General features: G+C 64.6%; 54 protein-coding genes (1 of these 54 only partly in view). 26 read left to right on the top strand and 28 right to left on the bottom strand.

Annotated features, from left to right (window positions below; all coding sequences use genetic code 11):
- Both G3N99_RS01025 and G3N99_RS01020 read left to right on the top strand, forming a co-directional pair.
- Positions 1–805: the 3' portion of a hypothetical protein gene (locus tag G3N99_RS01025; protein WP_206121386.1), read on the top strand. Its footprint begins 536 nt before the window's first position; 805 of the gene's 1,341 nt are visible here — the last part of the coding sequence; its start codon lies off the left edge, out of view; the stop codon is at positions 803–805.
- 23 nt (positions 806–828) lie between these two features.
- Positions 829–1,338: a hypothetical protein gene (locus G3N99_RS01020; RefSeq protein WP_206121385.1), complete on the top strand. Its 510-nt coding sequence runs from the start codon at positions 829–831 to the stop codon at positions 1,336–1,338.
- Positions 1,339–2,326: 988 nt separating this feature from the next.
- On the opposite strand, the gene G3N99_RS01015 is transcribed toward G3N99_RS01020, so the two are convergent.
- Positions 2,327–3,241: a hypothetical protein gene (locus G3N99_RS01015; protein WP_206121384.1), complete on the bottom strand. Its 915-nt coding sequence runs from the start codon at positions 3,239–3,241 to the stop codon at positions 2,327–2,329.
- A gap of 1,355 nt (positions 3,242–4,596) precedes the next feature.
- On the opposite strand from G3N99_RS01015, the gene G3N99_RS01010 reads away from it, so the two are divergent.
- Positions 4,597–4,941: a hypothetical protein gene (locus tag G3N99_RS01010; protein ID WP_241011391.1), complete on the top strand. Its 345-nt coding sequence runs from the start codon at positions 4,597–4,599 to the stop codon at positions 4,939–4,941.
- Positions 4,942–5,103: 162 nt separating this feature from the next.
- Here the strand turns inward: G3N99_RS01010 and G3N99_RS01005 are convergent, their stop codons facing one another.
- From G3N99_RS01005 to G3N99_RS00995, 3 genes are all read right to left on the bottom strand, one after another.
- Positions 5,104–6,339: an amidohydrolase family protein gene (locus tag G3N99_RS01005; protein ID WP_206121383.1), complete on the bottom strand. Its 1,236-nt coding sequence runs from the start codon at positions 6,337–6,339 to the stop codon at positions 5,104–5,106.
- A 12-nt stretch (positions 6,340–6,351) separates the two neighbouring features.
- Positions 6,352–7,668 carry an MFS transporter gene (locus tag G3N99_RS01000; protein WP_206121382.1) on the bottom strand — a complete coding sequence of 439 codons (1,317 nt, stop codon included), beginning with the start codon at positions 7,666–7,668 and terminating at the stop codon, positions 6,352–6,354.
- 133 nt (positions 7,669–7,801) lie between these two features.
- Positions 7,802–8,713, bottom strand: a complete 912-nt coding sequence (locus tag G3N99_RS00995) for a LysR substrate-binding domain-containing protein (RefSeq protein WP_206121381.1) — start codon at positions 8,711–8,713, stop codon at positions 7,802–7,804.
- 208 nt (positions 8,714–8,921) lie between these two features.
- Here G3N99_RS00995 and G3N99_RS00990 point away from each other — a divergent pair, with 208 nt between their 5' ends.
- From G3N99_RS00990 to G3N99_RS00965, 6 genes are all read left to right on the top strand, one after another.
- Positions 8,922–9,182 (top strand): hypothetical protein, encoded by a 261-nt coding sequence (locus G3N99_RS00990; RefSeq protein WP_174938825.1) that lies wholly within the window; start codon positions 8,922–8,924, stop codon positions 9,180–9,182.
- Between the two features lie 43 nt (positions 9,183–9,225).
- Complete coding sequence (locus G3N99_RS00985; protein WP_011355943.1) at positions 9,226–9,453, top strand: hypothetical protein; 228 nt, start codon at positions 9,226–9,228, stop codon at positions 9,451–9,453.
- Between the two features lie 211 nt (positions 9,454–9,664).
- On the top strand, positions 9,665–10,075 hold the full coding sequence (locus G3N99_RS00980) for a TIGR02594 family protein (protein ID WP_089428115.1): 411 nt from the start codon (positions 9,665–9,667) through the stop codon (positions 10,073–10,075).
- A 144-nt stretch (positions 10,076–10,219) separates the two neighbouring features.
- Positions 10,220–10,852, top strand: coding sequence for a glutathione transferase (yfcF, locus tag G3N99_RS00975; RefSeq protein ID WP_174982268.1), 633 nt, complete (start codon positions 10,220–10,222; stop codon positions 10,850–10,852).
- A 138-nt stretch (positions 10,853–10,990) separates the two neighbouring features.
- Entirely contained in the window at positions 10,991–11,497 is a 507-nt protein-coding gene (locus G3N99_RS00970) for a hypothetical protein (RefSeq protein ID WP_206121380.1), read from the top strand.
- Positions 11,498–11,909: 412 nt separating this feature from the next.
- Positions 11,910–13,334 (top strand): phosphatidylserine/phosphatidylglycerophosphate/cardiolipin synthase family protein, encoded by a 1,425-nt coding sequence (locus G3N99_RS00965; RefSeq protein WP_241011390.1) that lies wholly within the window; start codon positions 11,910–11,912, stop codon positions 13,332–13,334.
- 285 nt (positions 13,335–13,619) lie between these two features.
- Here the strand turns inward: G3N99_RS00965 and G3N99_RS00960 are convergent, their stop codons facing one another.
- The 7 genes from G3N99_RS00960 to G3N99_RS00930 form a co-directional block, all read right to left on the bottom strand.
- Positions 13,620–14,324 (bottom strand): hypothetical protein, encoded by a 705-nt coding sequence (locus G3N99_RS00960; protein ID WP_206121379.1) that lies wholly within the window; start codon positions 14,322–14,324, stop codon positions 13,620–13,622.
- Positions 14,325–14,529: 205 nt separating this feature from the next.
- On the bottom strand, positions 14,530–15,123 hold the full coding sequence (locus G3N99_RS00955; RefSeq protein WP_206121378.1) for a flavin reductase family protein: 594 nt from the start codon (positions 15,121–15,123) through the stop codon (positions 14,530–14,532).
- Positions 15,124–15,368: 245 nt separating this feature from the next.
- Complete coding sequence (locus G3N99_RS00950; protein WP_206121377.1) at positions 15,369–16,805, bottom strand: efflux transporter outer membrane subunit; 1,437 nt, start codon at positions 16,803–16,805, stop codon at positions 15,369–15,371.
- 19 nt (positions 16,806–16,824) lie between these two features.
- Positions 16,825–18,399, bottom strand: a complete 1,575-nt coding sequence (locus tag G3N99_RS00945) for a DHA2 family efflux MFS transporter permease subunit (RefSeq protein ID WP_174938814.1) — start codon at positions 18,397–18,399, stop codon at positions 16,825–16,827.
- A gap of 13 nt (positions 18,400–18,412) precedes the next feature.
- Positions 18,413–19,507 (bottom strand): HlyD family secretion protein, encoded by a 1,095-nt coding sequence (locus G3N99_RS00940; protein WP_206121376.1) that lies wholly within the window; start codon positions 19,505–19,507, stop codon positions 18,413–18,415.
- A gap of 64 nt (positions 19,508–19,571) precedes the next feature.
- On the bottom strand, positions 19,572–20,003 hold the full coding sequence (locus tag G3N99_RS00935) for a MarR family winged helix-turn-helix transcriptional regulator (RefSeq protein WP_174938810.1): 432 nt from the start codon (positions 20,001–20,003) through the stop codon (positions 19,572–19,574).
- A gap of 81 nt (positions 20,004–20,084) precedes the next feature.
- Entirely contained in the window at positions 20,085–21,005 is a 921-nt protein-coding gene (locus tag G3N99_RS00930) for a LysR family transcriptional regulator (protein WP_206121375.1), read from the bottom strand.
- 90 nt (positions 21,006–21,095) lie between these two features.
- Here G3N99_RS00930 and G3N99_RS00925 point away from each other — a divergent pair, with 90 nt between their 5' ends.
- From G3N99_RS00925 to G3N99_RS00915, 3 genes are all read left to right on the top strand, one after another.
- Positions 21,096–21,524, top strand: coding sequence for a MarR family winged helix-turn-helix transcriptional regulator (locus G3N99_RS00925; RefSeq protein ID WP_174931838.1), 429 nt, complete (start codon positions 21,096–21,098; stop codon positions 21,522–21,524).
- 187 nt (positions 21,525–21,711) lie between these two features.
- Complete coding sequence (locus G3N99_RS00920; RefSeq protein ID WP_206121374.1) at positions 21,712–22,959, top strand: aconitase X; 1,248 nt, start codon at positions 21,712–21,714, stop codon at positions 22,957–22,959.
- Positions 22,952–23,401, top strand: coding sequence for a DUF126 domain-containing protein (locus G3N99_RS00915; RefSeq protein ID WP_206121373.1), 450 nt, complete (start codon positions 22,952–22,954; stop codon positions 23,399–23,401). Before G3N99_RS00920 ends, G3N99_RS00915 begins: the two co-directional genes overlap by 8 nt.
- Before the next feature lie 21 nt (positions 23,402–23,422).
- Here G3N99_RS00915 and G3N99_RS00910 read toward each other — a convergent pair whose 3' ends face one another.
- The 3 genes from G3N99_RS00910 to G3N99_RS00900 are packed head-to-tail and all read right to left on the bottom strand — an operon-like array spanning position 23,423 to position 25,747.
- Positions 23,423–24,025: a hypothetical protein gene (locus G3N99_RS00910; RefSeq protein WP_206121372.1), complete on the bottom strand. Its 603-nt coding sequence runs from the start codon at positions 24,023–24,025 to the stop codon at positions 23,423–23,425.
- Positions 24,022–24,660, bottom strand: coding sequence for a hypothetical protein (locus tag G3N99_RS00905; RefSeq protein WP_346778451.1), 639 nt, complete (start codon positions 24,658–24,660; stop codon positions 24,022–24,024). The genes G3N99_RS00910 and G3N99_RS00905 overlap by 4 nt, the downstream gene beginning before the upstream one ends.
- A 4-nt stretch (positions 24,661–24,664) precedes the next feature.
- Entirely contained in the window at positions 24,665–25,747 is a 1,083-nt protein-coding gene (locus G3N99_RS00900) for an AraC family transcriptional regulator (protein WP_206121371.1), read from the bottom strand.
- An 85-nt stretch (positions 25,748–25,832) separates the two neighbouring features.
- On the opposite strand from G3N99_RS00900, the gene G3N99_RS00895 reads away from it, so the two are divergent.
- The gene (locus G3N99_RS00895) at positions 25,833–27,866 is read left to right on the top strand and encodes an NADPH-dependent 2,4-dienoyl-CoA reductase (RefSeq protein WP_174938798.1); all 2,034 of its coding nucleotides are present in this window, start codon (positions 25,833–25,835) and stop codon (positions 27,864–27,866) included.
- Positions 27,867–28,064: 198 nt separating this feature from the next.
- Here the strand turns inward: G3N99_RS00895 and G3N99_RS00890 are convergent, their stop codons facing one another.
- Together G3N99_RS00890 and G3N99_RS00885 are read right to left on the bottom strand one after the other, a co-directional pair.
- The gene (locus G3N99_RS00890) at positions 28,065–28,469 is read right to left on the bottom strand and encodes a DUF2471 family protein (RefSeq protein WP_174938796.1); all 405 of its coding nucleotides are present in this window, start codon (positions 28,467–28,469) and stop codon (positions 28,065–28,067) included.
- Positions 28,470–28,633: 164 nt separating this feature from the next.
- On the bottom strand, positions 28,634–29,527 hold the full coding sequence (locus G3N99_RS00885) for a LysR family transcriptional regulator (protein ID WP_206121370.1): 894 nt from the start codon (positions 29,525–29,527) through the stop codon (positions 28,634–28,636).
- Positions 29,528–29,613: 86 nt separating this feature from the next.
- On the opposite strand from G3N99_RS00885, the gene G3N99_RS00880 reads away from it, so the two are divergent.
- Positions 29,614–30,393, top strand: a complete 780-nt coding sequence (locus tag G3N99_RS00880; RefSeq protein ID WP_206121369.1) for an NAD(P)H-dependent oxidoreductase — start codon at positions 29,614–29,616, stop codon at positions 30,391–30,393.
- Between the two features lie 116 nt (positions 30,394–30,509).
- On the opposite strand, the gene catC is transcribed toward G3N99_RS00880, so the two are convergent.
- Genes catC through G3N99_RS00865 form a run of 3 tightly spaced genes read right to left on the bottom strand, consistent with a single transcriptional unit; the run spans position 30,510 to position 32,911 of the window.
- Complete coding sequence (gene catC / locus G3N99_RS00875; RefSeq protein WP_011355923.1) at positions 30,510–30,800, bottom strand: muconolactone Delta-isomerase; 291 nt, start codon at positions 30,798–30,800, stop codon at positions 30,510–30,512.
- 43 nt (positions 30,801–30,843) lie between these two features.
- On the bottom strand, positions 30,844–31,746 hold the full coding sequence (catA, locus tag G3N99_RS00870; RefSeq protein WP_174938790.1) for a catechol 1,2-dioxygenase: 903 nt from the start codon (positions 31,744–31,746) through the stop codon (positions 30,844–30,846).
- Positions 31,747–31,777: 31 nt separating this feature from the next.
- The gene (locus G3N99_RS00865; RefSeq protein WP_206121368.1) at positions 31,778–32,911 is read right to left on the bottom strand and encodes a muconate/chloromuconate family cycloisomerase; all 1,134 of its coding nucleotides are present in this window, start codon (positions 32,909–32,911) and stop codon (positions 31,778–31,780) included.
- Between the two features lie 91 nt (positions 32,912–33,002).
- Here G3N99_RS00865 and G3N99_RS00860 point away from each other — a divergent pair, with 91 nt between their 5' ends.
- Positions 33,003–33,893, top strand: a complete 891-nt coding sequence (locus G3N99_RS00860; protein WP_174938788.1) for a LysR family transcriptional regulator — start codon at positions 33,003–33,005, stop codon at positions 33,891–33,893.
- 151 nt (positions 33,894–34,044) lie between these two features.
- On the opposite strand, the gene andR is transcribed toward G3N99_RS00860, so the two are convergent.
- Positions 34,045–35,004, bottom strand: a complete 960-nt coding sequence (gene andR, locus G3N99_RS00855; RefSeq protein ID WP_206121367.1) for an anthranilate 1,2-dioxygenase regulatory protein AndR — start codon at positions 35,002–35,004, stop codon at positions 34,045–34,047.
- Positions 35,005–35,217: 213 nt separating this feature from the next.
- Here andR and andAc point away from each other — a divergent pair, with 213 nt between their 5' ends.
- From andAc to andAa, 4 genes are read left to right on the top strand one after another with little or no spacing between them, the layout of a single operon-like run.
- Positions 35,218–36,489: an anthranilate 1,2-dioxygenase large subunit AndAc gene (gene andAc, locus G3N99_RS00850; protein ID WP_174938784.1), complete on the top strand. Its 1,272-nt coding sequence runs from the start codon at positions 35,218–35,220 to the stop codon at positions 36,487–36,489.
- 14 nt (positions 36,490–36,503) lie between these two features.
- Positions 36,504–36,992 carry an anthranilate 1,2-dioxygenase small subunit AndAd gene (andAd, locus tag G3N99_RS00845; protein ID WP_011355917.1) on the top strand — a complete coding sequence of 163 codons (489 nt, stop codon included), beginning with the start codon at positions 36,504–36,506 and terminating at the stop codon, positions 36,990–36,992.
- 20 nt (positions 36,993–37,012) lie between these two features.
- Complete coding sequence (gene andAb, locus G3N99_RS00840) at positions 37,013–37,339, top strand: anthranilate 1,2-dioxygenase ferredoxin subunit AndAb (protein WP_006479527.1); 327 nt, start codon at positions 37,013–37,015, stop codon at positions 37,337–37,339.
- Complete coding sequence (andAa, locus tag G3N99_RS00835; protein ID WP_206121366.1) at positions 37,329–38,549, top strand: anthranilate 1,2-dioxygenase system ferredoxin--NAD(+) reductase; 1,221 nt, start codon at positions 37,329–37,331, stop codon at positions 38,547–38,549. The genes andAb and andAa overlap by 11 nt, the downstream gene beginning before the upstream one ends.
- A gap of 52 nt (positions 38,550–38,601) precedes the next feature.
- On the opposite strand, the gene G3N99_RS00830 is transcribed toward andAa, so the two are convergent.
- The 6 genes from G3N99_RS00830 to G3N99_RS00805 form a co-directional block, all read right to left on the bottom strand.
- A complete protein-coding gene (locus G3N99_RS00830; RefSeq protein WP_174940918.1) occupies positions 38,602–39,561 on the bottom strand; it encodes a DUF1177 domain-containing protein in 960 nt (319 codons plus the stop codon).
- A gap of 79 nt (positions 39,562–39,640) precedes the next feature.
- Entirely contained in the window at positions 39,641–40,786 is a 1,146-nt protein-coding gene (locus tag G3N99_RS00825; protein WP_206121365.1) for a porin, read from the bottom strand.
- 54 nt (positions 40,787–40,840) lie between these two features.
- Positions 40,841–41,596, bottom strand: a complete 756-nt coding sequence (gene pepE / locus G3N99_RS00820) for a dipeptidase PepE (RefSeq protein ID WP_206121364.1) — start codon at positions 41,594–41,596, stop codon at positions 40,841–40,843.
- A 47-nt stretch (positions 41,597–41,643) separates the two neighbouring features.
- The gene (locus G3N99_RS00815) at positions 41,644–42,828 is read right to left on the bottom strand and encodes an aminotransferase class V-fold PLP-dependent enzyme (protein WP_206121363.1); all 1,185 of its coding nucleotides are present in this window, start codon (positions 42,826–42,828) and stop codon (positions 41,644–41,646) included.
- A gap of 24 nt (positions 42,829–42,852) precedes the next feature.
- A complete protein-coding gene (locus G3N99_RS00810; RefSeq protein ID WP_174940926.1) occupies positions 42,853–44,472 on the bottom strand; it encodes an OPT/YSL family transporter in 1,620 nt (539 codons plus the stop codon).
- 67 nt (positions 44,473–44,539) lie between these two features.
- The gene (locus G3N99_RS00805) at positions 44,540–45,280 is read right to left on the bottom strand and encodes an IclR family transcriptional regulator (RefSeq protein WP_174938771.1); all 741 of its coding nucleotides are present in this window, start codon (positions 45,278–45,280) and stop codon (positions 44,540–44,542) included.
- 329 nt (positions 45,281–45,609) lie between these two features.
- Here G3N99_RS00805 and G3N99_RS00800 point away from each other — a divergent pair, with 329 nt between their 5' ends.
- Positions 45,610–46,896 carry a DUF445 domain-containing protein gene (locus G3N99_RS00800; protein ID WP_174938769.1) on the top strand — a complete coding sequence of 429 codons (1,287 nt, stop codon included), beginning with the start codon at positions 45,610–45,612 and terminating at the stop codon, positions 46,894–46,896.
- Between the two features lie 48 nt (positions 46,897–46,944).
- On the opposite strand, the gene G3N99_RS00795 is transcribed toward G3N99_RS00800, so the two are convergent.
- Both G3N99_RS00795 and G3N99_RS00790 read right to left on the bottom strand, forming a co-directional pair.
- Positions 46,945–47,244, bottom strand: a complete 300-nt coding sequence (locus G3N99_RS00795; protein WP_206121362.1) for an addiction module antidote protein — start codon at positions 47,242–47,244, stop codon at positions 46,945–46,947.
- 3 nt (positions 47,245–47,247) lie between these two features.
- Positions 47,248–47,565, bottom strand: coding sequence for a type II toxin-antitoxin system RelE/ParE family toxin (locus G3N99_RS00790; protein WP_241011389.1), 318 nt, complete (start codon positions 47,563–47,565; stop codon positions 47,248–47,250).
- A gap of 351 nt (positions 47,566–47,916) precedes the next feature.
- On the opposite strand from G3N99_RS00790, the gene G3N99_RS00785 reads away from it, so the two are divergent.
- From G3N99_RS00785 to G3N99_RS00760, 6 genes are all read left to right on the top strand, one after another.
- On the top strand, positions 47,917–49,557 hold the full coding sequence (locus tag G3N99_RS00785) for an acetolactate synthase large subunit (RefSeq protein ID WP_174940930.1): 1,641 nt from the start codon (positions 47,917–47,919) through the stop codon (positions 49,555–49,557).
- A 29-nt stretch (positions 49,558–49,586) separates the two neighbouring features.
- Positions 49,587–51,020, top strand: coding sequence for an aldehyde dehydrogenase family protein (locus G3N99_RS00780; RefSeq protein ID WP_206121360.1), 1,434 nt, complete (start codon positions 49,587–49,589; stop codon positions 51,018–51,020).
- A gap of 242 nt (positions 51,021–51,262) precedes the next feature.
- The gene (locus G3N99_RS00775; RefSeq protein WP_174938762.1) at positions 51,263–52,846 is read left to right on the top strand and encodes a Na+/H+ antiporter; all 1,584 of its coding nucleotides are present in this window, start codon (positions 51,263–51,265) and stop codon (positions 52,844–52,846) included.
- 482 nt (positions 52,847–53,328) lie between these two features.
- Positions 53,329–54,462: a hybrid sensor histidine kinase/response regulator gene (locus G3N99_RS00770; RefSeq protein WP_174940935.1), complete on the top strand. Its 1,134-nt coding sequence runs from the start codon at positions 53,329–53,331 to the stop codon at positions 54,460–54,462.
- A 123-nt stretch (positions 54,463–54,585) separates the two neighbouring features.
- The gene (locus G3N99_RS00765; RefSeq protein WP_174938761.1) at positions 54,586–56,262 is read left to right on the top strand and encodes a methyl-accepting chemotaxis protein; all 1,677 of its coding nucleotides are present in this window, start codon (positions 54,586–54,588) and stop codon (positions 56,260–56,262) included.
- Positions 56,259–56,478: chemotaxis protein CheW (locus G3N99_RS00760; RefSeq protein ID WP_206121359.1), on the top strand; the 220-nt coding region annotated here is incomplete at its 3' end. The genes G3N99_RS00765 and G3N99_RS00760, both read left to right, overlap by 4 nt.

Raw genomic sequence — 56,478 nt, 5'->3', positions numbered from 1 at the left:
TAGATTGCGAGTGTTGGGTCCTACTATCGAGACGATCCTTTCTATCCATGCCATCACGTGCGACATAGGGGAAGAGCCGGCACAAATTGATCGGAATTTGCGCGATGCACTGAGACTGATGGTGAAAGGTGCGGATGGTAGTGGACAGGTTCAGATGGTTTTGGCAATGATGTATCCACAGTTGTTTGAGGCGATCGATGATCTTCGAGGTGCCTTTGACGGAAGAATGAACGCGTTCCTGCGAATAGTGGATGTCATCCGGACCGAGTCGCGCGGCGCAGCCATTGACGAAATTGCTATCGCCTTCTTTTGTAATCAAATTCTCCCGGGCTCGTTTGCGCATACTTCCGCTATCGCCAAATTTGCTGGTAATTTTCCGTCGGCGGTTATTTGGTACGGTTTTTTTGCTGCGTGCTCGGATGTTAAGAGTTCGTCACGAGTTGATGTTGGTCTACTCGCGAAGTTACAACGCGATTTATTGGCTCCTTTTTCCTTTGAACAACGCCCCCGGTGCGACATCTCGTTTGAGGAACTGGAAGTCTTGATGAGGTCATCTACTTCATCAAATTCTTTGAGGCCGAGCCAGCAGCGGTCGCTACTGGTTGCACTTCTTCCAGGTGTTGATGTTTATATGCGCGTTGAGGAAGAGGAACCTCCGGTTCGGAGTCGTCGCGCAGTCGAAGCCGAAGAGCTAAATGAGCGCGCGTCGAGATTGATTGAGGAGGCGCTTTACACCCTGAAAAAGGCACAGTCGATAGGTCGCGACGATGAAAACATAAAAAAGTACACGTCAGGGAAGCGCTGAACAGAATATCGCTAACATAATCTATGAATACATTCGAAACACTGTCGTTTTATCGTGGGGTGTCTGTAAAGTACCGGACAGATCAACTTTCCTTGATTGTGCCGAGACGTGACCGTCGTCCTAAGGACTCGTCTCAGCACTTTCATGATATAGCGGACGAGTGGTTCAAAATTCGCTTTGGGATTCCGTATCGGAGTCATGGTGTTTTTTTGACATCGAGATTTGTCACGGCGTCTGCGCATGCAGCCACGGTTGATCACGTGATGAGAGTGATCCCGGTTGGTGCGTACAAATATTGCTGGTCACCGGAAGTGAAGGACCTTTTGTTTGCGGCGAAGCGGTTTGCATCGTCTCCTCGAGATGAGATAGGAGAATATCTTGAAAGTGTACGATACCAAGAAGTGGATCTTCAGGATGCGCAGCACTCGGGGCATGAACTGATGCTTTTCTGCGAACGCTATGTCGCGATACCAACTGGCATCCTCGGTGTCGAACCGGACATCGAGAACACTTCAATAATCTTGACTCCCTGACGTTGCTCCTTAGATGACTGCACATTTCCGAGTCATTAGGCATGGTGAAAAGCGGAGCAAAGCTTCTGACTGGCAACAGCGCCGCGCGAACGGCTGTTGCTTCCAAAAGACATAGTAAAATCGAGCAACAATGTGCAAGAAACTGAAATCCATCTTAAGCCCAAGGGTGGCGCTGCGTGTAGTGGCTGTAGTACTTCGCCGGCGTAGTTGAGCGGTGCTGCGCATTTCCTAAGATCGCTAAAAGTCTCGCAGCTTCTTGAGTAATTTCTGCCTCGGCTTAAGAGTGCCGGTTGGCCGATACTGGGAATTATCGTCCCACTGGTCGATACCGCCATTGTCGGCGATCTGCGAGAGGCCAGTGTGATCCAAGGCCGGCTAGCCTTGTGTCTCCAGCCATCGTGTCAAGCGCACTTCCAAATTCTCATTCCCGTTGTCTTCTATCCTTTCTTTGGCCATTTTCGCCCCACCCACCAAGATTGAATTCCCGCGAGGCGTTCTGCCCGCAGGTCGTCCGAAAGTGTCGTATATTAAAAAAATTTTGGCGCAGGGTTGAACGATCCACGCATGACGAGGGTTCGTGCAAAGCGACTCAAGCGAGCAAACGACCGCTGCCCGAATGAAATCGCCGATTCGGTGGCTCGCGATGTACCGTCCGTTGAGGTTGGGAGGGAGAGTTCGCTGATTGAGAAAGTTGTCGTTCGGTTGCTCCATACCAACTAAGTCAGCAATCAGCCAAATTGCTGACTTAGAGGCCCCCCGATCCTAGCGGCAGCAACGGTCAATGACAGAGCATTGATCTTTTAAAATCGGACGGCCATTCAAGAGGGCGAATTCAACGGGTCGATGCAACAGCTTGATGGAATCGTTCAGTCGGTGTATCGAAATCTAATATCTTTCGCGGAAACTCTGGCCGTCGGCCATCGCTGCATCTGCTGTCGGGACGACAAATACACAACAGACTCTAGCGACCGGCACGGAGAGGTGCCTTCTAATGTGGAGTGGCGCGATCTCCAAATGCCGCGCGTAGTGCTTGCTGAAATTTTCCTGCAATTTTCGCGAATCCGTCGTACGTAGGATGCAACTCGTTAGCCCAATCGGTATCAGGATCCAAGGTATCTTGGGTTCCCACAACTACCACATTTTTGGCAGTAGTGGAAAATTCGCCGAGCATCGTCGCGAATCTACGGAGGATCATTGTGACGATGCCACGTCCTGCCGTGAAAAATCCAGGATCCACCGCGAAAGTAGTCCACCCTCGATCGGCGAATGACGGATGTAGCCATGGTCCAACGAGGCCGCCGCAGATAGAAGCATTCGTCGGCGTTGCGAAATCATATTGATTGAAAAAAAGGTAGGCGTCCGGAGCGTAATAATTACGTATATCGATTAAATCAGAATACGCCCGCTTCACGATGTCCATGATATCTAGCAATGCATCAGCATTGACAGCGTCCGCGAGATTATAGCCGACGGACGCAGCATCTTTTAACCAGAACCGGAATGCATCGCCGACAAGGTCATTTCCACCACCGGAGAAAAGGATCGCGTCGAACGGTCCGAGCGTTGGATCTTTTAGCGTCGCTATCAGTCTATCGCGCTTGGATGCTCCAAGTAACGTAGTCGTAGCGTCGCCGTAATGTGCAAGCTTCAATGGTTTCGGGTTAAGGTTCATCAGCCTCGTCAGCGACACGACTACGTCCGTGGGAAGATGCCCGAGCGAAGGTACTGGATAGTCGAACCACGAATCCCCCATTGCCAGTAGATTCAGTGGTTGCGCACCCGTGCAAGCGAAGTTCTTTCGAGCGTCATCCAACTGACGTCTGTGTTCCGTTCGACGTGCATCGATGTCTGATTGAATTTGTCGCTGCAACTGACGATAGGCCTCTAACGTATTGCGAGCCATGTCCCCCCCCGCCGGAAATAAGCGCTCTGAATGATGATTTAGGATGTTTGCCTTGCCGTGCAGTAGGTGGAGAAGGTGCGAAAACTCGAGCGAACAAGCGCGGTTAAGGTTAGGGAAAATCCCAAAAACTCAAAACCGTCGCGGTATGGAGCGGAGGCGCATTGCCGCATCCCTGACAGGGACACGTGTGTGGCACCGTCTGGCTCTCGCCGATAATTGCGCACTTGGGCACGTGAATCGGGAAAGGTTGGCAGTCCAATTGCGCAGTGATTGACTGATCGGCGTTTTGTTGTTGCCCTGTTACCGTCACGGCGTGCCTCACTCGTGGCAAGTGCGCATCGCACTGCCCGCGATTGCCGTAGATCGGCGGATTCGTTTGTGCAGGCAATTGCGTACAGACTATAAGCGCACAGAACCAGACCCAGCAGAATGGACACACCTTTTTTATCATCGCGCACCCCGTAACGTCGTCAATCGAGCATAGGCGAAAATCAAGTTAAGTCAATTCGCTGATAAACCGCACTTTGAAGCCACGTCGACATTCATAACTTCGCCTCGGAGAACTACCAAGTCCGTCATGGCACCTCTTTCGATATCGTCGATGTGTGAGCTTTCGATCCACATCGCTGCGTAAAGTAGAGAGGTGGTCCGAGCAACGGCCGCATCACTCTTACACATGGCATCACTCACGCGACACAATGCCGGCAACGGGTCGCGACATTCACGGAAATCTGCGATGAACCTTTTTTGAGCCATACGATGCTTGCGCTGCGGTCGGGTTCAGTTCACGCGAATGAAAAAGTTCACCACAATCGTCTGCGGACGGGTCTCGTCGTCGAAATTGGCACCTTCGGATTGCCTTACCCTCGCTGTCCCGCGCAACGGCAAAGAGCACATTGGACTGCTTCAGCGACGCGATATCCAAAGTGTGCCCGCTCTCAGGCGGGTACGGTGTGTCCTGGTACGCATCCAGATCAGCGATGAGGGCGATCAAGTCGGTCTGGTCGGGAGACTCGAAAGCGATGGTCTTGGCAGATGATGCTAGCCAAAAAGGGAAATTGAAGCACCCGGCGACGAAGCCGTGCTCGACATCGATGGCTGTCCGGTACTGTTGGACCTTTCAAAAAGCGGGCAGGGGCACGCACCTCCCTATACCTAATGGCCAATCTCCGACAATCCCCCATTTCTGAGATGCCAGCCCGACTACACTGGTCTTGAAGCCTTGCTTCTCGTCATCGGAGGTAGAACGCAGTCCCCTTCGCACCGATGGTCGACCGTAAGCCGTCTTGCCCAACAAGACGTAGCGAAGGGGGAGAAAGAATGGAAACCCAAGGCATCAAAGAAGCGCGGGCCGCATGGGCGGCAACCCATACGACCCGCTGACCACCACCAACTCAACACAGGAGTCGGCAATGGCTAACGCCTATAGTAAGACACGTCCCAAGAAGCTCAAACGGTATCCCGAGGTTGAGCTGATCCTCGACAACAAGCCTGACCTTCCGCAGAAGGGCCAGCCGTACATGCCGTGGATGCGTGCGATCGACGCGCATTTCGAGATGTTCGGATTTCTGCCAGGTGATCGCGTATATCTCGAGTTCAATTTCGATCTTCGGTTCGTCACTATCAGACCTGATCGCAGCGCGCTGAACTGGCGAGAGCAGCCTTACGGTGCTGCTGCCCAAGAAGAGGAGCAGTCGTAAGTCGCAAGGGCCGCTTCGCGCGGCCCTTGCTGCTGGATCGGTGTTTCCGCGCGAACACAACCGAGAGTAGGGGACTATTGCGGGCACAGTGTCCGTGTTGGCGCTCACCTTTAACGATTGTCACGACCACTGTACGCGGAGGAACCCGCGCAACCGCGTACCCTAACCAGCGCGAGCTTTCACGATCTTCCCTCGCTGCATTACATATTCGACGCGCTCCCCCTGACCGGCCACCACCCCAATATCCTCAAGCGGATTCCCGTCAAGCACGACCAGATCCGCAATCGCTCCCGCAGCCACGACCCCAAGCTGCCCCTGCATATTGACGATCTCCGCAGCCACGGTCGTCGCCGACCTGAGCGCTTCCAGATTCCCCAACACCTCCGCCCGAATCCGAAACTCTCCGCTTTGAAATGCGTGCATTTCCCCGAGCAGATCCGACCCGAACCCCATCTTCACGCCGGCGTTCGCATAGATTTCCAGCGATTCGCGTCCTTTCTGCTGAACGGAAGCCACCTTTGCCACCGATTCGGGCGGCATCCCGAACTCCGCGCCGTGTTTGGCAAGCGCGTCATAAGTGACAAGCGTGGGCACCACAAACGCCCCATGCTCATGCATCAGCTTCGCCGCCGCCTCATCCACAAGATTCCCATGCTCGATCGTCCTCACCCCACAGCGCACCGCCCGCGCAATCGCCCGCCCCGTATACGCGTGCGCCATCACATAAGTATTCGCGGCCGCGGCTTCATCCACGATGGCCCGAATCTCGTCCTCGGAGTACTGCGTGTTCGCAATCGGGTCGGTTGGCGAAGCAACGCCACCTGACGCCATGATCTTGATCTGCGTCGCGCCTTTCTGAATTTCTTCACGTACCGCCAGCCGCACACCTTCGACCCCGTCCACCACCCGAGCAATCGCCCCTGTCCTGAAACAGCACGAGCAAGGCTCCAGCAAGTCCCCACGCGGCCGAAAGTCCCCATGCCCGCCGGTCTGCGACAACGCCTTTCCCGACGGAAAAATCCGCGGCCCCGACACCAGCCCGGTTTCGACCGCCTGCATCAAGCTCCAGTCCGCACCCCCTGCATCGCGCACGCTGGTAAAACCGCGCGCCAACATCGCATCGAGAATCGGCAACGACCGAATCGCGGCAAGAATATTCGGCTGCGTCGCATTCGCACCGAGATTCGCATTCGACGCCAGCACATGCACATGGCAATCGATGAACCCCGGCATCACGGTCTTGCCGCGCACGTCGATCACCTGAGCATTCGGAAAATCCACCGGCCGATCGGTGACTTCGACGATCCGGTCGCCGTCGATCACGACATGATGATGGTCGAGCAGCACGCCCCGTTCGAGATCGAGTACGTTGCCGCCTTGAAGCACGGTAATGGTCATGGAGAGAGATCCTTATCGATTGACGGAAGCGGCACGCTTGGCGTCCTTCACGAAACGCGTCCCGATGAAACTGACGGCCGCCGCGAGCGTCACGTAGAAAGCCGGCGCCATGTTGCTGCCGGTGCGGGCGATGAGCCACGTGATCAGGAACGGTGCGAAGCCGCCGAAGATCGTGACCGCGAAGTTGTACGCGACGGACAGCCCGGTCGACAGCACTTTGGTCGGGAACAGTTCGGCGAACGCCGCGAGGATCGGCCCGGTGTAGATCGCGATCAGCACGCCGAACACGGCCTGGAACACGATCAGCGACGTGAATCCGGGCGCATGGTTGATCCACGCGAACATCGGCCACGCGAGCACGAAGATGGCCAGCGCCGATCCGGACAGGAACACGCGCCGTCCCCACACGTCGGCGAGCCGGCCGACGATCGGCGAGCAGCACATGATCATCAGCCCGCCGACCATGCCGGCCGCGAAACCATGCGATTGCGGCAGATGCAGCGTGCGCACGGAATACGTCGGCATGTAGAACAGCAGCACGTAGGTGCAGACGGTCCACAGAATGACCATCGAAAAGCTCGCGAACGTCTCGCGCGGGTAGGTGGACAGCACTTCCTTCAGCGGCGAGCTCTCTTTCGCCTGCGCTTCGACGGCACTGAATGCCGGCGTCTCGTCGATATGGCTGCGGATGAAGTAGCCGACGGGCCCGACGATGATCCCGAGCAGGAACGGCAGCCGCCAGCCCCAGCTATGCAGCGCCTGCGTGTCGAGCGACGTCGTGACGAAGGTGCCGGTCGCGGCGCCGAGCAGCACCGCGAAGCCGATGCTCGACTGGATCCAGCTCGAGTAGTACGCGCGCTTCTCCGGCGGCGCGTATTCGGTGAGGAACGCGGTGGCGCCGCCCATCTCGCCGCCGGCCGAGAAACCTTGCAGCAGCCGCGCGACGACGATCAGCAGCGGCGCGGCGATACCGGCCTGTTCGTAGGTCGGCGCGAGCCCGATGAGCGCGGTGCCGGCGGCCATCATGAGGATGGTGAGCGACAGCGCGGCCTTGCGCCCGACCTTGTCGGCGTAGACGCCGAGCACGATGCCGCCGACGGGCCGCATGAAGAAGCCGACGCCGAACGTCGCGACGGTCAGCAGCACGGACGTCAGTTCGTTGCCGGTCGGAAAGAACAGTTTCGCGATGATGACCGCGAAGAAGCTGTAGACGGTGAAATCGAACCATTCGAGACCGTTGCCGATCACGGTCGCGACGATGGCGCGGCGGCGCTGCTGCACCGCCGCATCGACGGCAGGCGCGGCGCGCGGGGAAAGCGTTCCTTGCATGGTCTCTTCCTTGGCCAGAAGACGGGACGGGCGCCCCGCGTGAACCCCATGCTAAGGACAGCGCGATTTTTTTCTGAAACGAAAGATTCGCATGCACGCATGCGCTGGACGCATGCATTGCGTTCCGGATGGGTCAGGGCGCCGTCTGCCGCTCCGCTTGTTCGAACAGCCAGCGGGTGAACAGGCGGGCGGCGTGGTTCTGCGCGCGGTCGTTGGGCGAGATCACGTAGTAGCCGCCGCCGTGGCTCGCGGATGCGTCGGTCACGCGCACGAGCAGCCCGGCTTCGATGCATGCGTCGATCATGTAGCGCCAGCCGAGCGATATGCCCTGGCCGAGGATGGTCATTTGCACGATCTGCGGATACGAGTTGATGGTGATGTCCTGCGGTCGCGCCTTCTGCCGGTCGATGTCGTTCTGGTCGAACCATTCGGACCACGACATCCACTGACGCTGCCCGTCCTCGAGGCGCAGCAGCGTCTCGTTCGCGAGATCGGCCGCGTCGAGCATGCGGCCGGCCAGGTAACTCGGCGCGCAGACGGGAAACACTTCCTCGTCGAACAGACGTCGCGCGGTGTATTCGACGGGCGCCTGCTGGCGCACGTAGTAGACGCCCACGTCGAACTCCGCCGGCGACATCGACGCGAGCCCGTCGCGCACGATCAGCCGCAGCTTGATGTCCGGATACGCGGCGCGAAACTCGGGCAGGCGCGGCGTGAGCCACAGCAGCGCCACGCCGGACGAGCACGCGATCGTCAGTTCGAGATCGCCGTAGGGCTTCATCACGTCGTGCGTGGCTTCCGCGCATTGCGTGAGGAGACGGTGCACCTGCTCTGCGTATTGCTCGCCGGCGATCGTCAGCCGCAGCGAACGATGTTCGCGCACGAACAGCGAGCGGCCGAGGAATTCCTCGAGCTGCTGGATCTGCCGGCTGATCGCGCTTTGGGTCAGGTGCAGCTCGGCGGCCGCGCGCGTGAAGCTCGCATGCCGCACAGCGGCTTCGAACGCGATGAGGCACTGAAGGGGCGGCAGGGGTGTGATGCGCATGGCGGGTGTGAAGGTCTCGTGGCTCGCGACATCATAAGCGCGGATCGAAAGGAAATCACAAGCTTGCGCATGGGGGAAAGCCCGACGCGTCCGATGCGTAATACAGATTTACAAAGTCCGGGCGATGCGGCGTCAACATGGGGCAGGGACGGGACGTTCACTACTGCAGCAACAATCCTTTTCACGACAAGACGGAAGAACTGCACTCATGAAACTCAAATCCATCCCCGTGATTCTGTGCGCCGCATTGATGGCGAATGCCGCGTTCGCCGACGAGCTTCACAACAAGGCGATGGCCGCCACGCACGATCTTCAGCGGTCCATCGAGGAAATGCACGTGATCCAGCAGGAACATGGCGGCGAGTTCGGCGGCCACATGGCGCGTGCGGAGCAACTGGCCCGGCAAGCCGAGCAGGAGCGTAATGCCGCGCTCGAGTACTACCGCGCGCGACATCCGGGTTGGCAGTAACCCCTGGCCGCCACACATCGCAACGACGTTTGGATGATCCATCATGAAATCTAAAACCTGTTACACCCTGGTCGCGTCGCTGCTGCTTGGCGCGTCGCTGTCCGGCTGCGTGGTGGCGCCGGCTGAACCGCCGGCAGTCGCCCCCGCCGGCGTCGTCTACGTTGCGCCGGTCGGCGTGATGCCGGCTCCCGGTTATTCGTGGCGCTATCACCCGCACTATGGGTGGGGGTGGTGGCATCCGCACTACGGCTGGCATCGCGGCTGGCGCTAAAGTGTGGTCGCGCGGGCATGCCTGCGCGACGAGTGCGGACGCAGGAGCAAGGCACGGGGAGATTTCCCCGTGCTTTTTTTGAGGGCTTCACGCCATTGCGTCCGTCGCGGATCGCATTCATGCGAAGATTGACCGCACATCACACTCGCCCGAGAACGACGTGACCCTATTCAACCCTGAGAGCAAACCGGACGCCGCCCATCCGCCGTGGATGCCCGTCGCGATGGCCGAACTCGGCATCCGCCGCCATCCGCCCGGCAGCATCAACCCGCGCATCGTCGAATACAACAACCAGACGAACCTGGTCGGCTACGACGACAAGATTTCCTGGTGCTCGTCCTTCGTCAACTGGTGCATGACGCATGCCGGCATTCGCGGCACGGGCTCCGCGCTCGCGCGTTCGTGGCTCGAATGGGGGCGGCCGCTGGAACGCCCGGTCTACGGTTGCATCGCGATCCTGACGCGCGACGATCCCGCGAGCTGGAAAGGGCATGTCGGTTTCTACCTGCGTCACGACGACGAACAGGTGTATCTCTTCGGCGGCAACCAGCTGGAAGAAGTGCGTGAACTCGCGTACCCATTGAACGAAGTGATCGGCTACCGCTGGCCCGACGCCGCATGATCACGCCACTGCAGCACACACAAAACCACAAACACCACGGAACGGGCCGCTGCTAACCTGTCACACAACCGCATCGACCTACCCGGAGCCCGTCGGCGCATCAATGCGCAGCCCGTCGGCCTCCGCACCCACAAGGAGCCAGCAGTGCAAACCGGTAATCTCCGCCTCTACGCGGATACGCAATACACGAGCCCTTACGCGATGTCGGTCTTCGTTGCACTCGAGGAAAAATCGCTGCCTTACGAACTGGTGACCGTCGATCTCGGCAACCGCGCGCATTTCGCGCCCGACTACGCGGCGACGTCGCTGACGCAACGCGTGCCGACGCTCGTGCACGACGATTTCGCGCTGTCGGAATCGTCGGCGATTACCGAGTATCTCGACGAGACCTTTCCGGGCACGCGAATCTATCCGGTCGAGCCGCGCCAACGCGCACGTGCACGACAGGTGCAGGCGTGGCTGCGCAGTGACCTGATGCCGGTGCGTACGGAGCGGTCGACCGAAGTGCTGTTCTACGGGCCGTCGAGCGAGCCGCTGTCGAGCTTGGCACAAGCTGCCGCGCAGAAGCTGTTCGCGGCCGCCGACAAACTGCTCGCGCCGGGCGCGGCAAACCTGTTCGGCGAGTGGAGCATCGCCGATGTCGATCTGGCGGTGATGCTGAACCGTCTGGTGCTGAATGACGATCCGGTGCCGCAGCGTCTCGCCGACTATGCGCGTGCGCAGTGGGAGCGGCCGTCGGTGCAGCGCTGGGTGAAGCTGAAGCGGCCGCCGCTGTAATTCGCGGATGCAAGGGCGGGGCGGGAGTCTGCGCTGCACGCCGATGAGTCGCAGGTCAGTCGGTCCCGCACGCATCGGGAAGCGGTACGTCGGCGCGACTCCATGTAACCCGCCGAATCGGCGTGAGAACGAATATCGATGAAGAAGATCGGTTTGTCGGTCGCGATCATGGCCGTGTCCTGTATCGGATGGGCAGCGCCTCCGGGCGACGGGCTGGTGAAGAGCTGCCTGATGGCGCAGTCCGTCTCGCCGTCCATTGCGATCCAGGACATCAACACGCATGAGGTGTCGCAAGAGAGCGATTACGCAGACGGTTTCAACGCCAGTTACGTCGTCAAACATGAGGGTGCCGACGTCGGCTACGCTGAAGGAAAGACGACGCAGGCGCTGATCTACGCTGGCAAGCTCTACCGATTATCTGCGGCGATACCCGTTGGAAATAGCGGTGGAATCAAGCCGACTGCATTCAATCCCGCGCTGGCCGAGTGGAGCATGGCAACGGTTGGCCGTCAGCGCTATCTATGCGTGAGCTTCAATTTTGACGGACTCGGCCGAAGCGGGGCGTATCAGAATGTTCGCGGCGGATACTTGCTGAACGTGAAAACCAAAGACCTGTACTTTGTCGTACGCGACGTCAGGAAGTGAGTGACCTTTTCTTGCACGATGTCGCATCGTGCAGGGCAGTGGGGCCATTCAGTGGCCCGCCAACCCTGCACATCCCGGTGGTCAGTTGTATCAGTCTGGACTAGACCAGGCAGACAGCGTCAGATTGTCTGACTCGGTTCGGCCATGAGCGGTCGTTGGAATAGTGCTCATGGATCGACGACAATCGGACTTTCCGGAAAGCCGTTCTTTCAACTGCGCTGATGTCCTGTCCACTGCGTGCTTGAGGTGCGGCCGGATTCGCGCCGCTCTTGTCCACGGTAACAATCCTGGGCTCGCTGTTCTGTTCACCTTCTCGAAGAACAGTGAGCTACTTGACCGTGCTAACGCGACAAAGCCCACCAGACTTTCAAGGACGCAGGGCCCGAGACACATCGAACCAGTTCGCCACATCATGACCACAACGAAAAGCCTGGCGCTCATTCTGGCATGCGTGTTTGCCTTTTCTCAGCACGGCCACGCGCAATGTGTCGATCTGGTCGCCAGTCTCGACGACGGTCAGCTGATGCAGTCGCGGATTGCGCTGGTCGACCGTGCGACGCCTGCCGAACAGATCCGCATCCTCGCCTACATCTTCGAAATCGATCAGACCGGCGGCCTGCTGTTGCGTCATCTGGTCGAGGCCGCGCGCCGAGGCGTGCCGGTCAAGCTGCTGATCGACGGCATCGGCCCCGAGCCGCACTACCCGTTCGAGGACGAGCTCATCGTCGCCCTGCACGAGGTGGCGCCCGGCATCGAACTCCGAATCTTCCATCCTCGATCAGATCTCGTCGAGATTTCGCATCGCATGCACGACAAGCTGTTTCTGGTTGGGGACACGGCCGTGATCGGCAGTACCTCGATCTGGGATGCGAGTTTCCGCAACTGGCTCAGTGAGCGCGACCTGATGGTGTCGGGCGACGCCGGCCAGGATGCTTCCTCCCTGCACGCCATGAACCAGCATTTCGCTTCGTTCTGGAATAGCGCGGAAGTGGTTCGCCCCGAGCCGGAAAAATTCCTCGAAGTCGCAAGTCCTTATCGCGTGTCGCAGGGTTATGCGACGCTGGACCCGGCGCGCATCCGTTATTGGCGCGAATGGCTGATGGCTCCGCCCGATGCTGCAGCCCGGGCGACGGATCTGGCCGCTACCGATACGCCGACTGCCTCCGATACGCCCAATGATCCCGCCGCTCCGCCCGCTTCCGGGGCGAATTTTGATCCCGCCTGGATGCCGATCGCCTGCGAGCGCCTGCGCTATGTCCACGACTGGCCCGACAAGCGCTCGCCGGGCACGTTGCAGGACATGCTGCAAGCGTTCGATACGGCGCAGCACGAGATCCTGATCATCAACCCCTACCTGATCCTGGTGCCGGAACTGCGCGAGGCGCTCGAGCGCAAGCGGCGCGAAGGTGTCCACGTGATCCTGGTGAGCGCGTCGCTGGCGAGCATCACGCAGGAATTCCCCGCAGTCGGGCGCGCCTATGCCGACGATCTGCCCGGCCTGGTCAATGCCGGAATCGAGGTGCGTGAATATGCCGACCGCGAGAACCGCATGATGCACGCCAAGCTGATCCTCATCGACGGCCATCGATATTATCTCGGCAGTTTCAATTTCGATTCGCTGTCAGCCCGCTTGAATACCGAAAACGGCCTGTGGATAGATACCCCCGAGGACGGGCTCGATCCCTTGCAAGACAGCGTGGCGTACTTCCTGCGCAACTCAAGTTTGGTGAGCGACGCCAATGGCCGCCTTCTGGCGGATCCCGATGCGCGCTGCCGGGCCGCCGGCTGCGGCGGTGCCTGGCGGTGGGTGACGGTGCTGGTCAGGAACTTCCTCTGAGCGCGGCGCCCTGTCGCCAAGCTGCGTGGCCAGTTCGGGTTGCCGTCCGCACCGTGTCGCGCAGTAGTCGACCATTGATATGCACCAGACTGCCGGCAGCGATCACTTCGCCGAACTTCTAGAGATGGCCCGGTACTTTACGGCGCGGCGGCGCCGCGTCATCCGTTCGATTGCAAAGGCTGAAATCGCTGACGATAGCCCAACGGCGCTCGCTGCTTGCGTCTATCGTGCTGAACAGAAGTCTGTCCAGCGTGCCACGGCAACGCCGAGGCGTGACCCGAACAATCAGTCAACCCGGTACCAGCGACCAGATTCTGGACACACAGCGGCTGGTGCGCCGTTCGACCAGACTTGCTCCTCATCCAGGTGCAGCGAGGTCGAAGGGGCGATGTCGAAGACTACCTTCAGTGCTTGCGCAACATGGGCATCTTCGATGGGAAGCTCCCAAGTCAGGAATATCTGAATGCAATCCTGGTCCGTCGCGAAGTCGGCCGCATCAAAGCCGCTGCCGCGGCGCTGAATGACGCCATGAGGCTGGCCGGTATCGAATATCACCGCTGTCCCCCGGGTCAGGGGAATGCGATGGCCCGTAGAGGGAAAATGCAAGTCCAGCCCCCGGTCCTCGCTCAGGAATAGATTGCAGAAGGCCGCACCGCCATATTGCGCACCGTCATGGTGGTACCTCGCGCCACGACAGGCCATGAGGGCTACGTCACTGGAGGCAAGCACGTTGGGCAGTCCTAGTGCGCACGTCCAGTCGGACATGGCCTGCACGCAGCGCTTGTAGTCCGGCCAGCGCGCTTGCGTTCGCGCCAAAGGCATAGCCTCGACGTCCCCGGGTTCCAGGACGAGCCGCGACGATGTTTCTCTTTCCCAGTCTGCAAGCACGCGTGCGGAGGGAACGGGCACGTCGACCGTGCCTGATAGAACGATGTCACTGACGCGTCGACTGCGGATGGCGTCGCCGCTCCAGAAATAGGAAGTCAGCATGTCTCGAATTCGACGCTGTTGAAGGGGGCATCTGGGCGATTGTAACGATTCAGCCTGATCACGTCGGCGAAAATCGGCCATGAAGAGACGTTCGACACCAGCGGCCAGATCGTTGACACGGAATCGGTAGGCCCATGCCGCTTGCCGCCAGTCACGTGTGAAACCGACTGTTCGCCACCGAACATCGACAGCGCTTCGCGATTAGCTATGCCCTGAAATTCTTGCCGAGACACTGACTCAGTGTGTAGTAGTGCCGGAATACGTAATGGAGCGGTTGCCATCGTTCGATATCAATTCGGCCGGTTGGCGTGAGCAAACCAGTATGGACGTGGATTCGCAAAACCTTCAACTCCGCGGCAACCAGCTCATGGCCGTTCCCGATGTTGTGCATGCGTACCACTCTTGCTTCGATCTGGATCGGACACTCCGCAACCCTATGGGGTGCTATACATTCACTGGCTTTCGCAGCCAGATCTGCGCATCGAAATTTGTCACGCTCAAATCGGTAGCCCATCTGCTTCTTGTTTTCTGGAACAACTTCGGAGCCCGTAGTCGCGGCGATAGCTTCGACGTTCTTCCACAGCGAAGCATCCGGCAAGTTGAGGACCGCTTCCGGACGCTGGAGAATATTGCTATAGCATTGGCCTGCCGTACTCAACCCGATCAAGAGCGTATCCGATAACGCCCAGTATGAAGAAATAGGACTCAGGTTGGTCGCCCCATCCGGATTCACGCTGGATATTAGCGCCACTGGCGTTCCGAAGTACAAGACTGGTAGTTCGACAACGTCTGTTCGCATCGCTCTCTCGGAAAGTTTGATTCCGCCCATTCTCGACGCGATACTCAGCGATATGTTTCAGTCCGCGATGAAATATCGGCGTCGAGGGCCGGTCGCACTACAAGAGTTCGCGCAAACGAATGTCCGCTCCGAGGAATATCAAAGGGCGGCTCCCGGGTCGATCACCGCCCTTGATGAGGTGACGTCCAAGCAAGCTCAGAGCCAACCTGACGCTGACTGAGAGAGCAGATCTAGACTTACACAGCTCAGTCCTTCGCCACAGCCGCCACCTCCGGCCCACCCGCCGCGTCGTTCCTGCTCCACCCACCCCCAAGCGACCGATACAGCGCGACCGCCGCCAGCGCATGCTCGCGCTTGACCTGATTGAGCGAATCCGAATCCCGCAGATACACCTCTTGCGCGGACAGCACATCCAGAAAATCCGTCGCACCGCCCTTATAGAGCTGATTCGCCAACCCAAGCGCTTTATCCGAAGCAGAAAGCGCACTACCAAGCCTGCGCGACGCCTCATCGGAACTGACGAGATTCGCCCGCGCATCCTCGACTTCCCGCAACGCCTGCAGCATCGTCTGCCGCAACCCGAGTTCCGATTCGCGCATCCGGCTTTCGCTCTGCGAGATATCGGCGGTAATCCGTCCCGCATTGAAGATCGGGCTCGTCGCACTCAACGCCGCACTGAACAGGTTATCGGTCAACGTCGGCAACCCGAGATAGGAAGCAGCCAGAATCCCGTCGGTCAGGTTCAACGAAAACTTCGGATACCGCTCGGCTTTCGCCACACCGACTTGCGCCGCACGTCGCTCGACCTGCGCATACGCGGTCAGCACGTCCGGCCGCCGCAGCAATGCCTGCGAAGGCAACGTCCCCGGCGAGCCAACCGGCGGCGCGGGAATCTCCCCAGCCTGCGCGAGCACGAGCCGATCGACCGATTCCGGCGTGCGCCCCGAATACACGGCAATGAGATTGAGTTGACGCGAAACCTGCGCCTGCGTCGGCGGAATCCGCGCTTCGAGTGCATCGAGCTGGTTCTGCGCACGCGTAACGTCAAGCTCGGTCGACAGCCCGAACGCCTGCCGCTTGCGCGTGAGTTCAAGCGCATGCTGCCGGATCTTCGCATTGTCCTGCAGGATCTTCAGTTCCTGCTGCGCCCAGCGCAGATCGACATACGCGGAAGCCGCATCGGCCGCGAGCGCGAGCCGCATCGCATCTTCCGCATGCTTCTGCCCGACCAGCTCGGCTTGCGCGGCAAGCAGATCGAGCCGTTCGCCGCCGAACACATCAGGCGACCAGCTCAGCGCAAGCCCCGCACCGGCCTGCCGCACATAGCCGAGCGGCGGCGGCGTGTTCTGCCGCGCGTCGGCCGCATGCGCGGTTGCATCGAGTTCGGGCAGCAGCACCGCGCGCTTCTGCACGGTCAGCGCTTGCGCCTGCTTCACGCGTTCGGCGGCCGCCTGCAGATCGAGGTTGCCGTCGAGCACGGTGGCGATCAGCCGGTCGAGCACGGGATCGTGGAACTGCGCCCACCACGCAGCGGCGTCGATGTCCGCGCGCGGCACATCGGTATCCCAACCATCCGGCGCGAGCGTTCGAACCGAATCCTGAAGCGCCGGATGCTGCGCGGGCTGCACCGCACATCCTGCGGCGAGTGCGCTGACGGCGAGGGCGACGAGAAGTTTTTTCATGATGGTGATGACCTCAACCTCAGTGCGCGTCCGGCGGCGGCGCGTTCAGGGAAATGGGTTTGGAGAAGACGACCGCGATCAGCGCGACGACGAAGCACAGCGACAGCGCGTAGTACGCATCGGCATAAGTGAGTGTCAGCGCTTCGCGATAGATCAGGTGGTGCAGGTTCGCGAGCCCGGCTTGCGCGGTGTCCAGCGTGTTGCCGGCCACGGATGTCCAGTACGCGGCCTGGCGGTCGAGCAGCGATGCGACCTGCGGCTGGCCGGCGCTCACGTGCTCGTTCAGGCGCAGGTAGTGAAAATTCAGCCGGTCGTTGAGCATCGTCGCGCTCACCGCGATGCCGATCGCCCCGCCGAGATTGCGCATCAGGTTGAACAACCCGCTCGCCGATTTCAGGCGCGACTGCGGCAGCGAGCCGAGCGCCATCGTCACGATCGGCGGCACGCTGAACTGCTGGCCGATGCCGCGCAGCGCCTGCGGCAGCAGCAGTTCGCGCCAGCCCCAGTCGTGCGTGATCGGCGTGTACAGGTAGCAGCCGAGCCCGAAACAGATCAACCCGAACACGAGCAGCGCGCGCAGGCTGAAGAAGCGCGCGGCGAACGCATACGCACAGAGCGCGACCAGCTGGAACGCGCCGACCGACAGCAGCGCCATGCCGATCTGCAGCGAGCTGAATGCGCGCACCTGCGCAAGAAACAGCGGCGTCAGGAACACGGTCACGAAGATCCCGATGCCGGTCACGAACGACAGCAGGCTGCCGATCCCGAAGTTGCGCACGACGAGCGCGCGCAGGTCGACGATCGGATCCTTCGCGGTCAGCGCATGCACGATGAACAGGAAGCCGCAGATGCCGGAGATCCACGCGCAGATCACGATCGCGTCGTCGCCGAACCAGTTCTTGCGCGGGCCTTCTTCCAGCACGTATTCGAGGCAGCCGAGGAAGCCCGACATCAGCACGATGCCGAGATAGTCGCCGCGCTTGATGAGGCTGAGATCGGGTTCGTCGATATGCACGTAGCGCGGCACGAGCGCGGCCACCGCGATGCCCGGCACGAGGTTCAGGTAGAACAGCCAGTGCCACGACCATTGATCGGTGATCCAGCCGCCGATCACGGGGCCGATCGCCGGCGCGAGCGACGCGAGCGCGCCGATGGTCGTCGATGCGATCAGTCGCTGCTTGCCGGGGAACAGCACGAACGCGGTGGTGAACACGGTCGGGATCATCGCGGCGCCGAGCGCACCCTGCAGCCCGCGAAACAGGATCATCGAGTTGATGTCCCATGCGACGCCGCACAGCATGCTGGTGATCGTGAAACCGACGGCCGATGCGGCGAACAGCCAGCGCGTCGACATCACTTTCGACAGCCAGCCCGACATCGGGATCACGATGATCTCGGCGATCAGGTAGGCGGTCTGCACCCACGACAATTCGTCCTGGCTCGCGGAGAGGCCGCCGCCGATGTCGCGCAGCGACGATGCGACGATCTGAATGTCGAGCGTTGCCATGAAGAAGCCGACGCACATCAGCGCGAACGCGAACACGCGCTGCCTGGTCGGTTGCGACGCCGGGTCGCCGGAAAACGCGGTGGTCATCGTCGTCTCCCGTTCAGCTCGCGCGGCCGGTATGCACGGTCACGACCGCGGACAGGCCGGGGCGCAGCACGTGGTCGAGGCCCGGCTGCGGATCGAGATGCACGCGCACCGGTATGCGCTGGACGATCTTCGTGAAGTTGCCGGTCGCGTTCTCGGGCGGCAGCACGCTGAAGGTCGCGCCGGTGGCGGGCGCGAGGCTGTCGACGCGGCCGTGCAGTTTCGTGTTCGACGCATCGAGCGACACGTCGACGCGATCGCCCGCATGCATCTTGCGCAACTGGTCTTCCTTGAAGTTCGCGTCGATCCACAATCCGGAAGCCGGCACGACCGTCAGCAGCGGTACGCCGACGTTCGCGAGCATTCCGACGCGGCCCGTGCGGTTGCCGACGTAGCCGTCGACCGGCGAGCGGATCGTCGTGTATTCGACGTTGAGCGCGGCGACGCGCTGCGCGGCGAGCGCGGTGTTCACGCGCGCCTGCGCATCGGCGAGCTGCGCGCCGAGCACGTCGAGTTGCCGCTTCGACGCGAGCAGCGCGGCGTCGCTGCGTTCGACGGCGGCGCCGGCCTTCGAGTAATCGGCGTCCGCGCGTTCGACGATCTGGTTCGACACGGCGTCGGATTTCACGAGTTCGCGGTAGCGCACGCGATCCGATGCGGCGCGCGTCAGCTCGGCCGACGACGCGCTCTTGTCGGCCGCCTGCTGGCCGATCACCGCATATTGCAGTTGCTGCTTCGCCGCGAGTTCGGTCACGGCGGAGCGGGCGCTGTCGACTTCGGCGCTGGCCTGCGCGAGCTTCGCGTCGTAGTCGCGCGCATCGAGCTGCACGAGCACGTCGCCGGCCTTCACGCGCTGGTTGTCGGTCACGAGGATCTTGTCGACGAAGCCGTTGACCTTCGGCGCGAGCACCGTCACGTCGCCGCCGACATACGCATCGTCGGTGCTCTCCTGGAAGCGCAACACGAACAGCCAGTCGAGCGCGGCGGCGGCGACGACGATCACGACGGCACCCACCGCGATGCGCATCCACGGCACGCGGCGCTGTTGCTTCGCGGGCTGGTCGAGTGTGGCTGCTTCACGGGATGAGGCAGCGGCTTGGGTCGTATCCATCGATTCACCTATGTATATGCACTTATCAAGTCGATCGACGACGGGTCGTCGATCGGGGAAGGGGCTAGCGTTCCGGCAGGTTGTGCGTGATCCGGAACAATTCGTCTCTCAGGCGGGCCGCCTGCGTCGACCCGAACCGCTGCTCGAACGCTTCCTGCGCGGCGAGCCAGTGCACCTGCGCGTCGGCGATCTTCGTTTCGCCGTGCACGGTCAGCGCGAACGTCTGGCGGCGGCACGGCGGCTCGATCCGGCCGGCTACCAGCGCCGCGCCGACGAGCGGCTTGAGCGCGCGCAGCAGCGCGGTGCGTTCGATCACCAGCACGGCCGACAGCGTCGCCATCGTCAGGCCCGGCCGGTCGCGCAGCAGCGCGAGAATGCTGTACTGCGACGACGTCACGCCCGCCCGCGACAGATAACGCTCGTAGAACTGCGAGATCCGGCGGGCGGCTTGCCGGACCGCGAAGCAATCGTCATCGGTGAGCGTGGTCTTGTGCATGTACACATGTTAGGGGGCAATACGGCGCGAAGCGAGCGGCGGGGCGCGATCAGATTGTTGTCGTGGCTGTACCAATCGGCGTCAGGCTGCGGCCGGAACGATCCAGCCTTCGCGGTCGCAATAGGCGGCCGTGTAGTCGATGAATGCATTGACCTTCGCGGGCAGCAGCGCGCGGTTCGCGTACGCCAGCTTGATCTCGACGAACTTGTCGACGAGATCGGCATCCGCGAGCAGTTGCACGAGCGCGCCCGACGCAAGTTCGGCCTGGACGAGCGTTTTCGGCACGACGCCGATCCCGAAGTCGTGCATCACCATTTCGCGGTTGAAGACGGGGCTGTTCGACGAGATGTCGAAGCGGAACGGCACGGTCAGCAGGTCGCCGTCGACGCGGAACGACAGCGCGGGCCGGCGCAGCGACGGCGACATCGGCACGAACGGGTGGTCGGCGAGATCGGCCGGCGTGACCGGGCGCGAATGGGCGCGCAGGTAGGTGGGCGTCGCGACGATCACGAGCGGAATCCGCTCGACCAGCCGCACGACGGTCGATTCGTTCGTCAGCATGTACGGCACGACGATGCCGATGTCGTAGCCTTCGCCGACGAGATCGATGGGCCGCTCGGTCAGCGTCACGTCGAGGCGCACCTTCGGGTGCGCGGCCTTGAAGCCGGCGATCAGCGGCACCAGCCGGTTCAGCGCGGCCGTCGTGTGCGCGACGAGCCGCAGCAGGCCTTCGGGCTCGCGCGTCGGCGCCTGCGCCTCCGCTTCGAGCGAGTCGAGTTCGTCGAGCACGGCCGCGCAGCGTTCGTAGATGCGCTCGGCCGTTTCGGTCAGCGACACCTGGCGCGTGGTCCGGTGCAGCAGCCGGCTGCCGAAGCGCGCCTCCAGATCCGCGACCGCGCGCGACACGACAGGCCGTGCGAGGCCGTGCATGTCGGCGGCGCGCGTGAAGCTGCGCATCTCCACCACCGACCGGAAAATCCGCAGCTTGTCGATGTAGTCCATGTCCGTCTCCTTGACGCGAGGCCGGCCACCGGCCTTGTTACGGCGGAGTGTACATTGACTTTATGCATATGCACATATAAATTGCCAAGCATGAACGACACCTCGATTGCCCAGGCGTGCAACTGTCTCGCGCTGCGTCAGGCGGCGCGCTTCGTCACGCAACTGTACGAGCGCCATCTGGCCCCGGTTGGCGTCACGCCCGCCCAGTTTTCGATCATGGCGAACCTGACGCGCCAGCCCGGCCTGCTGATGAGCGAACTCGCCGATGCGCTCGTGATGGACCGCACGACGCTGCTGCGCGCGCTGAAGCCGCTGCAGCGCGATGGCTTCGTCGCGACGGCTGCGTCCGAGCACGATGCGCGTGCACACGCGCTGAGCCTCACGAAGCTGGGCGAGCGCACGTTCGCGCAAGCGAAGGTCGCGTGGCAGGCCGCGCAGGACGAATTCGAGACGCAGTTCGGCCGCGACCGCGCGAAGGCGCTGCGCGATGAGCTGTTCAGTGTGACCGCGGAACGCTAGACGGCGGGCTGGCGACCAACTGGAGCGAAATTCGAGCCATTGATCGCTGCATGGGCGCTCAAGAGTGTGAATTGGTTTTTAAACTGTCCGGATGGGTCGCTATCTGGACAGTTTTTATTTCCAGTTGTAGAGTCCTCTGACAGATTCCACGGGCCGGCGTCGCCGGCACGCGTCAGAGGAGCAACCGATGCTGCAGTTGAGTGACCGCGACAGCGCCATGCTGCGCGGCGATTTCGGCGATGGCGTCGCACGCGCGATGCGGATCGTCGCACGCACGGCGCAAGTGATGTCCGCGCCGCACCTGATCGACATCACGTCCGCGCATATCGACGGCTGCCTTTATCACGGCCAGACCAGCCTCGACTTCGTCGAGTATTTCGTCGACACCGGCGCGAAGGTTGCGGTGCCGACCACGCTGAACGTCGGGTCGCTCGACCTGATCCATCCCGAGCTGTACCACGGCGACCGCACGATCCAGCGCGATGCGCAGCGCCTGATGGATGCGCATCTGCAGCTCGGCTGCGAATCGAGTTTCACGTGCGCGCCTTACCAGTTGAAGAACCGTCCCGCGAAGGGCGAGCAAATAGCGTGGGCCGAATCGAACGCGATCGTGTTCGCGAACTCGGTGCTCGGCGCGCGGACGAGCCGGTACGGCGATTTCCTCGACCTGGCCGCCGCGATCACCGGGCGGGCGCCGTATGCGGGGCTGCATGTCGAAGCGAACCGCGCCGCGCGGATCGTGTTCAACGCGCCGGACTTCAGCCGCCTGTGGTCGCGCGACATCTATTTCGCCGCGCTCGGGCTGCTGATCGGCAGGATCGCGGGCGCGGTCGTGCCGGCGATCGTCGGGCTGCCGGCGGACACCACCGAGGACGAACTCAAGGCACTCGGCGCGGCCGCCGCGTCGAGCGGCGCGGTCGCGCTGTTCCATGCGGTCGGCGTGACGCCGGAAGCGCCCACGCTAGACGCCGCATTGCACGGGCAAGCGGCGCAACGCACGGTCGATGTCGCGATGGCCGATCTCGACGAGATTCGCCGCACGCTGAATCACGGCGCGGCCGGCGATGCGCTCGTCGCGGTGGCGCTCGGCACGCCGCATTTCTCGCTGGCGGAATTCCGCACGCTCGATGCGCTGCTCGATGCATACGACGGCAAGCCGGCCTGCGATTTCTACGTGAACACGAGCCGGTTCATCCTGTGGGAGCTGGACGAAGCCGGCCTCGCGGAGAAATTCGCCGTACGCGGCATCCAGATCGTCGTCGACACCTGCACGTACATCACGCCGGTGATGAAGCAACTGTCGGGGCTCGTGATGACCAACTCGGGGAAATGGGCGTCGTATGCGCCCGCGAACATCGGCGTGACGGTCGCGTACGGCAGCATGCGCGAATGCGTGCGTTCGGCGTACGAAGGAAAGGTGCGATTCGATGACTGAGGCCACGCGCAACGTATTGACGGGTGACACGCTCGTGCCGGGCAGCGCATGCGCGCGTCCGTTCGTGCTCGACAAGCCGCTCAGCTTCTGGGGCGGCTACGACTCAGGTGCGGGAAAGATCGTCGATCGCGGGCATCCGCAGGCCGGCGCGAGCCTCGCCGGCAAGGTGATGGTGATGCCGCACGCGAAGGGCTCGAGTTCGAGCAGCAGCGTGCTCGCGGAAGCCGTGCGCAACGGCACGGGGCCGGTCGCGATCGTGCTGAAGGAGCGTGACCTGATCATCTCGATCGGCGCGATCGTCGCCGCCGAGCTGTATGCGATCGCGGTGCCGGTGGTGTGCGTGACCGATGACGTGTATGACGCGATCGTCGCCGCGACGGGGGAGGTGCGAATCGAAGCGGGCGAGGGTGACGGCGGCGCGAGGATTAGCGTCGCCCCGTGACGCGTCGTATTCCGGGCCGGCTCAGATGAAGCGTATGTGCGACGTGTCTTCGTTCGAGAGCGACAGTGCGCTCCGGGCCGCATTCATCTCGCGTTTGCCGCCCGGCTGCCTGAGCCGCCGGATTTCGGGCCACACGATTGCGCCGAACACGGTGCGCAGGATCGTGCTCAGCAGGAAGAGGGCGATCGCGGCGCCGCCGAACCAGGTGGCTATCTGCAGCACGCTGTCCGTGCTGCGTTCCATCGCGGACACGAGGCCGATGGTGATGGCCATGGCGACCAGCATGCCGATCGTGACGACAACATCGATGCGGGCGGCCGCGACTTTCGCGGGGCGCACGAGATACACCGAACCGTCGGTCGCGTTGCGGATAGCGTAGAGGGCGCGGCGATCCCGATCCTGCGTGTATGCAACGGTCAACCGGTCGCCCGCGACGATGAACACGCTCTGCGTGCTGTCCGTCCTGAGCGTCAGCGGTGCGTCGACCGTGTCGAGCTGGAGCGCAATCTCCTCGATGCTTTGCGTGGTCATGCCGAGGTTGTTGCTCCAGACCTTCGTACTGATCGTTTTCTGGCTGACCGACGTCACGCAACCGGACGCGATCTGCATGGTGCGATCGCTCATCCGTTGCTCCGTTCCACCGTGAAACCGGCCGGTTCGTATTGCCACTTTTCCTGGGCTTCGCGCCGCTGGGGCCGGAAGACCAGCTCGGACAGGCCGGCGATCGCGAGCAGGGTGGCCAGCAGGCTGATGATGCCCACGACCAAGGTCACCGCGCCGACGAACGCCCAGCCCGATTTGAAGGCCGCGCCGTCGATCAGCAGGCTCAGCATGAAGATGCATGACGCCCACGTGAGCAGCGACAGGTTGCTGCTCTTCTGCCTGATCGCATCGTAAGGGGCGATCGCCAGATCGTTGCTCCTGATCCATGCGACCTGGTGCCGGCCGCGATCGTCGAAGGTGCACGCGCGCACGGCCATCCCGGGCTTCAATTGATCGATCTGCTTGAACGCCTCTGCGTCGATATCGTCGGCGGAGAGGAAGTAGCACGTGCCCCGCATCGTCAGGCGATAAAGCGGCACCTTCTTGGTATCGGACGCGACACGAATGAGGTTCGTGTCGATACGGTCGATCGTCGCTTCGATCAGGGTGGTGTGATTGGGCATGGGGCGGGAGAGTGCGCCGGTGGGCGCCGCTTTGGCGTGGCATTGATCATACCGATGAAATTCCGCGCAGGCACGTCGCGCTGCCCGCAGCACCGCATCACTCGTGCGACGTGCCCGCGGCCGCTTCCCGATACGCACTCGGCGTCTGCCCGGCCCAGCGCCGGAACGCGCGCGTGAAATTCGCCGGGTCGGTGAATTGCAGCCGCTCGGCGATCGTCTTCAGGTCGAGATCCGACGCGGCGAGCAACTGCTTCGCGTCGCGAAACCGCGCTTCATCGAGCAATTGCCGATAGCTCGAACCGGCTTCCTCCAGCCGGCGACGCAGCGTGCGTGTGGATACGAGCAGTGCGTCGGCGAGCGTCTCCGGCCCCGGATAATCGCCGGCTCCGCGCGCCAGCTCCGCGCGCACGCGTTCGACCAGATCACCTTCCTCCTGGCGCACCTGCGCATACTCGCGCTCCACCTGCACGAGCGCTTGCCGGTGCGCGACTTCGTCGGCGAGCGGCAGTGCCCAGTCGAGCACGTCGTGCGCGATCCACAGCCCGTTGGCGGCACAGCCGAATTCGACCGGCGGCAACTGGTCGCGATAGCGCGCGAAATAAGGCGGCTCAGGCCACGCGAATTGCAGCTTGATCGACGGCGACGCGCGCCCGGCCCATTGCGAGATGTTCTGCGCGAGCCCGGTCAGTACGAACTCGAACATCACGTGATGCTGCAGCACGGGGCTGGCCTGCACGCCGTGCAGTTCGAGCGTCGCGCCGCGTTCGTCTTCGTCATAGGTCAGGCGATATTGACGGTTGCGCATCCGGAAGTAGCGCTGCGTGACGGACAGCGCCTCGCGGATGTCCCGCGCGGTCAGCGTCGCATAGCCGAGAAAGCCGTGCACGGTCGGCTTCAGCAGCAGCCCGAACGCGAGCCCGATGCCCGGATCGCCGCCGATCTCGATTGCATTGAGCACGAGCCGCCCCCATTGCGACGGCGCGACGCGCGCGTCCGGTTCGGCCAGCACCGCATCGCGCAGGCCCGTGCCGGCGCGCACGGCGGCCAGATCGACACCGCGCGCGGCCAGCGCCTGCAGCAGCAGGCGCGTATAGGCAACCGGAATCGTTGGCCGGCGCAGCCCGAGGCGATCCTTGGCGAGGGGGGAGGTCATGTCGTTTTGGCCGGAAATGACAAGCATTATGGCTGTTTGCCCCCTCACGTTCAAGGCGGCGCGCGCCTACGATGTCACGCATCGCTTAATGGCACGAATTGGCACGATCATCATGACCACGACCTTTCCCCACCTGCTCGCACCGCTTGATCTCGGCTTCACGACGCTGAAGAACCGCGTACTGATGGGCTCGATGCACACGGGCCTCGAGGACAGCCGCAAGACGCTGCCGCGGCTCGCCGAATATTTCGCCGAACGCGCCCGCGGCGGCGTGGGCCTGATCGTGACGGGCGGCTTCGCGCCGAACGTGGCCGGCTGGACCAAGCCGTTCGGCGGCACGCTGATGACGTCGGCCGCCGCGCGGCGGCATCGCGAGATCACGGACGCCGTGCACGCGGAGGACGGCAAGATCGCACTGCAGATCCTGCATACGGGCCGCTACGGCTATCACCCGTTCGCGGTCGCGCCGTCGAAGATCAAGTCGCCGATCTCGCCGTTTGCACCGCACGAACTGAGCGCGCGCGGCGTCGAACGGCAGATCCGCGCGTTCGTCCGCTGCGCGAAGCTTGCGCGGGAAGCCGGGTATGACGGCGTCGAGATCATGGGCTCCGAAGGCTACCTGATCAACCAGTTCATCTCGATGCATACGAACAAGCGCACCGACCAGTGGGGCGGTTCGTACGAGAACCGCATCCGGCTGCCGATCGAGATCATCGAGCGTACGCGCGAAGCGGTCGGCCGCGATTTCATCCTGATCTACCGGCTGTCGATGCTCGACCTGATTCCGGACGGCAGCGACTGGAGCGAAACCGTTCAGCTCGCGAAGGCCGTCGAGCGCGCGGGCGCGACCATCATCAACACGGGGATCGGCTGGCACGAGGCGCGTGTGCCGACGATCGCAACGTCGGTGCCGCGCGGCGCGTTCGCGTGGGTGACGAAGAAGATGAAGGGCGAGGTCGGCATTCCGCTCGTGACGACCAACCGGATCAACCGTCCCGAAGTGGCCGAGCAGATCCTCGCGGACGGCTGCGCGGACATGGTGTCGATGGCCCGCCCGCTGCTTGCCGATGCCGAGTTCGTGGTCAAGGCCGCGCAGGGCCGCGCCGATGAGATCAACACCTGCATCGGCTGCAACCAGGCGTGTCTCGATCACGCGTTCAAGAACAAGATCGCGTCGTGCCTGCTGAATCCGCGCGCGTGCCACGAGACGGAGCTGAAATACACGCCCGCCGTGCAGCCGAAGCGCATCGCGGTGGTCGGCGCAGGGCCGGCCGGGCTCGCGTGCTCGACCGTGCTCGCGCAGCGCGGCCATCAGGTCGACCTGTTCGACGGTGCGGCCGAGATCGGCGGCCAGTTCAACATGGCGAAGCGCGTGCCCGGCAAGGAAGAGTTTCACGAAGCGCTGAGCTACTTCGGCCGTCAGGTCGAGCTGACCGGCGTGAACCTGCACCTGAACCGCCGCGTCGACGCGAGCGACCTGATCGCGGGCGGCTACGACGAGATCGTGCTCGCGACCGGCGTCGCGCCGCGCGATCCGAAGATCCCGGGGCAGGACGGGCCGAACGTGCTCAGCTACATCGACGTGCTCGCGGGCAGGCAGCCGGTCGGCCGGCGTGTCGCGGTGGTCGGTGCGGGCGGGATCGGCTTCGATGTCGCCGAGTATCTGGTGCAGGAGGGCGAATCGCCGGCGCTCGATCTGGACGAGTGGAAGGCCGAGTGGGGTGTGACCGACCCGGCCGCGACGCGTGGCGGCGTGACGCGTGCGCAGGTGGCGGCGCCCGCGCGCGAAGTGACGCTGCTGCAGCGCAAGGCCGCGCCGCTCGGCAAGGGGCTCGGCAAGACGACCGGCTGGATTCACCGTGCGACGCTGAAGATGAAGCAGGTGAAGATGATCGGCGGCGTGAACTACGAACTGATCGACGCACGCGGCCTGCACGTGTCTTACGGCGAGCAGCGCACCGACCACGAACTGATCGAAGCCGACACGATCGTGCTCTGCACGGGGCAGGAGCCGCAGCGTGCGCTGCTCGCGCCGCTGCAGGCGGCAGGGCGTTCGGTGCACCTGATCGGCGGCGCGGAACTGGCTGCCGAACTGGATGCGAAGCGCGCGATCGATCAGGGTTCACGGCTCGCGGCACGGCTGTAACGGGCGTTCGCTGCAACCGCCACCCGGACGTACACCGCGTGGCGGTGATTCGCCGGTGCGGCGGTTCGTGGTTCACCGCTCGATACGCCGACTCGCTGGCGCAGGACTGAAATGAGCAGCAGCGCCGGCCGCGTCGCCACGCAACGTGGCGGCGCTATCCTGACAGGCTGCGACCGCGAACGACGGCCTCCATGCGGCTCAGGCCGCTTCGGCCCGTTCTTCCTCTTCCGCGTCCAGCATCGCCTTGACGATCAGGTAAATGGCCGGCAGGTCGTCATCGTCGCGGCGCCAGTCGACCGGCTCCTCGACGTCTGCCGCGACCAGGCGGCTGTCGCGCAGCCGGATGAACGCGTCGATGACGGCCGGATCGTTGCGGTTCCGGAAGCCGGCATTCGAGAAGGCCAGCTCTTCGACGTTCAGCAGCGCCTGCCAGCTCATCGTGCGGACGGCCGCCGGATGGGTGCGGCGCCGCAGGCCGAGCGCCCGCTGCGCGGGGCCGCCCGCGACACGTTGCAGATCGACGACCGCCCGCTGCGCGGCGCGCTCGAAGTGGACGGGGTTGAAGCCGGGTTGCTCGGGATCGAATGCGGATGCCTGGAACATGGTCGCCTCACAAAAGTCCGTTCGTCTGTGGATGACGGAATTCGGGTCAAATGGTGCAAAAGCACTGTAAATATATACAGTGTTTGGCGCGGTTTCAAGCCCCGGATGAAGGATTTCGTGCGACGGCGTTCGACGCGGGCGGCTGCGCCGGGCGGGCGACCGATCTAAACCGCTGCCGCGATCGTCTCCCGCAGCCACCGATGCGCCGGATCGCGATGCACGCGTTCGTGCCACAGCATCGACATTTCATAGCCGGGCACCTCGACCGGTGCTTCCACCACCCGCAGCGCGGGCACGTCGCGCACCAGCCGCTCGGGCAGCATCGCGACAAGATCGGTGCTGGCCACGGCCGACATCACGAACAGGAAGTGCGGCACCGACAGCACGACGCGCCGCGTCGCGCCCACCTTTGCTAGCGCTTCGTCCGTCACGCCGAAGAAGCCGCCGCCGTCGGGCGACACGACCACGTGCTCGAGCGTGCCGAACTGCGCGAGCGTCGGGCGCCGCTTCAGCTTCGGGTGCCCGGCGCGGCCGATGAGCACGTAACGCTCGGCGAACAACGGCAAGCGCCGCATGCCGGGCGGCGACCCTTCGGTCGTATGGAAGGCGAGATCGATGCCGTTTCGTTCGGCATCCTGCTCGATGCGCGGTGGTACCAGCTCGACCACGGCGAGGCGCGTGGCGGGCGCGGCCGAACGCAGCGTGTTCAGCGCGGGCAGCACGATCGTCGATTCGCCGTAGTCGGTCGCGGCCACGCGCCACGTGTTCGTCGCGGTCGCGGGATCGAACGGCGTGGCCGGAATCACTGCGCGCTCGACTGCTTCGAGCGCATCGCGCAACGGCTCGCGCAGCGCTTCCGCGCGCGCGGTCGGCCGCATTCCGCGCGGCCCCGGCAGCAGCAGCGGATCGCCGAACACGTCGCGCAGCTTCTGCAACTGCACGCTCACCGACGGCTGCGACATGTTCAGCTTCTCGGCCGCGCGCGTGACGTTGTGCTCGGCGAGCAGCACGTCTAGCGTGACGAGCAGATTGAGATCGAGTCGTCTGAGATTATTCATGGCTATACCTGGAATATCAGGAATTCATTTCAAATATACCGTTGGTCGCGGCATCCTGCAGTCATTCAATCCACGGAGTACCGAACATGGATGTGCTGATCGTTTATGCCCATCCCGAACCGCGCTCGCTGAATGGCGCGTTGCGCGACTTTGCCGTCGAGCATCTCGAAGCGGCCGGCCACACGGTGCAGGTGACCGACCTGTATGCGATGAACTGGAAGGCGGCGTTCGACGCGGACGACATGACCCGGCGCGAGCCGGACGCGCGTTTCGATCCGTCGAACGACTCGAAGCACGCGTTTGCGGCCGGCACGCAGCGCGAAGACATCGTGCGCGAGCAGGACAAGCTGAGGTGGGCCGATGCGGTGATCCTGCAGTTCCCGCTGTGGTGGTTCTCGATGCCGGCGATCATGAAGGGCTGGTTCGAGCGCGTGTATGCCTACGGTTTTGCGTACGGTGTCGGCGAGCATTCCGATACGCACTGGGGCGATCGCTACGGTGAGGGCTCGTTCGCCGGCAAGCGCGCGATGGTGATCGTCACGGCGGGCGGGTGGGAATCGCATTACAGCCCGCGCGGGATCAACGGACCGATCGACGACGTGCTGTTCCCGATCCAGCACGGGATGCTGTATTACCCGGGTTTCGACGTGCTGCCGCCGTTCGTGATTTACCGTACCGGGAAGATGAACGACGCGCGCTTCGACGAAACGCGAGCGGCGCTCGGCAAGCGTCTGGACGAACTGTGGACCACACAGCCGATCCCGTTCCGGCGGCAGAACGCGGGCGATTACGAGATTCCGGCGTTGACGCTGAAGGACGAGATTGCGCCGGGGAAGGTGGGGTACGGGGCGCATCTGGCGGGGTGACGCTTGCCGCGTATCCCGATGCGGCCCGGCCGCGCAGTGGCCGAATGCAAAACGACACGGGCATGCCCGTGTCGTCCATTGCGCGGCCGTCGTCAACGGCCGCGATTCGCGTTCACTTACCGATCGTCTTCCCGCACCGAAGAGGGATGCCGGCACAGCGCCCGCACTTCCATCTCCATATACGGGAACAGCGGCAGCTGGCTCAGCAGGTCATGCAGCTGCTGCACGCTTTCGACGTCGAAGATGCTGACGTTCGCATACTGCCCGGCGATCCGCCACAGATGCCGCCAGGTTCCTTCGTTCATCAACCGCTGGCACATCGCCTTTTCTTCGGCCTTCAGCGTGGCCGCCTTGACCGGATCCATGTCGGTCGGCAGACGGACGGTCATTTCCACATGAAACAGCATCCTGCACTCCTTGCGTTATCGGTTCGTCGAATCGGAAGGCCGCTCACGCCTGCGCGCGGGCCCGCTCGACTTCGCTGCCCGGCACGTCCTGCTTTTCCTTGAGCAGCGAGAAGTCGAAGTCGATCAGCGCGAACTGCCCGTCGACGCCATACGGTTTGCCTTCCGCGCCTTCCGCCTGCTTCACTGCCGGGATCAGCCCTTCGCGCGTCGCGAAGGCGAAGTCGTCCCACAGATGCGGATCGCCATCGATGTTGATCTGCGTCGTCAGCTTACGATAACCGTCTGCCGAAACGAAGAAGTGAATGTGCGCCGGACGATGGCCGTGGCGGCCGAGCTGGTCGAGCAGTTGTTCGGTCTTGCCGCCCGGCGGCACGCTGTAGCCGACCGGCAGCACGCTGCGGAAGCTGTAGCGGCCTTCGGCGTCGGTGCGGATCGAGCGACGCAGGTTGAACGCCGGCTGCGACTGATCGAAGTACGAGTAGTTGCCGAGATGGTTCGCGTGCCACACCTCGACCAGCGCGTTCGCGACCGGCGCGCCGTCGTGGCCGAGCACCTGGCCGCGCATGATGAGCGTCTGGCCCGGATCGGTGCCGTCGTCGAGACGCGCATGGCCTACCGATTCCGGTGCACCGGCAACATACAGCGGACCTTCGATCGTGCGCGGCGTGCCGCCCTGGATACCGGCCTTCGCTTCGGCTTCGTCCATCCGCACGTCGAGGAAGTGCTCGAGGCCGAGACCGGCGGCGATCAGGCCGAGTTCCTTGCCGGCTTCGTTCAGGTAGTTCAGCGCCGTCCAGAATTCGCTCGGCTGCACGTCGAAGTCCTCGATCGTGTAGCAGATGTCCTTCACGATCCGGTTGACGATCGCGCGCACGCGCGGGTTGCCCGGCTGCTCGGCGGCGTCGTCGAAGGTCTTCAGCAGTGCGTCGATGGCTTGCTTGTTCATCTGTGTCTCCGGTTTCGGTTGTCGTGTGGGGTCAGCGGGCGTCGCGTCGCATCCGTTCGATGCGGGCCCAGTCGAAGGTGATGCCGAGGCCGGGCGTCGCCGGCAGGTGCAGCTTGAAATCCTCGTAGCGCAGCGGCTCGACGAGGATTTCCTCGGTGAGCAGCAGGGGGCCGAACAGCTCGGTGCCCCATTTCAGCGAATCGAACGTGCTGAACAGTTGCGCGGACGCCATCGTGCCGGCCGCGCCCTCGAGCATCGTGCCGCCGTACAGTTCGATGCCGGCCGCCGCCGCGATCGACGCGACGCTCGCCGCACCCTGCAGGCCGCCCGATTGCGCGATCTTCACCGCGAACACGTCGGCCGCGCGATCCTGCGCGAGTGCGAACGCGTCGACGGGGCCGTGCAGCGCTTCGTCGGCCATGATCGGCACCTGCGCCAGTTGCGTGAGGCGTTTCAGCCCCGCGCGGTTGGTCGCGGCGATCGGCTGCTCGACGAGGCTCACGCCGGCTTCCGCAAGCCGTGCGCCGGCCCAGATCGCATCGGTTTCGCTCCATGCCTGGTTCACGTCGACGCGCACGTCGCCGCGCTCGCCGAGCGCGCGCTTGATCGCGATCACGTGCGCGACGTCGTCGGCCACCGCGTTCGAGCCGATCTTCAGCTTGAACGCGCGGTGGCGGCGCGCGTCGAGCATCGCTTCGGCTTCCGCGATGTCGCGCTGCGTGTCGCCGCTCGCGAGCGTCCATGCAACGTCCACCGCATCGGTCCGGCGGCCGCCGAACAGCTCGGACAGCGGTACGCCGAGGCGGCGCGCCTGCGCGTCGAACAGCGCGGTCTCGATCGCGCACTTCGCGAAGCGGTTGCCCTGGAACAGCTTGCGGGCCCGCGCCAGCGCAGCGCCCGGACGCGTCGCGTCCATGCCCTGCAGCAGCGGCGCGAAGTAGGTGTCGATGTTGACCTTGATGCTTTCGGGGCTCTCCTCGCCGTACGCGAGGCCGCCGATGGTCGTCGCCTCGCCGACGCCTTCGATACCGTCCGTGCATCGAACACGGACCAGCACGAGGGTCTGGCAATTCATCGTGGCGACCGACAATTTGTGGGGCCGGATCGTCGGCACGTCGACGAGCAGCGTGTCGATGCGTTCGATGGTGGCGGCAGTTGCTATCATGCGATTCCTCCTGTTGGTGCACATGGTAGGAATTCCCGCCCCGCGTCGTCCAACACTCTTTCCGACTACTTCCATACCTTTGAGGCATGAAATGGAATTGCGTCAGCTCCGCTACTTCATCGCCGTCGCCGAGGAAATGAACATCACGCGGGCGGCCGAGCGGCTGCACATGACGCAGCCGCCGCTCAGCCGCCAGCTCCAGGCGATCGAGGACGAGATCGGGTTGCCGCTGTTCGAGCGCGGTGCGCGGCCGCTGAAACTGACGGATGCGGGGCGCGTGTTCTATGCGCAGGCAAAGCGCCTCGTCGACCAGGCCGACGAGCTGGGCCCGCTGACGCGGCGGCTCGCGCAGCTGTCGGAGCGGATCGTGATCGGCTTCGTGCCGTCGACGCTGTACGGCGCGCTGCCGGACGTGATCCGCGCGTTTCGCGAGGCGCAGCCGGACGTCGAGTTGTCGCTGATCGAAATGTTCACGCTCGAACAGCTCGGCGCGTTGAAGGGCGGGCGGATCGACGTGGGTTTCGGCCGGTTGCGCTTCGACGACGACCAGTTGGTGCGCGAGGCGCTGATCGAGGAAAAGCTGATCGCGGCGCTGCCGATCGGGCATCCGCTGGCCGATCCGGCCCGGCCGCTGACGCTCGCGGATATCGCGAACGAGACGCTGATCGTCTATCCGAGCACGCCGCGGCCGAGCTTCGCCGATCAGCAGCTGTCCGCGCTGCGCGATGGCGCGCTGGTGCCGGCGGCCGTTCACGAGGTGCGCGAGCTGCAGACGGCGCTCGGGCTGGTGGCTGCGCAGGTCGGCGTGTCGCTGGTGCCGGAGAGTGTGGAGGGCGTGCGCGTGAAGGGGGTGGTCTACCGGCGGTTGCCGGAGCCGGCCGCGACGTCGCCGATCATCATGAGCCGCCGGCTGCACGGCGAAAGCGCCGCCACGGCTGCGTTTTGTGCGATTGCGCGGGAAATGATCGTGCCGGCGGGGTGACTCGTCATTGCTTCCGTGAATCGCAACTAACGGTCTGTTTCGGCAGGCACCCGCAGATGCGGCGAGGTCATCGCGGTTTCATGTCGTTCCGGGCAGGGTCGAGAGCCGGTCGTGCAAGCCGCCGGCCGCGTAAGCGTACGCATACGCGGCGTCAGCGCTTCCCGTCGAGCGTTTCCGACGGCGATTCGCCGAACTTCTCCCGATACGCGATCGCGAATCGCCCGAGGTGCGTGAACCCGCAATCGAGCGCGACATCGGCGATCCGCCGGTCGGACGTCGAGCCGCGCAGCAGCTCGCGCGCATGGTCGAGTCGCGTCGCGCGCAGGTATTGCATCGGGCTCATTCCGCGGAACTGCAGGAACGCGTCGCGCAGGGTCCGTTCCGGCACGTTGGCGGCCTGGACGATATCGGCGAGCTGCAGTGGCTGCGCATAGTGCGCGTTCACGAACTCCTGCGCGCGCCGCACGAAGCCCGGCGCCGGGTCGCGGTGCGACGCCTGCAGCACGGACGGCGGGTGGCCTTCGATCAGCAGGTCGATCAGCAGGTGCTCGAGCTGGGACGCGACGCGCGGGTTCGCGTTCGCGCGTTCGAGCAGTTCGGGCGACCGTGCGACGAGCATCAGCTGCTGGCGCCACGCGGCAAGCGCGGCATCGCTGACATGCAGCACGGGATCGAGTGTCGCGCGCGGGTCGCCGGTGAGCGAGCCGACGGTCGCCGCGTCGATGCGCAGCACGAACTGCTCGCAATCGGCCGACAGTACCGCGTCGAAGCGTTCGCCGGGCGCGCACAGCACGCCGGTCTTGCCGTCGACGCCGAGCTGCCGCCCCATCGCACGCACCTCGGCCTGGCCGGACAAACAGAACATCAGCAAGTAGTAGCCGTCGACCGCGTCGACCTGCACGCGCATCGCGTCGCCGAACGCGATCGTGCCGATCCCGATCCCGCCGAGCCGGACGAAATCCATGTGCGACGCCCCATGCGTGCGGCCGTTCGGCAGCAGCGCATGCGGCTGCATCACGCGCGAGATCCGCTCGCGCGTCTCGTCGAGATCACGGGATTCGAACAGCCGGTGCGCGCGCAGCGCGAGCGGCTCGAACGACGTTGGGGACATGGGCATCAGCCTTGGTGTGGACGGCGAGCGCTTCGATCCGATCAATGGGTCGCGATCGTGCGCCGGGTCGTATGTGCCGTCATGCTAGCGCAGAAATCCGCCGAAAGTGGATATTGCACCGCCGCAATCGCACTTTCCGGATAGACGGCGAATATTAGCTTTTCAAAAATCGGCTCCATGCATTCAACGAAACGGATCGACCAGGAGTCCGACATGGAGCAGACAGAATCGCCCGTCGTTTTCGCCACGCGCGACGACGCATCCGACGTGAACTTTCCGCACGAAGACGGCTCTCGCGTGCCGTACAAGGTGTTCAGCTCGCGCGCGGTCTACGATCGCGAGCAGGAACGCATCTTCCGCGGCCCGACGTGGAACTTCGTCGCGCTGGAAGCGGAAATCCCGAACGCAGGCGACTTCAAGAGCACGTTCGTCGGCGATACGCCGGTGGTCGTCACGCGCACCGAGGACGGCACGCTGTCCGCATGGGTGAACCGCTGCGCGCACCGCGGCGCACAGGTGTGCCGCAAGTCGCGCGGCAACGCGAGCTCGCACACGTGCGTCTATCACCAGTGGAGCTTCGACAACGCGGGCAACCTGCTCGGCGTGCCGTTCCGGCGCGGCCAGAAGGGGATGTCCGGGATGCCGGCCGACTTCGACCCGAAGCAGCACGGGCTGCGCAAGCTGCGCGTCGACAGCTATCGCGGGCTCGTGTTCGCGACCTTCAGCGATGACGTGATGCCGCTGCCCGACTATCTCGGCGAGCAGATGCGGCCGTGGATCGACCGGATCTTCCACAAGCCGATCGAGTATCTCGGCTGTACGCGCCAGTATTCGAAGTCGAACTGGAAGCTGTACATGGAGAACGTGAAGGACCCGTATCACGCGAGCATGCTGCACCTGTTCCATACGACCTTCAACATCTTCCGCGTCGGGATGAAGGCGCGCTCGATTCCGGATGCGAACCACGGGCTGCACAGCATCATCACGGTGACGAAGACGGGCGACGACACGTCGGCCGCGTACAAGCAGCAGAACATCCGCTCGTTCGACGAAGGTTTCCATCTGGAAGACGAATCGATTCTCGACCTCGTGTCGGAATACGACGAGGACTGCACGAACCATATCCAGCCGATCTTCCCGCAGCTCGTGATCCAGCAGATCCACAACACGCTGGTCGCACGGCAGATCCTGCCGAAGGGCCCCGACAACTTCGAACTGATCTTCCACTTCTTCGGCTACGCGGACGATACGCCCGAGCTGCGCGCGCTGCGCATCAAGCAGGCGAACCTCGTCGGGCCGGCCGGCTATATCTCGATGGAGGACACGGAGGCGACCGAGCTCGTGCAGCGCGGCACGGTGCGCGACGGCGACGCGACGTCGGTGATCGAGATGTCGCGCGGCAATCCGGACCAGCAGGACACGGTGATCACCGAAAGCCTGATCCGCAAGTTCTGGGTCGGCTACCAGAAGCTGATGGGCTATTGAAGCGGGAGCGCGGAATGATGGAAAACCTGACGGAAGACATGAAGACGTGGTTCGAGATTTACATGCTCCAGAACCGCTATATCGGGCACCTCGACAACAACCGGCTCGAAGCATGGCCGACGATGTTCACCGAGGACTGCACGTACGAAATCGTGCCGAAGGAAAACGCCGACCTCGGGCTGCCGGTCGGGATCGTCCACTGCACGAACCAGCGGATGCTGCGCGACCGCGTGGTGTCGCTGCGGCACGCGAACATCTACGAAGAGCACACGTACCGGCACATGACGTCGGGCCTGACGATCGTCGCCGAACGCGACGGCGAGATCGACACCGAGAGCAACTACGTCGTCGTGCAGACGCGCAGCAACGGCGAGTCGAACGTGTACCAGGCCGGCAAGTACTACGACACGGTCGTGCGCACGCCGGACGGGCTGCGCTACAAGACCAAGCGGGTGATCTACGACACGTCGCGCGTGCAGACGCTGCTCGCTACCCCGATCTGATACGGAAGCAAGGAACAGACATGACCGAAGCAACGCTCGCCGAGTGGCATCCGCTTGGCGCTTTCGATGAATTCTCCGAAGACGAACCGGCGGCGCGCGTCGCCGGCCAGAAGCCGATCGCCGTGTTCCGGATCGGCGACGAACTGTTCGCGATGCACGACCTTTGCACGCACGGCCATGCACGGCTGTCGGAAGGCTATGTGGAGGATGGCTGCGTCGAATGCCCGCTGCACCAGGGGCTGATCGACATCCGCACCGGTGCGCCGAAATGCGCGCCGATCACCGAGCCGGTGCGGACCTATCCGATCCGGATCGTCGACGGGCAGGTGGAAGTCAATGTCGGCTGATCCGTTCGTGATCGTCGGCGCCGGGCATGCGGCGCGGCGCACGGCCGAAGCGCTGCGCGAGCGCGATGCGGCGGCGCGCATCGTGATGATCGGCGCGGAGCGCGAGCTGCCGTACGACCGGCCTGCGCTGTCGAAAGACGCATTGCTGACCGACGGCGGCGAGCAGCGGGCGTTCGTGCGCGACGCGGCGTGGTACGACGCGCAGCGCATCGAGCTGCGGCTCGGCACGCGCGTCGATGCGATCGAGCGCGATGCGCAGCGCGTGCGGCTCGACGACGGCACGACGCTGCCTTATGCGCGGCTCGTGCTCGCGACGGGCTCGCGGGTGCGCACGTTCGGTGGCGCGATCGACGAGGGCGTCAAGCCGCATTACGTTCGCACGGTCGACGATGCGCGTGCGTTGCGCGCGCAGCTTGCGCCGGGCCGCCGCGTGGTGGTGCTCGGCGGCGGGTTCATCGGCCTCGAGGTTGCGGCGGCGGCGCGCCAGCTCGGCTGCGACGTGACGGTGATCGATCCGGCGCCGCGCCTGCTGCAGCGAGCGTTGCCGGAAGTGGTCGGTACGTATGCGCATCAATTGCACGATGCGCGCGGCGTAGTTTTCCAGTTGGCGACGCTGCCGCGCGCGATCCGTCGCGCGCCGGGCGGCGGTGCGATCGTCGAGACCGATCGTGGCGACGTGCCGGCCGACCTCGTCGTGGTCGGCATCGGCGTGGTGCCCAATGTCGAGGTCGCGCAGGCGGCGGGGCTCGATGTCGACAACGGGATACGCGTCGACGCAGGTTGCCGCACGGTCGATCCCGCGATCTTCGCGGCGGGCGAGGTGACGATGCACTTCAATCCGCTGCTCGGGCGTCACGTGCGGATCGAATCGTGGCAGGTGGCCGAAAACCAGCCGGCCGTCGCGGCCGCGAACCTGCTCGGCGCCGACGAGACTTATGCCGAGCTGCCGTGGCTGTGGTCCGATCAGTACGACTGCAACCTGCAGATGCTCGGGTTGTTCGGCAGCGAGCGCACGATCGTCGTGCGCGGCGACCCGGCGAACGGGCCGTTCACGGTATTCGGGCTGGGCGATGACGGCAAGATCGTCGCGGTGGCCGCGGCGAACCTCGGGCGCGACATCGGCGCATCCCGACGCTTGATCGCGGCCGGGGCGGTGCCGGATCCGGTGAAGCTCGCCGATCCGGCGGTGAACCTGAAGACGTTCATGTAACGGCGGACGCGCGGCGCGGCCCGGTCATCCGGCCGCGCCGTGCGCTCCTTCGTCAAGCGGCCTTGCCGTACCCCTGGAACACGCTGAGATCCGGATACGCGTGGCGGATCTTGCGCCATTCGTTCGCGTCGTAGAACTCGCACGCGCCGGCCGTGAAGCGCTTCGCGACTTCGACCGAGAAGCGCACGGCTTCGGCCAGATCGACTTCGTGGCTCGCGCTCGAATCGCTGCCGCCGACCACCGCGCGCGCGGTGATCGCGACGCCGACCACCGGCTTGTCGGTGCCGACGTGCGGCTGCATGATGCTGTTGAAGTGCGACAGTCCGTTGTCGTACGGCGTGATGTCCTGCAGCGAGATCGGGAACGTGACGGCCGGCATGCCGGTCGTCGATTCCATGATCGACACGAGATCCGGCGCCATCCGCAGGATGTAACCCTGCATCGCGGTCGGCGACAGCGCGAAGCCGCGCTGCTTGACGATCCGGTTGCCCTTCGACGCATCGAGCGACAGGATCGCATCCATGTCGGGCGTCACTTCGTAGCGGTTCATCGTGGCCGACGAAACCGGCATCCCCATGAACGGCACGCCGTTGTTCTCGCTCATCGATACATCGGTCGACAGGTGCGTCGTGACGATCACGTCGCCGGGCAGCACGTCGCCGTTCGCCTTCATCTCCGCGAGTTTCAGCGCGGCCGCGAGCGAGCCGATCGGGCCGTCCGCGTCCGACACCATCCCGAACTTCGCGGGCCGCGCGCCGATCGCGCCGTTGCGGCCGACGATGCCGAGCGTGCGTGCATCGCCGCCGGCCGTCTTGCCGTGCGAGCCGGGAATCACGATCGTGATGAAGTCGGTCGTCTTCGTCGGGTCTTCCGGCGGCTCGTTGTTGACCGTGGTGACCTCGACCGTCACGCCGTGCGCCGCGTAGGGCGCGAACAGCGCGGCAATATGCTGCCCGTTGACGGTCGCGCCATCGAGCGCGTCGAAAATGACGAGGGTCTGTTTCAGTGCCATCGAATGCCTCTTGATTCAGGTTGCCGATGCGGTGGTCGTGCGCCGCGCCGCGGGCCGCATCGGTCGAATGCGCGGTGGGTCAGAAGAAGTGCCGCAGGCCGAGCAGCACGGAAAGCTGCTCGTTGCGGCCGTTGAGTGCGGCGCCTGTCGCGGCGGCCGCATTGGTCGTCGTGTTGCCGAACAGGCCCGACCAGCCGCCGCGCGTCCATTCGTACGACGTCGCGACGTACACGTCGGTGCGCTTGCTGAGGCTGTAGTCGGCGACGCCGTACACGGTGCTGCGCGCGCCGTTGAAACCGTCGGCGAGCGTGCGGTTGTGCATGCCCGCGACGACGAAATTCCATACGGGTGTCGCACGCCAGCTCGCGCCGACGGTGAAGAAGTCGTCGCGGCGATGCGAGTCGAACACCGAGTTGATCGTGACGGCGGCGGTCGGCGAACCGGACGCCATGCTCGTGATCGACGCGGTGTCGGCGCCGCCGTTCGACGAATCGAAGCCGGCGTCGCGATCGCTGTGCAGGTAGTTCGCGAACACGTTCACGCTGCCGATCGCGGCTTTCGCGCCGGCGAGGTAGATCCGCGCGCGGCGGCTTTGCGTGTCGCGCGTCTGCTGCGCATCGCCGATCAGCGTCACCGGGCCCGATTCGTACTTGACGCCGAGCGACATCGACGAGCGTGCCCGCGTGTCGCCTGCGATCCCGCCGAACGCGTACTCGGCGATCACCTGCATCGGTCCGTAGGTGCCGGTGTAGCTGACCGCGTTGTCGTAGCGCTGGCCGACCAGGTAGACCTGCCATGAATTGGTCGGTGCGGCGCCCACGCCGAGCGGATCGACGTAGTACAGCATCGTGTTGCCGGTCGTGTACTGCCGGCCGAGCGCGAGCTCGCCCCAGCGCTCGTGACCGAGCTTCACGAACGCCTGGCGGCCGAACAGCTGGCCCTGCTGGTCGAGCTTGCCGTTGTTCGCGAGAAAGCCGTTCTCCAGCGTGAAGCCGGCTTTCCAGCCGTTGCCGAGCGCCTCGTTGCCCTTCAGCCCGAAGCGGCTGCCGGACAGGAAGCCCTCGTTGCCCTGTTGCAGGCCGATCGTGCGGTCGCCGGACGGGTTGGTGTGCGTCTGGTAACCGATCGCGACGTCGATGACGCCATACAGCGTCACGGTGGACTGGGCATGCGCGACGCCCGTCGCGCCGGCCAACAGCGCGAGTCCGGCAAGCTGCTTCTTCATGAAAAGGTCTCCTAACCGATATGGGACTGTTTTTTTAAAAGGGATATCCGGCGCTTATTTCTGGAAGTCAGGCCACGAGTCGATGCCGGCCGGGCCCGTGATCGACGCGAGCGGGAAGGTAGCGTTTTCCGCCAGCGTGCGCACGTCGGTCTTGCTCGCGAAATGCAGCGCGCCGCGCTCGCCGAGCACGGTGCCCGTCGTGCCGTCGGACAGCAGCGCGGAGCCTTCGGGCAGCGCGAACACCTGCTCGGGCGCGTTGATGTCGAGGAATTCGCCGAGGCGTTCCTCGCGGCTCTCGCCGTTGTGGCCGGCCGGCTTGCCGCTGATGAAGTGCGGGTTGATCTGGAACGGCGCGAGGCCGAGCGCGCGCAGCGTCGGCGGCTGCACGATCGGCATGTCGTTGGTCGTGCGGATCGTCGGGCACGCGACGTTGCTGCCCGCGCTCCAGCCGACGTACGGCACGCCGGCGTGCACGCGCGCGCGGATCGCGTCGACGATATTCGCGTCGTACATGCGCTTGAGCAGCGCGAACGTGTTGCCGCCGCCGACCGCGATTGCGTCGGCATTCTCGATCGTCTTGCGCGGGTCGGAGCTGTGATGCAGCGATTCGAGCGCATAGCCGAGCTTCTCGAACACCGGCTTCACCATCCCTTCGTAGGTGTCGAAACTGAACGACACGCCGGCGTACGGCACGAAGACGATCTTGCGCGCTTCGTGGCGGAACAGCGCGTGGATCTGTTCGGTCGCGTGTTCGAGATAACCGAGCGCGTCCTTGCGGGAGCTGCTCATCAGCAGAAAGCGTTGGTTCATGGTGGCTCCTGTTTCTGTATCGGTAGTCGGGTCGGGTAGGGCGGGGATTAGCGGGCTGCCGCGCGGATCAGGTCGGCGACGCGGTCGATTTCTTCGCGGGTATTGAAGTAGTGCAGCGACACGCGGGCCATCGTCGACACGCCGTAGCGTGCGAGGATCGCATCGGCCATGAAGTTGCCGGCCTCGATGATGCAGTGCTGCGCCTCGAGCGCCGCGACGATCGTCGCGGGATCGATGCCGCGCAGGTTGAACGGCACGATGCCGATGCGGCGCGCCGCATCGCGCGGGCCGTACAGCTCGAAGCCGGGCAGCGTCGCGAAGCGTTCGACCGCGTAGGCGGTGAGGTCGCGCACGCGCGCCTCGATCTGCGCGACGCCGATGCGCTGCGCATAGTCGAGCGCGGCGCCGAGGCCGAGGATCGCGGGCACGATCGGGCAGCCGGCTTCGAAGCGCTTCGCACCGGCGACGAACGACAGCGCGCCGGTCGTCCGGTCGTACGCGCCGTTCCACCAGCCGGCGAGCACCGGTTCGAGCGCGTCGATCCGGTCGCGCTGCACGTAGAGGAAGCCGGAGCCTTCCGTCGCGCGCAGCGCCTTGCGGCCGCAGCCGGCGAGGAAATCGCAGCCGAGCGTGCGCACGTCGGTCTCGACCATCCCGACGCTTTGCGATGCATTGACGAGCGACAGCACGCCGTGCGCGCGGGCGACCGCGCACAGCGCGGCGGCGTCCTGCAGTGCGCCCGACGAGTTCGGCACGTGCGAGAAGGTGAGCAGGCGCGTGCGCGGTGTGATGGCCTGCGCGAATGCGCCCGGCGCGAGCAGCCCTTCGTCGTTCGCGGCGATCATCTTCACGACGATGCCGTGCGTCGCTTCGAGCCGCTTCCACGGCAGCAGGTTGCTGAGCATCTCGGTATCGGCGACGAGCACTTCGTCGCCCGGCTGCCAGCGCAGCCCCTGCGCGACGAGCGAGATCGCTTCGGTCGCGTTCTTCGTGAATGCGATCTCGTCGGCCAGCGCGCCGAGGAACGCGGCGAGCTGCGTGCGCACGGCATCGACACGCGCATAGGTGGCCTTGCGGAACGCGGGCAGGTAGATGCCGACGCGGCCGGTGTCGCGCAGATAGTCGTTGACGGTGTCGAGCACGGGCTCGGGCGGCAGCGACGCGGCGGCCGTATCGAGGTAGATCGTCGATGCGGTCAGCGGCGTATCGGCGCGGATTGCAGTGATGTCCATCTGAAGTCCTGTCGGTGAAACGGATTACTTGAGCTTGATGAGCGAGCGCGTGAAGCTGAAGAGGGCGTCGCCCGCGATCACGCCGCCCGCGAATGCGCTCATCTCGGCGATGTCGCGTTCGCCGCGCGTGCGCAGCAGGATGAAGCGGATCGCGAGGCCGATCAGCACGGCGAAGCCCGCGAGCGGCGACGTGAGCAGCATGCCGGTCGACAGCAGCACGCCGAGCTGGCGCTTCGCGCCGCCGAGCCACTGCAGCAGCGCGCCGGGTACGGCCCAGATCGCGAGGTCGCGCGCGATGTCCCACGACGAGCCGGCCTTGATCGACGCCGCGTAGACGCGATCGACCGGCGGCAGCATGTCGCGGCTGAAGAAGCCGTGGTGGAACAGCACGACCACGATGCCGGCGACGACGAAGCCGAGCGTCGCCGCGAGGAACTGCTGGCGGCGGCCGGCCATTTCGAGCGCCGGGTCCTGGCCCGAACCGCGCAGCAGGAACCCGGTCTTCAGGTCGTAGCCCATGTCGGCGAAGGCGGGGCCCGTCGCGGCCGAGAAACCGACCAGCACCGCGAGCGCGGGCGCCGGGAAGCCGATCAGGATGCCGATCGTCAGCGTGATCAGCGCGACCGCGAAGGCGGGGAACCAGCCCGAGTGCATCGCGGCGATGCCGACGATCAGCTCGTGGATGTACGCCGAAAACGCCGCATACAGCACGAACACGATCAGCATGCCGGTCGACATCTCCGAGAAGCCGCCCGTGCAGCCGACGATCACCAGCGCGATCAGCATGTAGACGACGTAGCCGAGGCCGAGGATGCGGCCTGCGCGCAGCGGCGACACGTCGCCGGTGCCGGCTTCGTCGACCGGCGCACGGCGTGCGCGGCGGATCTCGGTCGACACCTGCAGCATGGCGACGATGCCCGCGCCGATCATCACGCCGTGCGGGATGTAGGCCTTCGCGATGTCGACGCCGGTCAGCGCGACCGAGTAGCCGCGGATCAGCAGGCCGAGGCCGAACATCGTCAGCGCCGCCAGGTTGCCGAGGAATGCCGCGCCGAACGCGGACATCGGAATGCCGAGCCACGCGCCGGCCACGCCGACCGCGACGCCGATTCCGAGGAACGCGGCCTTGCGGCCGCCACGGTCGCCGGCCCAGATCGCTTCGGCGGTCGCGACGCCCGACGGCCAGCTGCCCGTGGCGGGGAAGATCCGGCTGCCGAACAGCAGGTACAGCATCGTGCCGTCGACGAGCATCGCGGCGAGCGCGCCGATCAGCATCGGCGTCGCGAGTTCGGGCATGCCCATCGCGTACGGCACGCCGATCGGGATCATCAGCGAGTTCGCCGCACCGAACGTGGCCGACGAGATGGCCGTCTGCACGAGGTTCTGGCGTTCGAGCACGCGGAAGCGCCGCGCGAGTTCATGCGGGATGCGCGAGAACACGATCGCGATCAGCGCGCCGATGATCGACGTGTTCGCCGAGATGCCGAGCGACACGATCAGCTGCATGCCGATGATCGCGCCGAGCACCGATAGCAGGACCGACACGATCAGCAGCACGGGTTCGGCGAAACGGACGCGCGTGGCGCCGGGCGGGGTGGCGGGCGCGGCGGGTTCGCCGGCCGGCGCGTCTTGAAGGGCGTTCATGGGTTCTCCTCCGGATGCCTGTCGTTTGTTGTGGTGTGCGACAGCGGTAACGGGTGGTGGAACGTGCTCAGCGCATCAGGCTGAGCACGCTTTCGATCTTGCGGCGCGCGTCGTTCAGCGCATCGAGCAGGCGCGGCACGGCCGATTCGTCGAGACGCTGCATCGGCCCCGAGATCGCGAGCGATCCGGCGACCGAGCGGCTGCCCTTTGCGGTGAGCGGCACCGCGAGCCCCGCGACGCCGGTGGCGGCTTCTTCGCGGGTGTAGGCCCAGCCGTTCTCGCGGATCACATCGAGGCGCGCCTCGATGGCCGCGCGGTCGACCGCCTGGCCGGACTTCGTCGCACGGGCGAAAACTTCGTCGCGCATCGAATCGGGCTGGAACGCGAGGATCGCCTTGCCGTGCGCGCCCGCATGCAGCGCGAAGCGCTGGCCTTCCTCGATCGAGAAGCGCAGTTGCTGGTCGCCGTGCGCGATGTCGAGGCACAGCCCTTCGTAACCGTCGAGCAGCGACAGGAACACGGTCTCGCCGCTTTGCTGCGCGAGCCGGTGCAGCGCGGGCTCGACGATCTGCGACGGCGACAGCGAGCGCCGCACGATCTCGCCCATCTCGAACCAGCGCAGCCCGAGCGCGTAGCGGCCCGCATCGTCCTGCACGAGATAGCCCTCGGCCGCGAACGTCGCAAGCACGCGATGGACGATCGCGTGATGCACGCCGCTTTCCTTCGCGAGTTCGCGGACGCCCCATACGGCCTGCTGGGCGGTGAAGTACTGCATCAGTTGCAGCGCGCTGCTGAGTGTCTTGAGCATGATGTTCGTCTCTATATGAGAGACAGTGTCTCGAAATGTGAATACAGTCTGAGCGGACGCGACGACGTCGTGCTATCCGGGTAAACGCGAAATTGAGAGACAGTCCGGCTGGCAAGGCTGAGCGGGCAACTGGACGGGTCGGGGCGGTCGTTGCGAAGGGAGGAAGCCAGCCGGAGGCGGGTGGGCTGTCGGCTGAAAAGCGGGGTGTGAATGGCTCGGCCGCCCGGCTGGCTGCCGCCGTGATCAGGTCATAAAAAAAGGGCCGGTCATTTGTCGGCGGCCGCCGACTCGGTGCATATTGGCGGCATCGTTCGCCCGACCGGTTGCCCATGACGCCAGACAAAGCCCTCGAACTGAAACGCAGCAAGCGCCGCGCACTGTGGCTGCTGCTGGCCGCCGTCGCGGTATTCGTCACGACGATCCTGCTGCCGCGCGGCCCGTGGGTCGACGGCGTCAAGGCCGTGGCCGAAGCCGCGATGGTCGGCGCGCTTGCCGACTGGTTCGCGGTCGTCGCGCTGTTCCGCCGCGTGCCGATCCCGTTCGTGTCGCGCCATACCGAGATCATTCCGAAGAACAAGGACAAGATCGCCGACAACCTCGCGGTGTTCGTGCGCGAGAAGTTCCTCGGCCCCGATGCGCTTGCCGCGCAGATCCGCCAGCACGATCCCGCGCAGAAACTCGGCGCGTGGCTCGGCGAGCCGGCGAACACCGAGGCGCTCGGCGGCTATGTGACGAAGCTGATGAGTTTCGCGCTCGACATGACCGACGACGCGCGGATCCAGTCGTTCGTTCACGACGCGTTTCGCGCGGTGATCGACCGGGTCGACCTGTCGCAATCGGCCGGCGCGATCCTCGACACGCTGACGAAGGACGGCCGTCACCAGGCGCTGCTCGACGACGCGATCGAGCAGGTGGTCGACGTGCTTGACAAGGAGGAGAACCGCGAGGTGATCGCGGGCTTCATCGTCGAATGGCTGAAGACGCAGTACCCGAAGGTCGAGAAGATCATGCCGACGCAGTGGTTCGGCGAGAACGGCGCGCGGATGCTCGCGAGCGCGGTGAGCCGCGTGCTGGAAGGCGTGGCGGCCGATCCCGAGCACGAGCTGCGGCAGCGCTTCGACCGGACGGTTCTGCGGCTGACCGAACGGTTGAAGCACGACCCCGCGTTCATCGAGAAGGGCGAGGAGATCAAGCGCTATATCCGCGACGGCGCCGCGTTCAACGAGTATGTGCGCGACCTGTGGGACCAGTTGCGCGCGTGGCTGAAGGCCGATCTCGCGCGCCCCGATTCGGCGCTGCACCGGCAGGCCGCGATGCTCGGCGGCTGGCTCGGTGCGCGGCTTTCGGAGAGCCCGGCATTGCGCGCGTCGCTGAACGAGCACGTCGAAAAGGCCGTGCACGAGATGGCGCCGGATTTCGCGGATTTCCTGATGCGCCACATCCGCGACACGGTGCGCAACTGGGATGCGCGCGAGATGTCGCGGCAGATCGAGCTGAACATCGGCAAGGATCTGCAATACATCCGCATCAACGGCACGCTGGTCGGCGGGCTGATCGGGCTCGGGTTGTATCTGGTGTCGCTGGTGCCGCGCTGGGCGGCCGGCTGGCTGCACTGACGCGGCCACCGGTGTCGCGCGGCGGGCGCGACGGGCCGCGCCCGCGCATCATGCGTGCGCTTTCGAGCCGTGCAGTTGCAGGCCGAGCGCCTTGATGACCTTCAGGATTGTGCCGAAGCTCGGGTTGCCGTCGTGCGACAGCGCCTTGTACAGCCCTTCGCGCGACAGGCCCGCATCGCGCGCGACCTGCGACATGCCGCGTGCCCGTGCGATCACGCCGAGCGCGTGCGCGATGAAGGCCGGATCGTCGCTGGCTTCCTGCAGGCACGCTTCGAAGTAGTCGGCCATGTCGTCTTCGGTTTTCAGATGATCGGCCGAATCCCACGGCCGGGTGCTGATCTTGTCCATCGGTTACTCCATGTCGAGATGCGCGAGCATCGCGTGCGCGGCGCGGATGTCGGCCTGTTGCGTCGATTTATCGCCGCCGCAGAGCAGGATGACCCAGATCGTTCCGCGCCTCACGTAGTAGACGCGATAGCCGGGGCCGTGGTCGATCCGCATCTCGACGACCGGCGAGCCGGCGGACTTCCAGACGCCCGGATTGCCCATCGAGAGGCGGTCGATGCGCGCCTGGATGCGGCGCTTCGCGACGCGATCCGGCAGGCCGGCAAACCAGGCGTCGAAGACGTCGGTGGTCCGGATGCTGAACGTAGGCGCACTGTAGGGCATGGATTGCAATGTGTCAACCATGGTTCACATGTCTGGCGTGTTGAGTTTCGTTGCCGCTACAGTAGGGCCGCGCGCTTGGTTTGCGTGCCGATTGGCCGTTAGGCCGAAGTCGGGATCTTCCGAATCCGTCTACAATCAAAAACGTCTTTGCCGCCCGTGCGTGCTTGCCGCGCGCGGGCGGGTCCGTTTGTCCTCCGGCTTCCGGAGGCGCCGCCGTGCAGCGCGTGTTGCGTGGCGGGCAGTGCCGTGGTTTGTGTCCAGTAGGTAAAGCGTCCGCGTGCCGTAGGCCGGCGCGCGTTCTGAACGCTGCGTGTCCGTAGGCCGGGCAGGCGACATCAACCGAGAGTCCCCATGAAAGCATCGGATCTGTTCGTGAAGGCGCTGGAAGCCGAAGGCGTCGAGTACGTGTTCGGCATTCCCGGCGAAGAAAACCTCGATCTGCTCGAATCGCTGCGGCGATCGAAGATCAAGCTCGTGCTGACCCGGCACGAGCAGGCGGCCGGATTCATGGCCGCCACCTACGGGCGTCTGACGGGCCGCACCGGCGTGTGTATCGCCACGCTCGGGCCCGGCGCGACGAACTTCGTGACGGCCGCCGCGTATGCGCAGCTCGGCGGCATGCCGATGCTGATGATCACCGGGCAGAAGCCGATCAAGTCCAGCAAGCAGGGCCACTTCCAGATCGTCGACGTGGTCGACATGATGCAGCCGCTCACGAAGTTCACGCGGCAGATCGTGTCGATCGGCAACATCCCGTCGGCCGTGCGCGAGGCGTTCCGCCGCGCGGAGGAAGAGCGCCCGGGCGCTGCGCACCTCGAACTGCCGGAAGACATCGCGCACGAGGAGGGCGACGGCAAGCCGATCCCGCGCAGCTACAGCCGGCGGCCGGTGGCCGAGGAGAAGGCGGTCGCGCATGCGGTCGACGCGATCCAGGCCGCGCGCCATCCGCTGTTGATGATCGGCGCTGGCGGCAACCGCAAGACCACCTGCAAGATGCTGCTCGAATTCGTCGACAAGACGGGCATCCCGTTCTTCACGACGCAGATGGGCAAGGGCGTGATCGACGAGACGCACCCGCTGTGGCTCGGCAACGCGACGCTGTCCGACGGCGATTTCGTGCACCGCGCGATCGAGCATGCGGACTGCATCATCAACGTCGGTCACGACGTGATCGAGAAGCCGCCGTTCTTCATGCGTACCGACGACAAGACCGTGATCCACGTGAACTTCCTCGGCGCGCAGGTCGACCCCGTCTACTTCCCGCAGATCGAGGTGGTGGGCGACATCGCGAACGCGGTGTGGCAGATGAAGGAGGCCCTCGCGCCGCAGCCGCATTGGGATTTCGCGCGCTTCGAGATGATCAAGGAGCATTTCGACGCCCATCTGGAGAAGGGCCAGCACGATCCGCGCTTCCCGATGTACCCGGTGCGGATCGTCAACGATTTGTACAACGCCATGCCGGTCGACGGCATCGTGTGTCTCGACAACGGGATGTACAAGATCTGGTTCGCCCGCTACTGGCGCGCGCACGAGCCGAATTCGCTGCTGCTCGACAACGCGCTCGCGTCGATGGGCGCGGGCCTGCCGTCGGCGATCGCGACGAAGATCGTGCATCCGCAGCGCAAGGTGATCGCCGTGTGCGGCGACGGCGGCTTCATGATGAATTCGCAGGAGCTCGAAACGGCCGTGCGGTTGAAGCTCGACCTCGTCGTGATGATCCTGCGCGACGACGCGTTCGGGATGATCCGCTGGAAGCAGGAGAACATGAACTTCCCCGATTTCGCGATGACGCTGCAGAACCCCGATTTCGTCGCGTATGCGCAAAGCTACGGTGCGCACGGGCATCGCGTGGAATCGGCCGACGATCTCGAGCCGCTGCTGCGCGAATGTTTCGCGTCGCCGGGCGTGCACGTGATCGACGTGCCGATCGACTACTCGGACAACGAGCGCGTGCTGAACCGCGAAATCAAGCGCCTGTCGGCGCAACTCTGAATGTCCCGTTCACAGGAAGGAGTCGTTCCATGTTGAAGGAAACCTATCCGTACTACCTCGCCAACGAAGCCGTCTACGCGAACACCGATCTGGAGGTGACGGACAAGTTCAGCGGCCAGGTCGCGACGCGTGTCGCGCTGGCCGACGCGAAGGCCATCGACGCGGCGATCGGCGCGGCGGTGGATGCCGCGAAGCCGATGCGCGAGCTGCCGGCCTTCAAGCGGCAGGCCGTGCTCGACCATTGCGTCGCGCGCTTTCGCGAGCGCTTCGACGAGCTGGCCGAAGCGCTGTGCATCGAGGCCGGCAAACCGATCAACGATTCGAAGGGCGAAGTCACGCGGCTGATCGACACGTTCCGCGTGGCGTCCGAAGAATCGGTGCGTATCGACGGCGAAATCATCAACCTCGAGATCTCCGCGCGTGCGCAGGGCTATACGGGCTACACGAAGCGCGTGCCGGTCGGCCCGTGCTCGTTCATCTCGCCGTTCAACTTCCCGCTGAATCTCGCCGCACACAAGGTCGCGCCGGCGCTGGCGGCCGGCTGTCCGTTCGTGCTGAAGCCCGCGAGCCGCACGCCGATCGGCGCGCTGATCATCGGCGAGGTGCTCGCGGAAACCGACTTGCCGAAGGGCGCGTTCTCGGTGCTGCCCGCGCATCGCGACGGCGCCGACCTGTTCACGACCGACGAGCGTTTCAAGCTGCTGTCGTTCACGGGTTCGCCGGCCGTCGGCTGGGCGCTGAAGGAGAAGGCCGGCAAGAAGAAAGTCGTGCTGGAGCTCGGCGGCAACGCGGCCGCGATCGTCGATGCGGACCAGCGCGACCGGCTCGACTACGTGGTCGAGCGTCTGGCGTTCGGCGCGTATTACCAGTCGGGCCAGAGCTGCATTGGCGTGCAGCGGATCCTCGTGCATGCCGATCTGTACGACGCGCTGCGCGAGAAGCTGATCGCGAAGACGCGTTCGCTGAAGATGGGTGATCCGAAGGATCCGTCTACATTCGTCGGCCCGATGATCTCCGAATCCGAATCGCGCCGGCTGTCGGGCTGGATGGACGCGGCCGTCGCGGCGGGCGCGAAGATCGTCGCGGGCGGCCAGGTCGACGGCGCGATGTTCGAGGCGACGCTGCTGGAAAACGTCGGGCACGAGCAGGACCTGTACCGGAAGGAGGCGTTCGGCCCCGTCGCGATCCTCGAGAAGTTCGACCGCTTCGACGATGCGCTCGCGCGCGTGAACGACAGCGACTTCGGGCTGCAGGCCGGCGTGTTCACCGATTCGCTCACGCATGCGCAGCGCGCGTGGGACGAGCTGGAGGTCGGCGGCGTCGTGATCAACGACGTGCCGTCGTTCCGCGTCGACAACATGCCGTACGGCGGCGTGAAGGATTCGGGCCTCGGCCGCGAAGGGATCCGCTACGCGATCGAGGACATGACCGAGCCGCGGTTGATGGTCGTGCGGCGCCGGTAACGCGCAGGCAGGCAGCGCGGTGCCGCGACGGCACGCGGGCGGGCGATCGGGCCGGCCCGCGTGCCGTTTTTCATGGCGTCGCGCCCATCGGGCCGGCGCCGGGCTCGCACCGTGCCCGCATTGCGCGGCCGGCTGCCCGAACGCGCTCGACTGCGGGCCTTGCCTCGTGATGTAATCGCGCCAAACTGCCGACCGGGGTACGACACCGGAAGGCGCGTATTCATTCTTCACGAGGTCGATTCATGTCTCCCGTCTCGGCATTCAAGCTGGTTTTGTTGTCATTCCTTGCGATCGTCGCGCTCGAGTGCATCGCCAAGCGGCTGCGGCTGCCGCCCGCGGCCGCGCTGCTGATCGGCGGCATCGGCATCGCATTCATCCCCGGCCTGCCGCCGATCAATCTCGATCCCGAACTGGTGCTGCTGGTGTTCCTGCCGCCGCTGCTGATGGACGGCGCGTACTTCTCGGTGTGGGAGGAGTTCAAGCGCAACGTCGGCGGCATCCTGCTGCTGGCGATCGGCGCGGTCGTGTTTACCACGTTCGCGGTCGGCTTCGCCGTGCACTGGGTGGCGCCGTCGCTGCCGTGGGCCGCATGCTTTGCGCTCGGCGCGATCGTGTCGCCGCCCGATGCCGTTGCAGCGAAGGCCGTGCTCGAACGCGTCGCGCTGCCGCGCCGGCTGATGGTGCTGCTGGAAGGCGAGAGCCTGCTGAACGACGCGGCCGGCCTCGTGCTGTTCCGCTTCGCGGTCGTCGCGGCGCTGTCGGGCACCTTCAGCCTCGGCCACGCTGTCGTGGGTTTCGCGGAACTCGGGCTCGGCGGCGTGGTGGTCGGCATCGTGGTCGGCAAGCTCGTCGTGTGGTTCCTGAAGCTGCTCGACGACGACTATCTCGTGATCACCGTCGCGGTGATTGCCGGCTGGATCGCCTATATCGCGGGTGAAATGGTCGAAGTGTCGGGCGTGATCGCCACCGTCACGGCCGGCATGATCATCGGCTGGCATCAGCACGAGGTGTTCTCGGCGGCCGTGCGCACGCGCGGCACCGCGTTCTGGCAGGTCATCGTGTTCCTGCTCGAAGCGATGGTGTTCGTGCTGATCGGGCTGTCGCTGCGCGGTGCGATCCACCGGCTCGGCGGCTTCGAGCAGGTGCTCGCCACGATGGTGTCGCCGATGCTCGCGGTGCTGGCGGCGGTGATCGTGTCGCGCTTCGTGTGGATCTACGCGGTCGAGGCGCTGAAGTGGCCGGTGCGCGGGATCGCGCGGCGCGGCGAAGCGCCTGACTGGAAGGCCGCGACGATCATGAGCTGGGCCGGGATGCGCGGCGTCGTCACGCTGGCGATCGCGCTGTCGCTGCCCGAGGCGATGCCCGGCCGCGACGTGATCCTGGTCGCGTCGTTCGCGGTGATCCTCGTCACCGTGCTGCTGCAGGGCACGACGATCGGGCCGCTGATCCGGCTGCTGCGCCTGCCGCAGCGCGAAGAGCGCGCGGCGCACCACCTGACCGAGCCGCAGACGTGGGCGTACATCGAGGCGGCGCAACTCGCGGCGATCCAGCCGCTCGTGCGCGACGAGAACGGGGTCGTGATCCATCCGCGCCTGCTCGAGCAGTACACGTATCGCGCGGAATTGACCGAGCGGGCGAAGAACGAGCCCACCTATCCGGCGGAAGTGCGTGCCGCACACTACGACGTCGTGCTGGCCGCGATCAAGGCCGGGCGCACGGAATTGTTGCGCCTGCACCGTTCGGGCCACATCCACGACGAGATGCTGCACGCGCTCGAGCGCGACCTCGACCTGCAGGAAGTGTCCGCGCAGCACGCGCGCGGGTAAGGCCGCACGCCTTCGTCATACCGCGATCGAGCGGCCGGTGCCAACCGGCTCGAAGCGCGCCTGGGCCGATCGTTGCCCGGCGCGCTTTTTTCTTTTCCGCGCCTGCCGATTGGGCGGATTTTCATCCGGCCCTCAAATGCGACAGGCAGCCAGCCTTGCAGCGCATGCAAACCTTATCGTGCCGGTCTCGCAAACGTTATCGTCTTTCGAATCCGGAAATGATCTGATTTAACTGTTTCCGTCTCTTTCTGCATATTTGGCAAAACTAAACCGGATTGAGATAGATGCTGTGTTCTAATTTCATTTAGAATCAGCCGGTTATGTTTATTGAGAGAAAGGATGCGGAGGTAATGCGGCCGCCAACGGGGAGAAATCGGCGTCCGAAACCCAGCAAGGCGGTGCCGACAGGCCAATTCGGCGGAATCAGGCGGGGTTTTCAACCGCTGAAATAAGATAGCGTCCAAGTCTGATAAACAACTCCTATGAAAGAATCGATTGGAGAATCGGCGTTTGAAACTGTATTTATGAAAGAATCGAGCGGTGATAATGCCTCGGATTGTCTTGAATCGGGGTTATCGGTCCTTCTCGTCGACGATCAACCGTTCGTCGGTGAGGTGATCCGCCGCGCGCTGCGCAGCGAACACGACATCGACCTGCATGTGTGCACCGACGCGCACCGGGCGATGGCGGTGGCGCGCGACGTGAAGCCGACTGTCATCCTGCAGGATCTCGTGATGCCGGAGATCGACGGCCTCGATCTGGTCCGTGCGTGGCGCGCGGACGCCGGCACCGCTCGCGTACCGATCATCGTGCTGTCCGCGAAGGAGGAGCCGATCGTCAAGCGCGAGGCATTCATCGCCGGCGCGAACGACTATCTGGTGAAGCTCCCCGACGCAATGGAGCTGGCCGCCCGCATCCGCTATCACTCGAATTCTTACCTGATGTCCCGGCAGCGCGACGAGGCGCTCGATTTCCTGTCGCACGACATGCGTTCGCCGCAGACCTCGATCCTCGCGCTGCTCGACGTCTACCGGACCGAACACGGCGAGATGCCGGCGATCATGGAGCGCATCGCCGGCCATGCGCGGCGCGCGCTCGCGCTGGCCGACGGCTTCATCCACCTGACCCGCGCGCAGTCCGAGCGCCGCGCGCACGAGGTCGTGAGTCTCAACGAGATCGTGCTCGACGCCGTCGACCAGCTGTGGGAGAAGGCGGCCGGGCTCGGCAGCCGGGTCGCCGCGCACGTGCCCGATACCGAATGCGTGACGATGGGCGACCGCATGATGCTGACGCGCGCGGTCGCGAACCTGATCGACAACGGGCTGAAGTACGGCCCGGCCGGCACGGACGTGCACTGCACGCTGAGCAGCGAGGACGGTGCATGGCTGATCGGTGTCGAGGATACCGGCGCCGGGATCGCGCCGGAGCAGCGCATGGCCGCGACCGAGACGTTCGTGCAGCTCGAATCCGCACATGGCGCGGCGCGCGGCGGCTTCGGCCTCGGGCTCGCGTTCGTCCGTGCGACGGCGGCGCGGCATCGCGGCCAGATCCTGATGCGCAATACGGCGCGCGGCTTCATGGTCGCGCTTCGGCTGCCGGCGCAAGCGGAGCGGTGATTTCGCGGCGCGGCCTGCCGGCGCCGCGCTGCCCGCAGACCCTGATGCGCTCGTGGCGCGCCGTCCGGCGCGCAGGCGGGCGCGGATTTTTTCAACGCTGATTTTATAAAGCCCATAACGAACATGGCCACCGTGACGCCCCGCGCGACCAATGAAAGCCTGCATCCGACGATCGGCGCTGCCCGGCTGACGCTCGGCAATCGCATCCTGCTCAGCTTCGGCGTGCTGTTCGTGCTGATGCTGGTGACAGCCGGCGTGTCCTACGAGCGATTGCGCGCGATCAACAGCGAAGCCGTCAGCATCGAGCGCGACTCGCTGCCCGGCGTCTACCTCGCGTCGTCGCTGCGCGGTTCGGTCAACGAATCGTTCACGCTGCTGCAGCAGGCGACCTTCGTCGACACCGAGGCCGAGACCGTGCAGCGCGATCTCGCGAAGATCTCCGACGCGCTGAAGGACATCGAATCGCTGTCGGTCGACTACCAGAGCACGACGTTCCGCGACGACGACCGGCAGCGCTTCGCGGCGTTCCGCGGTGCGTACGACCGCTACGTGCCGCTGCTGAACGAAGCCGTGCAGAAGAGCCGCGTGTCGCGCGAGGAGGCCGTCGCCGCATACGCGAAAACGCTGCCCGCGTGGACCGAGGTCGTGCGCAACGCGAACGTGCTGGTGCAGGAAAACCGCAAGTTCGCCGAGCAATCCGCGAAGCTGATCCGCGAATCCGTGCAGGACACCGAAGTCGTGCTCGCGGTTGCGGTCGCCTTCGTGCTGCTGTCCGCGCTCGGGCTCGGCTACGTGCTGTACCGTTCGGTGACCGTACCGATGGCGCGGCTCGTCGAGGTGCACGACGTGATGCGCACCGGCAACCTGACGCGCCGCCTCGACCTGCGCCGCCGCGACGAATTCGGCACGCTCGAGACGGGCTTCAACCGGATGGCCGACGAGCTGACCGAGCTCGTCGCACGCGCGCAGCAGTCGTCGCTGCAGGTGACGACGTCGGTGGCGGAAATCGCCGCGACGTCGCGCGAGCAGCAGGCGACCGCGAACGAAACCGCGGCGACGACGACCGAGATCGGTGCGACCTCGCGCGAGATTTTCGCGACGTCGCGCGACTTGCTGCGCACGATGAACGAAGTGGCCGGCGTGGCCGAGCAGTCGGCGACGCTCGCGGGCGTGAGCCAGAGCGGGCTCACGCGGATGGGCGAGACGATGCGCAGCGTGATGGACGCGGCCGGTTCGGTGAACGCGAAGCTCGCGATCCTCAACGAGAAGGCGCTGAACATTAACCAGGTGGTCGCGACGATCACCAAGGTGGCTGACCAGACCAACCTGCTGTCGCTGAACGCGGCGATCGAGGCCGAGAAGGCCGGCGAGTACGGCCGCGGCTTCGCGGTCGTCGCGACCGAGATCCGCCGCCTCGCCGACCAGACGGCGGTGGCGACCTACGACATCGAGCAGACGGTGAAGGAGATCCAGTCGGCGGTGTCGGCGGGCGTGATGGGGATGGACAAGTTCTCCGAGGAAGTGCGCCGCGGCATGCTCGACGTGCAGCAGGTCGGCGGGCAGCTGTCGCAGATCATCGCCGAGGTGCAGACGCTCGCGCCGCGCTTCCAGATGGTCAACGAAGGGATGCAGACGCAGGCGAACGGCGCCGAGCAGATCACGCAGGCGCTGTCGCAACTGTCGGAGGCCGCGCAGCAGACGGCCGAGTCGCTGCGCCAGTCGTCGCAGGCGATCGACGACCTGACGCTCGTCGCGAACCAGCTGCGCACCAGCGTGTCGCGCTTCAAGGTCGACGCGTGACGCGCGCCGACCCGCAGAACGGCGCCCACGCGCTGTTCCTGATGTTCGAGCTCGACGGCGAACGCTATGCGCTCGACGCGGCCGGCATCGACGAGGTGCTGCCGCTCGCGGTCACGAAGGCCGTGCCCGGCGCACCCGAATGGATCGCCGGGCTGCTGATGCGCGGCGGCCAGCCCGTGCCGGTGATCGACGTGCCGATGCTGGCGCTCGGGCGCC

Origin of the sequence: Burkholderia sp. Ac-20392, from assembly GCF_017104585.1 — a bacterium.
GTDB classification, from domain to species: domain Bacteria; phylum Pseudomonadota; class Gammaproteobacteria; order Burkholderiales; family Burkholderiaceae; genus Burkholderia; species Burkholderia lata.
The sequence above is the reverse complement of the archived record's forward strand: the minus strand, read 5'-3'. Positions and strand labels throughout refer to the sequence as shown.

Bases quoted from the DNA above. Each gene is read 5' to 3' on its own strand.
- G3N99_RS01020 (WP_206121385.1), top strand. From the start codon at position 829: ATGAATACATTCGAAACACTGTCGTTTTATCGTGGGGTGTCTGTAAAG.
- G3N99_RS01015 (WP_206121384.1), bottom strand. From the start codon at position 3,241: ATGGCTCGCAATACGTTAGAGGCCTATCGTCAGTTGCAGCGACAAATT.
- G3N99_RS01010 (WP_241011391.1), top strand. From the start codon at position 4,597: ATGGGCGGCAACCCATACGACCCGCTGACCACCACCAACTCAACACAG.
- G3N99_RS01005 (WP_206121383.1), bottom strand. From the start codon at position 6,339: ATGACCATTACCGTGCTTCAAGGCGGCAACGTACTCGATCTCGAACGG.
- G3N99_RS01000 (WP_206121382.1), bottom strand. From the start codon at position 7,668: ATGCAAGGAACGCTTTCCCCGCGCGCCGCGCCTGCCGTCGATGCGGCG.
- G3N99_RS00995 (WP_206121381.1), bottom strand. From the start codon at position 8,713: ATGCGCATCACACCCCTGCCGCCCCTTCAGTGCCTCATCGCGTTCGAA.
- G3N99_RS00990 (WP_174938825.1), top strand. From the start codon at position 8,922: ATGAAACTCAAATCCATCCCCGTGATTCTGTGCGCCGCATTGATGGCG.
- G3N99_RS00985 (WP_011355943.1), top strand. From the start codon at position 9,226: ATGAAATCTAAAACCTGTTACACCCTGGTCGCGTCGCTGCTGCTTGGC.
- G3N99_RS00980 (WP_089428115.1), top strand. From the start codon at position 9,665: ATGCCCGTCGCGATGGCCGAACTCGGCATCCGCCGCCATCCGCCCGGC.
- G3N99_RS00970 (WP_206121380.1), top strand. From the start codon at position 10,991: ATGAAGAAGATCGGTTTGTCGGTCGCGATCATGGCCGTGTCCTGTATC.
- G3N99_RS00965 (WP_241011390.1), top strand. From the start codon at position 11,910: ATGACCACAACGAAAAGCCTGGCGCTCATTCTGGCATGCGTGTTTGCC.
- G3N99_RS00960 (WP_206121379.1), bottom strand. From the start codon at position 14,324: ATGCTGACTTCCTATTTCTGGAGCGGCGACGCCATCCGCAGTCGACGC.
- G3N99_RS00955 (WP_206121378.1), bottom strand. From the start codon at position 15,123: ATGCGAACAGACGTTGTCGAACTACCAGTCTTGTACTTCGGAACGCCA.
- G3N99_RS00950 (WP_206121377.1), bottom strand. From the start codon at position 16,805: ATGAAAAAACTTCTCGTCGCCCTCGCCGTCAGCGCACTCGCCGCAGGA.
- G3N99_RS00945 (WP_174938814.1), bottom strand. From the start codon at position 18,399: ATGACCACCGCGTTTTCCGGCGACCCGGCGTCGCAACCGACCAGGCAG.
- G3N99_RS00940 (WP_206121376.1), bottom strand. From the start codon at position 19,507: ATGGATACGACCCAAGCCGCTGCCTCATCCCGTGAAGCAGCCACACTC.
- G3N99_RS00935 (WP_174938810.1), bottom strand. From the start codon at position 20,003: ATGCACAAGACCACGCTCACCGATGACGATTGCTTCGCGGTCCGGCAA.
- G3N99_RS00930 (WP_206121375.1), bottom strand. From the start codon at position 21,005: ATGGACTACATCGACAAGCTGCGGATTTTCCGGTCGGTGGTGGAGATG.
- G3N99_RS00925 (WP_174931838.1), top strand. From the start codon at position 21,096: ATGAACGACACCTCGATTGCCCAGGCGTGCAACTGTCTCGCGCTGCGT.
- G3N99_RS00920 (WP_206121374.1), top strand. From the start codon at position 21,712: ATGCTGCAGTTGAGTGACCGCGACAGCGCCATGCTGCGCGGCGATTTC.
- G3N99_RS00915 (WP_206121373.1), top strand. From the start codon at position 22,952: ATGACTGAGGCCACGCGCAACGTATTGACGGGTGACACGCTCGTGCCG.
- G3N99_RS00910 (WP_206121372.1), bottom strand. From the start codon at position 24,025: ATGAGCGATCGCACCATGCAGATCGCGTCCGGTTGCGTGACGTCGGTC.
- G3N99_RS00900 (WP_206121371.1), bottom strand. From the start codon at position 25,747: ATGCTTGTCATTTCCGGCCAAAACGACATGACCTCCCCCCTCGCCAAG.
- G3N99_RS00895 (WP_174938798.1), top strand. From the start codon at position 25,833: ATGACCACGACCTTTCCCCACCTGCTCGCACCGCTTGATCTCGGCTTC.
- G3N99_RS00890 (WP_174938796.1), bottom strand. From the start codon at position 28,469: ATGTTCCAGGCATCCGCATTCGATCCCGAGCAACCCGGCTTCAACCCC.
- G3N99_RS00885 (WP_206121370.1), bottom strand. From the start codon at position 29,527: ATGAATAATCTCAGACGACTCGATCTCAATCTGCTCGTCACGCTAGAC.
- G3N99_RS00880 (WP_206121369.1), top strand. From the start codon at position 29,614: ATGGATGTGCTGATCGTTTATGCCCATCCCGAACCGCGCTCGCTGAAT.
- catC (WP_011355923.1), bottom strand. From the start codon at position 30,800: ATGCTGTTTCATGTGGAAATGACCGTCCGTCTGCCGACCGACATGGAT.
- catA (WP_174938790.1), bottom strand. From the start codon at position 31,746: ATGAACAAGCAAGCCATCGACGCACTGCTGAAGACCTTCGACGACGCC.
- G3N99_RS00865 (WP_206121368.1), bottom strand. From the start codon at position 32,911: ATGATAGCAACTGCCGCCACCATCGAACGCATCGACACGCTGCTCGTC.
- G3N99_RS00860 (WP_174938788.1), top strand. From the start codon at position 33,003: ATGGAATTGCGTCAGCTCCGCTACTTCATCGCCGTCGCCGAGGAAATG.
- andR (WP_206121367.1), bottom strand. From the start codon at position 35,004: ATGTCCCCAACGTCGTTCGAGCCGCTCGCGCTGCGCGCGCACCGGCTG.
- andAc (WP_174938784.1), top strand. From the start codon at position 35,218: ATGGAGCAGACAGAATCGCCCGTCGTTTTCGCCACGCGCGACGACGCA.
- andAd (WP_011355917.1), top strand. From the start codon at position 36,504: ATGATGGAAAACCTGACGGAAGACATGAAGACGTGGTTCGAGATTTAC.
- andAb (WP_006479527.1), top strand. From the start codon at position 37,013: ATGACCGAAGCAACGCTCGCCGAGTGGCATCCGCTTGGCGCTTTCGAT.
- andAa (WP_206121366.1), top strand. From the start codon at position 37,329: ATGTCGGCTGATCCGTTCGTGATCGTCGGCGCCGGGCATGCGGCGCGG.
- G3N99_RS00830 (WP_174940918.1), bottom strand. From the start codon at position 39,561: ATGGCACTGAAACAGACCCTCGTCATTTTCGACGCGCTCGATGGCGCG.
- G3N99_RS00825 (WP_206121365.1), bottom strand. From the start codon at position 40,786: ATGAAGAAGCAGCTTGCCGGACTCGCGCTGTTGGCCGGCGCGACGGGC.
- pepE (WP_206121364.1), bottom strand. From the start codon at position 41,596: ATGAACCAACGCTTTCTGCTGATGAGCAGCTCCCGCAAGGACGCGCTC.
- G3N99_RS00815 (WP_206121363.1), bottom strand. From the start codon at position 42,828: ATGGACATCACTGCAATCCGCGCCGATACGCCGCTGACCGCATCGACG.
- G3N99_RS00810 (WP_174940926.1), bottom strand. From the start codon at position 44,472: ATGAACGCCCTTCAAGACGCGCCGGCCGGCGAACCCGCCGCGCCCGCC.
- G3N99_RS00805 (WP_174938771.1), bottom strand. From the start codon at position 45,280: ATGCTCAAGACACTCAGCAGCGCGCTGCAACTGATGCAGTACTTCACC.
- G3N99_RS00800 (WP_174938769.1), top strand. From the start codon at position 45,610: ATGACGCCAGACAAAGCCCTCGAACTGAAACGCAGCAAGCGCCGCGCA.
- G3N99_RS00795 (WP_206121362.1), bottom strand. From the start codon at position 47,244: ATGGACAAGATCAGCACCCGGCCGTGGGATTCGGCCGATCATCTGAAA.
- G3N99_RS00790 (WP_241011389.1), bottom strand. From the start codon at position 47,565: ATGCCCTACAGTGCGCCTACGTTCAGCATCCGGACCACCGACGTCTTC.
- G3N99_RS00785 (WP_174940930.1), top strand. From the start codon at position 47,917: ATGAAAGCATCGGATCTGTTCGTGAAGGCGCTGGAAGCCGAAGGCGTC.
- G3N99_RS00780 (WP_206121360.1), top strand. From the start codon at position 49,587: ATGTTGAAGGAAACCTATCCGTACTACCTCGCCAACGAAGCCGTCTAC.
- G3N99_RS00775 (WP_174938762.1), top strand. From the start codon at position 51,263: ATGTCTCCCGTCTCGGCATTCAAGCTGGTTTTGTTGTCATTCCTTGCG.
- G3N99_RS00770 (WP_174940935.1), top strand. From the start codon at position 53,329: ATGAAAGAATCGATTGGAGAATCGGCGTTTGAAACTGTATTTATGAAA.
- G3N99_RS00765 (WP_174938761.1), top strand. From the start codon at position 54,586: ATGGCCACCGTGACGCCCCGCGCGACCAATGAAAGCCTGCATCCGACG.